At 63.9% G+C, this 57,671-nt stretch carries 44 protein-coding genes and 2 tRNA genes (2 of these 46 running past the window's edge); 12 read left to right on the top strand and 34 right to left on the bottom strand.

The genetic code is table 11. The features are described 5' to 3' along the window. The 9 genes from AUL31_RS01040 to miaA form a co-directional block, all read right to left on the bottom strand. On the bottom strand, window positions 1-6,376 hold the 5' portion of the coding sequence (locus tag AUL31_RS01040; RefSeq protein WP_082646712.1) for a fibronectin type III domain-containing protein. Its footprint begins 3,989 nt before the window's first position; 6,376 of the gene's 10,365 nt are visible here — the first part of the coding sequence; it begins with the start codon at window positions 6,374-6,376; its stop codon lies off the left edge, out of view. Between the two features lie 174 nt (window positions 6,377-6,550). Continuing rightward, window positions 6,551-7,570 (bottom strand): ketol-acid reductoisomerase, encoded by a 1,020-nt coding sequence (gene ilvC / locus AUL31_RS01035; protein WP_060600117.1) that lies wholly within the window; start codon window positions 7,568-7,570, stop codon window positions 6,551-6,553. Between the two features lie 35 nt (window positions 7,571-7,605). Beyond that, entirely contained in the window at window positions 7,606-8,265 is a 660-nt protein-coding gene (locus tag AUL31_RS01030) for a TetR/AcrR family transcriptional regulator C-terminal domain-containing protein (RefSeq protein WP_060600115.1), read from the bottom strand. A 75-nt stretch (window positions 8,266-8,340) separates the two neighbouring features. Continuing rightward, a complete protein-coding gene (locus AUL31_RS01025; RefSeq protein ID WP_060600113.1) occupies window positions 8,341-9,084 on the bottom strand; it encodes a pyridoxine 5'-phosphate synthase in 744 nt (247 codons plus the stop codon). Window positions 9,085-9,099: 15 nt separating this feature from the next. After that, a complete protein-coding gene (locus tag AUL31_RS01020) occupies window positions 9,100-10,227 on the bottom strand; it encodes an ATP-dependent DNA helicase (RefSeq protein ID WP_060600489.1) in 1,128 nt (375 codons plus the stop codon). Window positions 10,228-10,264: 37 nt separating this feature from the next. Beyond that, complete coding sequence (locus AUL31_RS01015; protein ID WP_060600111.1) at window positions 10,265-10,858, bottom strand: LysE family translocator; 594 nt, start codon at window positions 10,856-10,858, stop codon at window positions 10,265-10,267. A gap of 21 nt (window positions 10,859-10,879) precedes the next feature. Continuing rightward, window positions 10,880-11,470 carry an acetolactate synthase small subunit gene (ilvN, locus tag AUL31_RS01010; RefSeq protein ID WP_060600109.1) on the bottom strand — a complete coding sequence of 197 codons (591 nt, stop codon included), beginning with the start codon at window positions 11,468-11,470 and terminating at the stop codon, window positions 10,880-10,882. 47 nt (window positions 11,471-11,517) lie between these two features. Further along, window positions 11,518-13,311 (bottom strand): acetolactate synthase 3 large subunit, encoded by a 1,794-nt coding sequence (locus AUL31_RS01005; RefSeq protein ID WP_244489287.1) that lies wholly within the window; start codon window positions 13,309-13,311, stop codon window positions 11,518-11,520. 232 nt (window positions 13,312-13,543) lie between these two features. Continuing rightward, on the bottom strand, window positions 13,544-14,425 hold the full coding sequence (gene miaA, locus AUL31_RS01000; RefSeq protein ID WP_082646728.1) for a tRNA (adenosine(37)-N6)-dimethylallyltransferase MiaA: 882 nt from the start codon (window positions 14,423-14,425) through the stop codon (window positions 13,544-13,546). A gap of 20 nt (window positions 14,426-14,445) precedes the next feature. On the opposite strand from miaA, the gene serB reads away from it, so the two are divergent. After that, window positions 14,446-15,330 carry a phosphoserine phosphatase SerB gene (gene serB, locus AUL31_RS00995; protein ID WP_060600104.1) on the top strand — a complete coding sequence of 295 codons (885 nt, stop codon included), beginning with the start codon at window positions 14,446-14,448 and terminating at the stop codon, window positions 15,328-15,330. Between the two features lie 11 nt (window positions 15,331-15,341). On the opposite strand, the gene AUL31_RS00990 is transcribed toward serB, so the two are convergent. The 8 genes from AUL31_RS00990 to AUL31_RS00955 all read right to left on the bottom strand — a co-directional run bounded on the left by AUL31_RS00990 (window position 15,342) and on the right by AUL31_RS00955 (window position 27,428). Then, window positions 15,342-16,928 carry a Do family serine endopeptidase gene (locus AUL31_RS00990; protein ID WP_143190092.1) on the bottom strand — a complete coding sequence of 529 codons (1,587 nt, stop codon included), beginning with the start codon at window positions 16,926-16,928 and terminating at the stop codon, window positions 15,342-15,344. 121 nt (window positions 16,929-17,049) lie between these two features. Further along, window positions 17,050-18,021, bottom strand: a complete 972-nt coding sequence (gene hflC, locus AUL31_RS00985; RefSeq protein ID WP_060600099.1) for a protease modulator HflC — start codon at window positions 18,019-18,021, stop codon at window positions 17,050-17,052. Continuing rightward, window positions 18,021-19,229 carry an FtsH protease activity modulator HflK gene (hflK, locus tag AUL31_RS00980; RefSeq protein ID WP_073468957.1) on the bottom strand — a complete coding sequence of 403 codons (1,209 nt, stop codon included), beginning with the start codon at window positions 19,227-19,229 and terminating at the stop codon, window positions 18,021-18,023. The genes hflC and hflK overlap by 1 nt, the downstream gene beginning before the upstream one ends. A gap of 136 nt (window positions 19,230-19,365) precedes the next feature. Continuing rightward, window positions 19,366-19,890: a dihydrofolate reductase gene (locus AUL31_RS00975; protein ID WP_143190091.1), complete on the bottom strand. Its 525-nt coding sequence runs from the start codon at window positions 19,888-19,890 to the stop codon at window positions 19,366-19,368. Window positions 19,891-19,935: 45 nt separating this feature from the next. Continuing rightward, a complete protein-coding gene (locus AUL31_RS00970) occupies window positions 19,936-20,328 on the bottom strand; it encodes a hypothetical protein (protein ID WP_060600095.1) in 393 nt (130 codons plus the stop codon). A gap of 113 nt (window positions 20,329-20,441) precedes the next feature. Continuing rightward, the gene (locus tag AUL31_RS00965; protein WP_060600090.1) at window positions 20,442-21,368 is read right to left on the bottom strand and encodes an acyltransferase family protein; all 927 of its coding nucleotides are present in this window, start codon (window positions 21,366-21,368) and stop codon (window positions 20,442-20,444) included. Window positions 21,369-21,728: 360 nt separating this feature from the next. Continuing rightward, window positions 21,729-27,116, bottom strand: a complete 5,388-nt coding sequence (locus AUL31_RS00960; protein WP_060600088.1) for a glycoside hydrolase family 99-like domain-containing protein — start codon at window positions 27,114-27,116, stop codon at window positions 21,729-21,731. A 237-nt stretch (window positions 27,117-27,353) separates the two neighbouring features. Further along, a tRNA-Gln gene (locus AUL31_RS00955) sits at window positions 27,354-27,428 on the bottom strand. A gap of 129 nt (window positions 27,429-27,557) precedes the next feature. Between AUL31_RS00955 and AUL31_RS00950 the strand changes: the two genes are divergently transcribed. After that, window positions 27,558-27,634 (top strand) — tRNA-Pro (locus AUL31_RS00950). A 122-nt stretch (window positions 27,635-27,756) separates the two neighbouring features. On the opposite strand, the gene AUL31_RS00945 is transcribed toward AUL31_RS00950, so the two are convergent. The 12 genes from AUL31_RS00945 to AUL31_RS00890 form a co-directional block, all read right to left on the bottom strand. Continuing rightward, window positions 27,757-30,798 (bottom strand): efflux RND transporter permease subunit, encoded by a 3,042-nt coding sequence (locus AUL31_RS00945; RefSeq protein WP_060600086.1) that lies wholly within the window; start codon window positions 30,796-30,798, stop codon window positions 27,757-27,759. Then, on the bottom strand, window positions 30,795-31,904 hold the full coding sequence (locus tag AUL31_RS00940; RefSeq protein ID WP_082646711.1) for an efflux RND transporter periplasmic adaptor subunit: 1,110 nt from the start codon (window positions 31,902-31,904) through the stop codon (window positions 30,795-30,797). The genes AUL31_RS00945 and AUL31_RS00940 overlap by 4 nt, the downstream gene beginning before the upstream one ends. Window positions 31,905-31,958: 54 nt before the next feature. Continuing rightward, window positions 31,959-32,456 (bottom strand): YqhA family protein, encoded by a 498-nt coding sequence (locus AUL31_RS00935; protein ID WP_073468956.1) that lies wholly within the window; start codon window positions 32,454-32,456, stop codon window positions 31,959-31,961. Between the two features lie 54 nt (window positions 32,457-32,510). Next, window positions 32,511-33,956, bottom strand: coding sequence for a GntP family permease (locus tag AUL31_RS00930; protein ID WP_060600082.1), 1,446 nt, complete (start codon window positions 33,954-33,956; stop codon window positions 32,511-32,513). Window positions 33,957-34,044: 88 nt separating this feature from the next. Continuing rightward, window positions 34,045-35,100, bottom strand: a complete 1,056-nt coding sequence (locus AUL31_RS00925; protein WP_060600080.1) for an urea transporter — start codon at window positions 35,098-35,100, stop codon at window positions 34,045-34,047. Between the two features lie 66 nt (window positions 35,101-35,166). Beyond that, complete coding sequence (gene ureC / locus AUL31_RS00920) at window positions 35,167-36,870, bottom strand: urease subunit alpha (RefSeq protein ID WP_060600078.1); 1,704 nt, start codon at window positions 36,868-36,870, stop codon at window positions 35,167-35,169. 1 nt (window position 36,871) lies between these two features. After that, window positions 36,872-37,183 carry an urease subunit beta gene (locus AUL31_RS00915; protein ID WP_060600076.1) on the bottom strand — a complete coding sequence of 104 codons (312 nt, stop codon included), beginning with the start codon at window positions 37,181-37,183 and terminating at the stop codon, window positions 36,872-36,874. Between the two features lie 10 nt (window positions 37,184-37,193). After that, the gene (ureA, locus tag AUL31_RS00910) at window positions 37,194-37,496 is read right to left on the bottom strand and encodes an urease subunit gamma (RefSeq protein WP_060600074.1); all 303 of its coding nucleotides are present in this window, start codon (window positions 37,494-37,496) and stop codon (window positions 37,194-37,196) included. A gap of 28 nt (window positions 37,497-37,524) precedes the next feature. Continuing rightward, window positions 37,525-38,406, bottom strand: a complete 882-nt coding sequence (locus tag AUL31_RS00905) for an urease accessory protein UreD (RefSeq protein ID WP_082646710.1) — start codon at window positions 38,404-38,406, stop codon at window positions 37,525-37,527. 153 nt (window positions 38,407-38,559) lie between these two features. After that, the gene (locus AUL31_RS00900) at window positions 38,560-39,255 is read right to left on the bottom strand and encodes an urease accessory protein UreF (protein ID WP_060600072.1); all 696 of its coding nucleotides are present in this window, start codon (window positions 39,253-39,255) and stop codon (window positions 38,560-38,562) included. 10 nt (window positions 39,256-39,265) lie between these two features. Continuing rightward, window positions 39,266-39,910: an urease accessory protein UreG gene (ureG, locus tag AUL31_RS00895; RefSeq protein ID WP_060600069.1), complete on the bottom strand. Its 645-nt coding sequence runs from the start codon at window positions 39,908-39,910 to the stop codon at window positions 39,266-39,268. Between the two features lie 60 nt (window positions 39,911-39,970). Beyond that, on the bottom strand, window positions 39,971-40,486 hold the full coding sequence (locus tag AUL31_RS00890) for an urease accessory protein UreE (RefSeq protein WP_060600067.1): 516 nt from the start codon (window positions 40,484-40,486) through the stop codon (window positions 39,971-39,973). Between the two features lie 196 nt (window positions 40,487-40,682). Between AUL31_RS00890 and AUL31_RS00885 the strand changes: the two genes are divergently transcribed. The 9 genes from AUL31_RS00885 to glpK all read left to right on the top strand — a co-directional run bounded on the left by AUL31_RS00885 (window position 40,683) and on the right by glpK (window position 50,777). Then, a complete protein-coding gene (locus tag AUL31_RS00885; RefSeq protein ID WP_060600065.1) occupies window positions 40,683-41,462 on the top strand; it encodes a DeoR/GlpR family DNA-binding transcription regulator in 780 nt (259 codons plus the stop codon). 86 nt (window positions 41,463-41,548) lie between these two features. After that, the gene (gene glpD / locus AUL31_RS00880) at window positions 41,549-43,036 is read left to right on the top strand and encodes a glycerol-3-phosphate dehydrogenase (protein ID WP_244489286.1); all 1,488 of its coding nucleotides are present in this window, start codon (window positions 41,549-41,551) and stop codon (window positions 43,034-43,036) included. Between the two features lie 31 nt (window positions 43,037-43,067). Further along, window positions 43,068-44,153 (top strand): ABC transporter ATP-binding protein, encoded by a 1,086-nt coding sequence (locus AUL31_RS00875; protein WP_060600061.1) that lies wholly within the window; start codon window positions 43,068-43,070, stop codon window positions 44,151-44,153. Window positions 44,154-44,165: 12 nt separating this feature from the next. Next, entirely contained in the window at window positions 44,166-45,248 is a 1,083-nt protein-coding gene (locus AUL31_RS00870; protein ID WP_060600059.1) for an ABC transporter ATP-binding protein, read from the top strand. A gap of 3 nt (window positions 45,249-45,251) precedes the next feature. Then, window positions 45,252-46,142 carry a carbohydrate ABC transporter permease gene (locus AUL31_RS00865; RefSeq protein ID WP_060600057.1) on the top strand — a complete coding sequence of 297 codons (891 nt, stop codon included), beginning with the start codon at window positions 45,252-45,254 and terminating at the stop codon, window positions 46,140-46,142. Continuing rightward, entirely contained in the window at window positions 46,139-47,032 is an 894-nt protein-coding gene (locus AUL31_RS00860; protein ID WP_060600055.1) for a carbohydrate ABC transporter permease, read from the top strand. The genes AUL31_RS00865 and AUL31_RS00860 overlap by 4 nt, the downstream gene beginning before the upstream one ends. 11 nt (window positions 47,033-47,043) lie before the next feature. After that, on the top strand, window positions 47,044-47,331 hold the full coding sequence (locus AUL31_RS00855; protein ID WP_060600054.1) for a DUF2160 domain-containing protein: 288 nt from the start codon (window positions 47,044-47,046) through the stop codon (window positions 47,329-47,331). Between the two features lie 86 nt (window positions 47,332-47,417). Further along, window positions 47,418-49,181, top strand: coding sequence for an ABC transporter substrate-binding protein (locus tag AUL31_RS00850; RefSeq protein ID WP_060600051.1), 1,764 nt, complete (start codon window positions 47,418-47,420; stop codon window positions 49,179-49,181). A 102-nt stretch (window positions 49,182-49,283) separates the two neighbouring features. Beyond that, a complete protein-coding gene (gene glpK, locus AUL31_RS00845; RefSeq protein ID WP_060600049.1) occupies window positions 49,284-50,777 on the top strand; it encodes a glycerol kinase GlpK in 1,494 nt (497 codons plus the stop codon). On the opposite strand, the gene AUL31_RS00840 is transcribed toward glpK, so the two are convergent. The 5 genes from AUL31_RS00840 to AUL31_RS00820 are packed head-to-tail and all read right to left on the bottom strand — an operon-like array spanning window position 50,761 to window position 56,975. Next, a complete protein-coding gene (locus tag AUL31_RS00840) occupies window positions 50,761-51,825 on the bottom strand; it encodes an AI-2E family transporter (protein ID WP_060600048.1) in 1,065 nt (354 codons plus the stop codon). The two genes, glpK and AUL31_RS00840, sit on opposite strands and share 17 nt — an antisense overlap. 30 nt (window positions 51,826-51,855) lie before the next feature. Further along, window positions 51,856-52,662 carry an ATP-binding cassette domain-containing protein gene (locus AUL31_RS00835; RefSeq protein ID WP_143190145.1) on the bottom strand — a complete coding sequence of 269 codons (807 nt, stop codon included), beginning with the start codon at window positions 52,660-52,662 and terminating at the stop codon, window positions 51,856-51,858. After that, window positions 52,662-54,446, bottom strand: a complete 1,785-nt coding sequence (locus tag AUL31_RS00830; RefSeq protein WP_060600038.1) for a dipeptide/oligopeptide/nickel ABC transporter permease/ATP-binding protein — start codon at window positions 54,444-54,446, stop codon at window positions 52,662-52,664. Before AUL31_RS00830 ends, AUL31_RS00835 begins: the two co-directional genes overlap by 1 nt. After that, window positions 54,443-55,390 carry an ABC transporter permease gene (locus tag AUL31_RS00825; protein ID WP_060600036.1) on the bottom strand — a complete coding sequence of 316 codons (948 nt, stop codon included), beginning with the start codon at window positions 55,388-55,390 and terminating at the stop codon, window positions 54,443-54,445. Before AUL31_RS00825 ends, AUL31_RS00830 begins: the two co-directional genes overlap by 4 nt. Before the next feature lie 7 nt (window positions 55,391-55,397). Further along, window positions 55,398-56,975, bottom strand: a complete 1,578-nt coding sequence (locus tag AUL31_RS00820) for an ABC transporter substrate-binding protein (RefSeq protein ID WP_244489285.1) — start codon at window positions 56,973-56,975, stop codon at window positions 55,398-55,400. A 188-nt stretch (window positions 56,976-57,163) separates the two neighbouring features. Between AUL31_RS00820 and AUL31_RS00815 the strand changes: the two genes are divergently transcribed. After that, window positions 57,164-57,671: the beginning of an acyl-CoA dehydrogenase gene (locus AUL31_RS00815; protein ID WP_060600479.1), read on the top strand. 707 nt of this gene lie beyond the right edge of the window; only the first 508 of its 1,215 coding nucleotides appear in the window; its start codon is at window positions 57,164-57,166; its stop codon lies off the right edge, out of view.

Genomic DNA, 57,671 nt, shown 5'->3' with positions numbered 1-57,671 from the left:
GGATGACCTGAAGTTGGGAGCCGGCCACGGCCGCCGGGAAGTTGGCGGTCACCTGGGTTGTTGCCGTGCTTTCGGCGGAACCGACGATATCGTTGCCGGAAACCACACCCAGGACGGTCAGGCCGCTGGCCGGATTGTACCCCGCGCCGGCATTGGATAGCTGGTTGAAGATGCCCGAGAACTCGTAGCGCGTCTGGTCGACGATCGCACTGCCGTTCGGGGTGACATCGTCCTGTGTGAAGCCGTTGGAGCCCGGATCGCTCGGAAGATCGCGACCAAGCGACCAGATGCCGAGCGAGGCGATATCGGGATTGTCCTTCGCGAACTCGAGGACCTCGCGCGCATCCTCGAGCGTGAACACCTCACTGATCACGTCGTTGATGCCGATCATCGGCGTGATGCCGACCTTCGTAGCCAACCCGAGCCCCCGCAACTGGGCAATGGTGTTGCGCGCGGCCTCGACGGCGTTGCGCCCCTGATCCGGATCGCCCGTCCCGTAATCCATGGCCATGATGTTGAGGACATCGAGGTCGAAACCTTCGTCCTTGACCATCTGCATCAGGGCAACTGCGTTCGGCAGCATCCCCGATGGCAGAACCGGCACGGTGAAGGATATGGAGACTCCCGGGTTTGCCTCCTTGATGGCCTTCAGCGCCTCGATACGATTGAGGTGCGTCTGGTTGAGATAGGCTTGCGGATAGAAGCCGTGATAGGCGCCGGATTCCAGCGAGTTCAGCGAAGCGCCTTCGATATCGATATCAAGGTGCTTGATGCCGTACTCGTCGATGATTGACTGATAGATCGCCGTCAGCTTGTCGACATTCGTCTCGTAGAGGGCCGGCTCACTTCCGGAAAAGCCGCCAAGCGCTATGGTGACGTCGATGTTCTTGCTTTGCAGCTCGGCAATCATCGCCTTTACCGAAACTGTCTCGGTAATCATGTCCGACGGGAAGACGGTGGTGTTCGACTCGCCCCACCGCAAGCCGTTGGTGTTGCCGGTTGGAACACCCGCGCTGGTGACCTGCGACGCATGGTCGGCGTCGATCCAGCCAGCGGGCTTCAAGACCAGGAAGCCGAGAGTGACAGCCTTGAGCCCGGACTGCTCGATGATCTTGAGGTGATTGTTGTAGGTAACCGGCCCGATCCCGACATCGATATAGGGGGAATAGACCTGCGGGATATCCCACCAGCTGGACGCCGCCGTCTGGAATGCGATCTGCTCGCCAAGGTTAGTCAATACGCCCTGCTCGACCACCTTCACCGACAGCACGTAGTCCGTTGAGGCAGTCAGGCCCTGGACATTAAAGGCAAGATCCGTCGTCTCCCCCAGCAACGTGGCGCCGTTGTATATCCGGTATGCAACGGAGTGCCCTGCCTGCGTCGGCGTGTAACGATCCCAGACAAGCAGGGCCGAAGTATTGCGCACGGCGGCGGCCGAGATATCGAGAAGCGTTGCCGCGGGGTTTACGGTGACGGTTCGAGCCGCGCTCTGCACGCTGACATTGCCTGCCGCATCCATGAGGCCGACCGTGAAGGCGTGCGCGCCATTGCTGCCCCAATCGGATTCAGCGAATGAGAGGGCAGTGGAAGTCGAGCCGGCGGTAACCGCGATGCTCTTCACCAGGACGCCGTCCCGGTACAGGTTGAGACGCTCTCCTGACTCCGCCGCCGCATGGGTTACGATGGCGTCAGCCGACTGCTGTCGCTCGATTGCGGTGACCGTATCATCGCCGGCAATCACGCCCAATGCCAGAGAGGCGGCATCGGGAGCGGTATAGTCGACAATCACGTCGCGCGCGGCTGTCGTCCGGAAGACCGAAGCCGGGCTGACGAGACGGGCGGTGAAGCTGTGCGTGCCCTCGGTGCCCCAGTCAGAGTTCGTCACAGGGATCGCCGTCGACGTTGACCCGGAAACCACCGGAGCCGTCGTGACCAAGGTCGAGTCGCGATAGAGCTCGACCGTCCAGCCGGCTCCTAGGGCGGTGTGCGAAACGATCGCAGAACTCGTCTGCATGCGTTCCGTGCCGTTGACGACCCCGTCCGAAAGCCCGGAAAGCGTGGTGGGCAATGCAACCGTCACGGTCTTGGAGAAGCTGAAGGCACCTGCATTGCCGGCGGCGTCGACCACCCGAGCCTTGAACGTATAGATGCCGTCAGGCCCCCATTCGGCCGGATCGATGTCGACCGTCGTCTGCGTTGTGCCGACCGTCATATCATAGCGCTTGAACAGCGTATCGCCGTTGTAGAGTTCCAGCATGGAACCTGCGGTCGCCACATCGTGCCGCACTGTCGCATGAGAAACCGCAGCGAGCTCAACGGCGCCAACGGAACCGCTGTTGGCGATCGACAGAATCGAGGATGCGGCCGGCGCCAGACTATCCACAAGAACGGACCGGACCTCGCTCCAGGCCCCCGCATTCCCGGACCCGTCGACCATGCGCGCCTTGAAGACATGCGTACCCTCGCTGCCCCATTCGCCGGCGGCCAAGGATACCGTCGTGCTGGTGGCGCCTGTGGCGAGAGCGACCAACTTTACGAGCCTGTCATCCCTGTAGATTTCGATCCGCGCTCCGAGTGCTGCCGCGTCATGTCCGATCGCAACGTCGACCCCAGCCACCCTCTCCGCGGCATTCACCATGCCGTCCGTGGCGAGCGGACCCCATGTCACCGCCCCCGGTGCGGACGATGCAACCGTGACGACCTGCACTCCGCTCCACGCCCCGACGTTCCCGGCGCCGTCCACGAGGCGCGCCTTGAACGTGTGTTCACCATCGCTCCCCCAGTCGCTGCCGGTGAGCGTGATCGCCGTCGCTCTGACACCGGCGGAAACGGAAACCGAACGAACGATATCGCCATCCCGCCAAAGCTGTACGACCGAACCCGCAGTTGCCGCCTCGTGCGAAATCCTGACGATCGTAGAACCCAGCTTTTCAGCCGCGTTGACGTTGCCATCGCCGACAGCTGTCATGACGGCAGCCAGAGGCGCGATCGTATCGATAGAAACCCGCTGTTCGGTGGAAAACTGGCTGACGTTTCCGGCGACATCCACGATGCGGACCTTGAAGCCATGAAACCCGTCGCTTCCCCAGTCCGAGCCGCTCATCGCAAGGTCCGTGGCCGTAGCCTCAGCAGCAACCTGCACGGTCTTGACGCGAACGCCATCGCGATAAAGCTCCAGCGTCGCCCCTTCGCTCATCGCCCCGTGCGTGACGGAGACCATCGAAGAAGCTGCCTTCTCGGCAGCACTGACGATCGCGTCGGTGCCGAGGATCGGGAGCACCGGTGCGAGCGGAGTTCCCGTCAGGACGGTGACGTGCCGCTCCGCGCTTAGGTCGCTCTGGTTGCCTGCGGCATCGATCAGCTTTGCCGTGAAGACATGCGCACCGTCGGCGCCCCAATCTGCGGCGTTGACGGCGATGCGGGTGGATGTGGCCGCATAGGCCGGCACCACCGTCTTCAAAAGGCCGCCGTCCCTGTACAGCGACAACGTCGTTCCCGACGCGGCAGCCTCATGGCTGACCGTGATGAACCGGACGTTCGTCTTCTCGAGTACGTTGACGTAATCGTCCCCGGCTACGGTTTCGATGATGGGAGCGGCATCCGCCGCCGTGTCCACGAGGACACGGCGCTCCGAGCTCCAGGCACCGAGATTACCGGCGCCGTCCACCAGCCGGAACTTAAAGACGTGTACGCCGTCAGCCCCGACATCCTCCGCCAGCAACGTCACCGTCGTGCTCACGGACGCGTCCGAAAGCGCGACCGTCCGCAACTCCACGCCATCGCGGTAGATCTGCAGCATGCTGCCAGGCTGCGCCAACTCATGCGGTATGACGAGCGGAACGCCGGCCGCCTTTTCTACAGCGTTGATCCGATCATCCCCCGCGATGATGGGCACCACGACCGCGGCAGGCGGACTGGTGTCAACCCGAATGCTTGACAAGACGCTCCAGTCACCCGCGCCGCCCGTCGGATCGACCATGCGTGCCTTGAACTGATGCTGTCCGTCTGCACCCCATTCGGCCCCTGACATGGGAATAGCGGTAGACGTAGAACCGGCGCCTGCGGTGACGGACTTCACCAGCACATCGTCGCGGTACAGCTGGATAACGGCTCCGGACAGAGCGGCCTCATGGCCAACCTGCCACAAGGTTACGGAACGCCGCTCCTCGGCGTTGACGACCCCGTCCGAGGCGACCGTCGCCAGCGTCACCGCGGCGGGAAGAGCGCCGGCCACGGAAACCCGTTGCTCCACGCTCCAGGCGCCCTCGTTGCCCGCGGTATCTACAAGTCGAGCCTTGAGCGCCACCGTTCCCGGCGTACCCCAGTCGGCAGGCGCAACGACGATGCTGGATGTCGTCGCACCGGCCACCGGTGCAACCGTCTTCCACAAGGTGCCGTCACGGTAGAGCTGCAGGACCGACCCTGCGGTAGCGGCCTCGTGGCCAACTGCTATGGTGACGTTTGCCTGCTTCTCGGCAAGGGTGATCTTGTTGTCGCCGGTGATGGAAGGCAGTGTGGCGGCAAGCGGGCCGCGCGTATCCACCAGCACGTTGGATACGGCACTCGCTTCGCTCGCGTTTCCGTACGCATCGACGATCCGCGCCGTAAAAGCGGCCGGACCATCGGCGCCCCAGTCCATCCCGGACAGTTGCAGATTTGTGGATGTCGCCCCCGTTGTCATGGTCACGCGACGCACAAGCGTCGATCCGCGATACAGTTCGAGCTGGGCTCCGGCGGAAGCGGCGTCGTGGGAAATGGACAGGGTAGATGCTGCGATCCGCTCTGCCGCATTCACCATCCCGTCGCCCGCGAAGACACCCAGCACCGGCGCCTCGGGAAGCGTCGACGCAACTGAGACGGACCGAACCGCACTCCATTCACCTTCGTTGCCGGCCGCGTCGATCAGGCGCGCCTTGAAGGCATGGACGCCATCGCTACCCCAGTCGGCCCCGGTCAGGCTGATGGATGTCGAAGAGGCGGCAGCAGCCAGGGTGACGGTCTTCACAACGACGTCATCGCGCATCAGCTCGACACGCGATCCGCTCATGGCCAAGCCATGGCGAACGATGACCGCCGTCGATTGTGCCTTCTCCGCCGCGCTGACTTGATCGTCACCTGCGATGACCGGCAGCTCGGCGGCAGCGGGCGTGGCCGTATCGGCGCTGTACGAGGCGTTCGTGCTCCACGCGCCGACATTTCCGGCGGCATCGACAACGCGTGCCCGGAGCATATGCGCACCTTCGGTACCCCATTCGCCAGCCAGCAGCGTGACAGAGGTGGAAGAAGCGCCAACGTCGAGATCGATGGTCCTGATCAGCACACGGTCGCGATAGAGCTCCAGCTTGTCGCCGGCGCCTGCGGCCTCGTGAGCGATCGTGAAGCCCGCGCCCTGCGTGGCCTCGGCGACGTTGACAAACCCATCGCCCGCAATGGCCGAAAACGTCGGGGCCTGTGGCGGAGTGGTGTCCACCCTCACAGTCTGAGAGCCACCAAAATCGCCCGGGTTGCCGGCGCTGTCGACGACACGGGCTTCAAAGACGTGATTTCCGTCGGCGCCCCAGTCTCCACCGCTGAGACGTACGGTGGTCGAGGTTGCGTTTGCGGCTATCGAGACCGACTTCAGCAACGCGCCGTCGCGCCAGATTTCCAGCTTGCCGCCGCCAAGCGTGCTGGCATGCTGTATGGAAACGGTCGTGACCGTGGCGCGCTCCGCCGCGGACACGATGTTATCCCCTGCCAGCACAGGCATTGCGACACCCGCCGGGGTCTGCGTGACGACCTGCACGGAACGCGCCGAACTTACCGGGCTGGCATTCGCGGCACTGTCGATCAGCCGGGCCGAGATATCGAAGGAGGACACTTGCTGGAAAAGCGCTGCCGGCAGATCGACCGTCGTGCTGCGCGCCCCGGCCTGAAGGGTCACGGTCTTGACGAGCGCCCCGTCCATCAGGATGTCCATCGTGGTTCCACTGACGGCCGCCTCATGGGAGATGACGACGGGGATGTCGGCGGACTGCTCGCTGGCATTGACCTTGTTATCGCCGGAAACCGACAGAACCGTCGGGCGCGAGGGCGGACGTGTATCCACCAGAACCGTTTCGCTTGCACTCCAGGCGCTGGCAACGCCGGTGCCGGGCGCGATCGTCCGCACCTTGAACGTCCGCGTGCCATCGGCGCCCCAGTCGGCGCCGGACAGGCTGAAAGTCGTGGAGGACGCGTTGCTTCCCACGACGACGCTGCGCACCCGGACGTTGTCGCGCCAAAGTTCGAGTCGCGTGCCGGTGGCCAGCTCGCCGTGCTCCGCCCTGACGAGGGTGACGCTCTGCTTGCGTTGCAGATTGATGATGTCGTCGAGTGTCAAGCTAATATCAGACATGGCCGTCGCCCTAAAATAAAAACTTATAGTTGTATTTAATTTATACTACATGATATCGTATATAGCAAGTTATCGTCTTTGCGCAAACAATAATGCCGCCCGGCGCGATGCGCCGGGCGGCATGAAATAGATTCAGCAATGCTGGGTGACGCGGGCGACGCCCGCGCGGTCAGGTCAGTTGCGGGCCTTGTCGACCAGCGCGTTCGACTTGATCCACGGCATCATGCCGCGCAGCTTCTCGCCGACTTCCTCGATCTGATGGCTGTCGTTCATGCGGCGGATACCCTTGAAGCGCGCCCCGCCCGAGCGGTATTCCTGCATCCACTCGGAGGTGAACCGACCGCTCTGGATATCCTTCAGCACGCGCTTCATCTCGGCCTTCGTTTCGTCCGTGATGATGCGCGGACCGGTCACGTACTCGCCCCACTCGGCCGTGTTGGAGATGGAGTAGTTCATGTTGGCGATGCCGCCTTCATAGATCAGGTCGACGATCAGCTTTACTTCGTGCAGGCACTCGAAATACGCCATCTCGGGTGCATAGCCGGCCTCGACCAAAGTCTCGAAGCCCGCGCGGATCAGCTCGACCAGGCCGCCGCACAGAACCACCTGCTCGCCGAAGAGATCGGTCTCGCATTCTTCCTTGAAGTTCGTCTCGATGATGCCGGACCGGCCACCGCCGACGCCGCAGGCATACGACAACGCGAGTTCCAGGGCATTGCCCGACGGGTTCTGATGCACCGCCACAAGGCACGGCACACCGCCGCCCTTCTGGTATTCGCCGCGCACCGTGTGGCCGGGGCCCTTCGGGGCGATCATGACGACATCGAGCGTGGACTTAGGCTCGATCAGCCCGAAATGCACGTTCAGGCCGTGCGCGAAGGCAATGGCCGCGCCGTCGCGGATATGCGGGGCGATCTCGTCGCGATAGATGTCGGATTGCAGCTCATCCGGCGTCGCCATCATCAGAAGGTCGGCCCAGCCGGCCGCCTCGGCGACCGTCATCACCTTGAAGCCATCGGCCTCGGCCTTCTTGGCCGTCGCCGAGCCCGAGCGCAGCGCAACGACGACGTCCTTTGCGCCGCTGTCCTTCAGGTTCAGCGCATGGGCGCGGCCCTGGCTGCCATAGCCGACGATCGCCACCTTGCGGGACTTGATCAGGTTCAAATCGGCATCGCGATCGTAATAGACGCGCATAGTCATGTCCTCCAAGTTCAGGATTTGTCCGGCCGTCAGGGCCGAATCTTGGTTGTTCCGTACAGCGTCAGGAACTGGCGTACCGCCAGCCTGGCGTCGTGTTCCACCAATGCGTCGTCCGCATTGAGCTTTTCGCCGAGCAGGAGGCGGATCTGCGTATCGCGGACGACCAGCCCGAACAGGGCGCCGAACGCCTCGTCGGGGCTGTCGAAGGCGAGCAGGCCAAGCGACCGCCCCTCTTCCAGCAAAGTCTTGATCCGGCTGCGCACCGCAGCCGGCCCATTGTCGAGCATGATATCGCCGAGGCCATGCCGCTGATGCCCCGCCTGTCCGACCGCAAGCCGGTTGAGTGCAACGGATGTCTGGCCATGGATGACCTGCAGCCAATCCCGCGCGAAAACCTCCAGCCGCAGCACCAGCGCCGCGGCATCCAGCCCCTCGGCGCCCAGCGGCAGGCCGCGAACCTTGGATGCCTGGCGTCGCACCATGGCCGCAAGCAGCCCGTCGCGCCCGCCGAACCATTTGTAGAGCGTTTCCTTCGAGCAGGAGGCCTCGCGTGCGACTTCCGTCATCGTGGGCGCGCGGCCGAGTGCCACCAGCAGCGCCAGCGCTGCATCCAGCAGCTCCACCTGCCTGTCCGTCCAATCGATGTCGCTCGAGTCGCTCAAGACGATCGCAATCCCCTGCCGCACCATGGGCGCCAAACCGTAACGCTGGTTACGGTGAGAGGCTCTACAGCACTTGCGAAGCGGCCGCAAGTCCCCGAAGGGTCAGCCTTGCGGCTGGATGGCCCGGATGAATCGGCCGACGGCGCCGGCCATCCCGAATTCCAGCGCTTCCGCCGTCAGGCCATGGCCGATGGACACCTCGGCTATAGCGGGCAGCCGGCGCAGCAGCGGCGGCAGGTTGGCGACGGTCAGGTCGTGGCCGGCATTGAGCGCAAGGCCCAGCGCCTCTGCGTGTTTTCCGGCGGTTTCCAGCCGGTCCAGCTCCCGGCTTTGTGCGGCGCGGTCATCGTAGGTGGCGCCGTAGGGCCCTGTATAAAGCTCCAGCCTGTCGGCGCCCAACTCTACGGCCTGCTCGTATCCCTTCGGGTCCGGGTCCGCAAACAGCGAAACGCGGATGCCCTCGCCTTTCAGTCTCTCGACCACTGGCTTCAGGAACGCGGCCCGGCCGATGAAATCCCACCCATGATCGGAAGTCGCCTGCGACGGATCGTCGGGCACCAGCGTCACCTGATCGGGACGGCCCACACGCACGAGGTCAAGGAATTCCGGCGTCGGATAGCCCTCGATGTTGAACTCCGCCGTGGGGAATTCGGCATCCAGCAGTGCCCGCAGCTCCGGCACGTCGGAAAAGCGGATGTGCCGCTGATCGGGTCTCGGATGCACGGTGATGCCGGCGGCACCGGCGGCCAGCGCGATACGCGACAGGCCCGTCACGCTCGGCCAGGGCAGGTCGCGTCGATTGCGCAACATGGCCACCGCATTCACGTTCACCGACAGACTGGTCATCGAGCCCCTCTCCCCTCACCGAACGACGGTCAACCGTTCCGCCGCCCGGGTAATCGCCGTGTACAACCACCGCTCCCGCGTGTCGCGGAACGCAAAACTTTCGTCGAACAGCATCACGTCGTTCCACTGCGAGCCCTGCGCCTTGTGCACGGTGAGGGCATAGCCGAAGTCGAAATCGTCGTAGCGCTTGCGCGTCTGCCACGGAATTTCCGTGTCGGGCTCTTCGAAAACGGACTTCAACAGCTTTATCTTCGCCGCGCCCCTGTCCAGATCGTCGTCTTCCGGCCGCACGATCAGGTTGACGCCGGGCTTCACCGTCTCGCGAGAGGCGGTCATGACCTGCCACAAGGAGCCGTTCAAAAGCCCCTTGGCCGGATCGTTGCGCAGGCAGACCAGCTTGTCGCCGGAAATGGGCGTAGCGCCCTGGAAGCCCTTCAACTCGCGCAGGCGGGTATTGTAGCGACGTCGCGTGCGATTGGTGCCCACCAGCACCTGGTCGGCCGCCAGCACGGCATCCCTGTCCACCTCGTGACGCGAGATGACACGGGCTGCCCCATAATCCCCATAGGCGATCTCTTCTCCCTCGCGCACCTTCAACGCCAGGTCGATGATGGGGTTGTCGCGCGCCTGACGGTGGATCTCCGTCAGCAGGAAATCGGGCTCCGCCTCGGTGAAGAAGCCGCCGCCCGATACCGGCGGCAACTGCCCGGGATCGCCCAGCACCAGCACCGGCGTGCCGAAGCTCAAAAGGTCGCGGCCCAAAGCCTCGTCCACCATGGAGCACTCATCCACGATGATCAGCTTGGCCTTGGCCACGGGGCTTTGCCTGTTCAGCGAGAAGGCCGGCGAGACGCGGGCGGTGCCCGTCTCGGCATTTTCGACCGTTTCCTCGCCACGCGGACGATAGATCAGCGAATGGATGGTGCGGGCATTGCGGGCGCCCTTGCTGCGCAGCACCTGCGCAGCCTTGCCGGTAAAGGCGGCAAACTGCACCTGACCGTCCAGCCCCTCGGCAAAGTAGCGGGCTAGCGTCGTCTTGCCGGTCCCGGCATATCCGAACAGTCGGAAAACCGGCTGGTTGCGGGTCTTCAACCATTCTGCGACGCGGTCGAGCGCATCTTCCTGCTGTTGCGATAGCTTCATGCCAATCGCCTCGCAGAAAAACACCGCCGCCGCAAGCTCATCGCAGCATCGGCCACAGTGTGGCGACGAGCAGAAGCCCCATCGCTATGTTGAAGAGGCGCAGACGGGTGCGATTGGCAAGGAAGCCGCGCAGCGCAATCCCGAATCCTGTCCATACCGAGACGCTCGGCAGGTTGACGAGGGTGAAGATGATGGCCACCAGCACCACCGACAGCCAGGGCCGCTCCATGTTGACATAGGCGCCCATCCCGACAAGAGCCATGGCCCAGGCCTTGGGATTGACCCACTGGAACATCGCCGCCTGCAGGAATGTCAGGGGCTCCGCACCGGACTGGCCCGATCCGACGCTGCGCGAAAAGGCGATCCGCCATGCCAGATAGATCAGGTAGGCCGCGCTGGCGAACTTCATGGCCAGCGACAGGCCGGGATAGGCGTGGACGATCGCCCCGAGTCCCATGCCGACCGCCAGCAGCAGAACGGCGAACCCTCCCGAAATGCCCAGCATATGCGGGATGGAACGTCGAAAGCCGAAATTGACGCCCGACGCCATCAGCATGAGGTTGTTGGGGCCCGGCGTGATGGACGAAACGAACGCGAAGACGACCAGACCGACTAGAAGTTCATGGGTCATGCCTCAGGGCCTTTGCAGCAGCTACTCCTGACCGATGACGATCATCGGCTCCCGACCCCGGCTCATGGCGGAAACGCCGGTGCGGCATACTTCCGTCAGGCCGATAGGGCTCATCAGCTGAATGAATTTTTCGATCTTGGTGCTGCGGCCGGTAATCTCGAACACGAAGTGGGCCGTGCTGGAATCCACCACCTTGGCGCGGAACACGTCCGCCAGCCGCAGCGCTTCCACGCGGTCGTCCCCGTCGCCGGAAACCTTCACCAGCGCAAGCTCGCGCTCGATGGGGCCGTCCTCGCCATTGCCGAACGCGGCATTGGTGAGGTCGACCACCCTGTGCACCGGCACGATCCGGTCGAGCTGGCTCTTGATCTGCTCGATGATATGCGGCGCACCACGCGTAACCACCGTAATTCGCGACAGATGGCGCGCATGCTCCGTTTCGGACACGGTCAGGCTCTCGATATTGTAGCCGCGGCCCGAGAACAGACCGATCACGCGGGCCAGCACGCCCGGCTCGTTGTCGACGATGACGGCGAGCGTATGCGACTCCGCCCGCTCCTTTTCCTCGGTGATGAAATAGGCGGATGCGGGCGGCTGTAGCGGGCTGTTCATGGCTCTCGGACTCTGGAAAACGGTTGGATGGAGGGGTGGCGCCGGCTTTAGACCAGCGCCTTGCCCTTGGCATCGATGGCGTTGGCAACCGCTTCGTCGGTGGCCTCGTCCGGCAGCAGCATTTCGTTGTGGGCGCGGCCCGACGGGATCATCGGGAAGCAGTTTGCAAGGTTCGCCACGCAGCAGTCGAAGATGACGGGGCGGCGAATGTCGATCATCTCGCGGATGGCGCCATCCAGATCTCCTGCCTTCTCGACCCGCAGTCCGACGCCGCCGAAGGCCTCCGCCATCTTGACGAAGTCGGGCAGCGCCTCGCTGTAGGAATGCGACAAGCGGTTGCCATGCAGCAGCTGCTGCCACTGGCGCACCATGCCCATGTACTGGTTGTTGAGAATGAAGATCTTGATCGGCGCTTCGTACTGCACCGCGGCCGACATCTCTTGCATCGTCATCTGCACGGAGGCGTCGCCCGCAATGTCGATCACGAGCGCGTCCGGATGGGCGATCTGCACGCCCAGCGCCGCCGGCAGGCCGTAGCCCATGGTGCCGAGCCCGCCGGAGGTCATCCAACGGTTCGGCTCTTCGAAGCCATAGAACTGCGCGGCCCACATCTGGTGCTGGCCGACTTCGGTGGTGATGTAGGTCTTGCGGTCCCTGGTCAGCTCATACAGGCGCTTGACCGCGTGCTGCGGCATGATGATGTCGCCGTCCTGCCGGTAGGCAAGGCAGTTGCGCGCCTTCCACCGTGCGATCTGGCCTTTCCACTCGGCGAGGGCGCCCGTGTCCATCGTCAGTCCCAGCTCGTTCCATGCCTCCAGCATGGCTTTCAGCACATGGCCGACATCGCCGATGATCGGCAGGTCGACGCGGACATTCTTGTTGATCGACGACGGATCGATATCGACATGGACCTTGCGCGAATTGGGCGAAAAGGCATCCAGGCGGCCGGTGATGCGGTCGTCGAAGCGCGCGCCCAGGCACATCATGACATCGCAGTCATGCATGGCGAGGTTGGCCTCGTAGGTGCCGTGCATGCCGAGCATGCCCAGCCAGTTCTCGCCCGATGCCGGGTAGGCGCCCAGCCCCATCAGCGTCGAGGTGACGGGTATGCCGGTCCGGGCCACGAATTCGCGCAGCAGCCGGCTTGCCTCCGGCCCGGAGTTGATGACGCCCCCGCCCGTATAGAAGACCGGCCGTTTTGCCGATGCGAGCAGCTCGACAGCCGCGCGCACCCGGGCCCGGTCCGCATCGACGCGCGGATGATAGCGGCTTGCCGCGCGGCTCATCTGCGGCGGCGTATAGGTGCCGGTGGCAAACTGGACGTCCTTCGGAATATCGACGACGACGGGGCCGGGCCGCCCGGACGTTGCGACATGGAACGCCTCATGCAGGATCTCGGCCAGATCCTCGACACTCTTCACCAGCCAGTTGTGCTTGGTGCAGGGGCGCGTGATGCCGACCGTGTCGCATTCCTGGAAAGCGTCCGAGCCGATCAGCGACGTCGGAACCTGCCCGGTGATGCAGACCAGCGGAATCGAGTCCATCAACGCGTCCTGCAACGGCGTCACCGCATTGGTTGCGCCGGGGCCGGAGGTGACCAGCATCACGCCGACCTTGCCGGTAGAACGGGCATAGCCTTCGGCCGCATGGCCGGCGCCCTGTTCGTGGCGGACGAGGATGTGCTGCACGGCATCCTGCTGGAACAACGCATCGTAGATCGGCAGCACCGCACCGCCCGGATATCCGAAAAGGTGCTCGACGCCGTGATCCTTCATGGCCTGCACCACCATTTCGGCGCCGGTCATCTTGCGGATTGCCGGATTGGTCGTCATGTCGTCCATGGCTGCTGTTCCTGCTGGGCGCCTTCCGTCGATGCGGTGCGCGTCGTTTTTCCAAGTTTTTTTCAGGCAATAAAAAAGGCCCTTCGAGGGGCCTGTCTTTCGCGCACACGTGGCATTCGCCGGACGGTCTTTAAACCGCCTCGCGTGTGCGCCTACCTACGAGAATGAGCGTGATGTTCTTCATGGGGCGGGAAGATACTTCCATAGACTTCGCACGTCAACGCAATTCCGCTCAGCTTTCCAGCCGCTCCCAATCCGGGCCGAACTGGTTGCGAAACCAAGTCTCCTGCCGCTTCGCATACTGCCGCGTCCGCACCACCGCCCGCTCCACCGCATCGCGCAGCGTCATCTCTCCGCGCTCCGCGGCCAACAGCTCGGCAACGCCGATCGCCTGCCCGGCCGAATGGTCGAGCGCGCCGGGGCGCAGCGCGAAGCGCAACGCCTCGTCCCTTGCGCCTTCCGCCATCATGGCATCGAACCGCCGGGCGATCCGATCCCGGAGCACGGCGCGGTCCGGCGTAAGAACGATCCGGCGGATGCCGGCGCCAGACAGCAGCGGGCGGCCCTTCCCTTCCTGCAGGGATGCCAGCGGCCGGCCCGTCGTCATCACCAGTTCCAGCGCCCGCAGGATACGCTGGCTGTCGGTGGGGCGCAGCCGTGCTGCGGCCTGCGGATCGAGGCTCTGGAGCGCCTCGTGCATCCGCCCGGCCCCCTCTTCGGCGTGGCGAGCGCGCAGCGCGGCGCGCAGCTCCGGCGCAATCGCCGGCATATCGTCCAGCCCCTGCGTCAAAGCGCGGAAATACAGCCCCGTGCCGCCGACGAACACCGGCACCGCGCCGGCCGCGCGGATGATGGGTAGCAGCCGCTCAACCTCCGCCAACCACAAGCCCGTCGAATAGGGCGCGGAAGGGTCCGCATAGCCGTACAGATGGTGGGGGATACCGCCCATGTCCGATTCGGTCGGGCGCGCCGACAGGATGCACAGCCCGTCGTAAATCTGCATCGAATCGGCATTCACCACGACGCCGCCATGGCTGCGCGCCAGGTCCACGGCCAGCTTCGACTTGCCGCTCGCGGTGGGGCCCGCTATCAAAATCGCATTCAACCGGTCCAAGCCCGCCAGGTCCCCTGCCAATGCACGTCGTTACCCTGATCTCCGCCCGGAACGATCCGCGCGTCAGCCGCTCCCTCGCGGAGCAGGCCCAGTATATCATCGGCGAGGCCGAGATGTTCTGGCTGGAGCGGGATACAGCCTGCGACCTCGTTACGGAAGACGCGCCCGACGCCGCCACACGAGAGGCCCTGTCGCGGCTTGCCCTTTCCGCCGCGGTGGACTGCGCCGTTCAGCCCGTGGCGGGCCGCCGCAAGTCCATCCTGATCGCCGACATGGATTCCACCATGATCGACCAGGAGTGCATCGACGAACTGGCCGCCGAAATCGGCCTCAAGGACAAGGTCGCGGCTATCACCGCCCGTGCCATGAATGGCGAGATCGCCTTCGAGCCTGCCCTGCGCGAACGTGTGGCCCTGCTGCGGGACCTGCCGGTCGCAAGGGTGAGCGATGTTCTGGCCACGCGCATCCAGCTTGCCACCGGCGGGACGACGCTGGTTGCCACCATGCGGGCCAATGGCGCCTACACGGCCCTCGTCTCCGGCGGCTTCACCTTGTTCACGCAGGAGGTAGCCCGGCAACTCGGCTTCGACGAAAACCGCGCCAACAGGCTGGATGTCACAGACGGCGTGCTGACGGGCACTGTCGCCGAGCCGATCCTGGGCGCGGACTCCAAGCTGGCTGCCCTGCACGAGATCGCAAGCGCCCGCGGTGTGGATGCGGGCGACGTGCTGGCCGTCGGCGACGGCGCCAACGATCTGCCGATGATCCTTGCCGCAGGCACGGGTGTCGCCCTGCATGCCAAGCCGGCCGTCGCCGCGAAGGCGCCGTTCCGTATCGACCATTCCGACCTGACGGGTCTTCTCTTCCTGCAGGGCTACAAAGCAGAGCAGTTCATCGCCGCATAGGCGCCGCCGCCTCAATCCAGCGGCAGCACCACGAAGCGCAGGTCGCCACCGGGCGAGGCGACGAGCAGCAGCGCGTTGCGGCGGCCATCGGTGCGCAGGCCGGCAAGGCTGCTCCGGAACGCCTCCGCCGTGGCCACGGATTCCTGCCCGATCTCGGTGATGACCGAACCGGGCTCGATGCCCTTTTCCGCCGCCGGCGATTCGGCTGCGACCTCGGTCACCACGACGCCCTCCAGCTCCTCGTCGATGCCGAACTGCGTCTTCAGCTCGTCGGACATGTCCGCAAGCGTCATGCCCAGCGTACCGGCAATCGCAGCCTCGGGCGCACCCTCTTCGCCGCCCTCCTCGGTGGAGCCTTCCTGCTGCTCCATCATGGCCTCGCCATCCTCGAGCCGGCCCAGCGTCACCTCTACATCGATGGAGCGCGGCTCGGCGTCCTGGCTTTCCTTGCGCATCAGCGTCAGCGTGACGCGTTTGCCGACTTCCGTTTCGGCCACCAGACGGGGCAGATCGCGCGAGGTCGGCACCGGCCGTCCATCGAAGCTGATGATGACATCGCCGATCTCGATCTGACCGGTATCCGAAGGCCCGTTGGGCACGACACCCATGACGATGGCGCCCGATGTGTCCGCAAGCCCCAGCCCATCGGCGATTTCGTCAGTCACTTCCTGCAGGCGGATACCAAGCCAGCCGCGCCGCGTTTCGCCGAACTCGCGTAGCTGGTCCACCACGTTTTCGGCCAGCAGCGACGGAATGGCGAAGCCGATGCCGATGGAGCCGCCCGTCGGCGAAATGATCGCCGTGTTGATGCCGATGACGCGGCCATACATGTCGAAGAGCGGGCCGCCGCTGTTGCCGCGGTTGATGGCGGCATCGGTCTGGATGAAGTTGTCATAGGGGCCGGCATTGATGTTGCGCCCGCGCGCAGAAACGATGCCCACCGTGACGGAGCCGCCAAGGCCGAACGGATTTCCGATGGCCATGACCCAGTCGCCGATGCGCACGGCTTCGCTGTCGCCGAAGGAAACGGCGGTCAGGGGCTGTTCGGGCTCGACCTTCAGCACCGCAAGATCCGTCTTGGTGTCGGTGCCGAGCAAATTTGCCTTGAGCGACGAACCGTCGGCAAAGTTCACGGTGATCTCGTCGGCACCGGCGATGACGTGGTTGTTGGTGACGACGATTCCCGAAGGGTCGATCACGAAGCCCGATCCAAGAGACTGCACGCGCTGGGCGTTCGTCCCCTCATTGCCTTGCAGCAATTCGTCGAAGAACTCCTGCAACGGAGAGCCCTCGGGCGCGGACAGCGGCGGCACCGCAGAGCCGCCCGCCACGCGCTGCGAGGTCGAAATGTTGACCACCGCATCGAGCAGGCCTTCGGCCAGCCCGGCAACGGAAGCGGGCCCCTGCATGCGCGGCTGGGCGGAGGCAGGCGGAACGCCGGGGGCCGACGGATCCTGTGTTTCGGATGGCGGCCGTTGCGGCGCGATCTGCTGGCCTTCGGCCGGTGGCGGAATGACGCCTTGCGCCAGCGCGCTGCCCGTCATGGCGGCCAGGATTGCCGCTGCGATCGCATTGCGGGCCTGCGGTAGCTGCGTCATCACTGCCCTTTCCATCACTGTCGGCCTGTTGCGCCGAGGCAAGCCGATAAAAGCGACTGAATCAAGAACGCGCGCCCGGCTGCCAGTAAAAAGCCCGGGACGATGCCCGGGCTTTTCCACATCAGTTGCCGATCGCGGCGGAGGATGGCGTCGCCGCCGCCGGCCCGGTCGCGGGCGGCGTTTCACGCGGCGGCGTCAAATTGCCGTCGATGTCGGAGCCGTCCGTACCGAAATAGCGGAAGAACTCGGAATCGGGCGACAGCACCATCGTGGTCCCGGTGCCTTCCAGTGCCGTGCGGTAAGCCTGCATTGAGCGGTAGAACTCGAAGAACTGCGGGTTGCGGCTGAACACCTCGGCAAAGGTGGCATTGCGCTCGGCCTCGCCCTGGCCCTGCAGTACCGCCGCGTCACGGCGCGCGCCGGCGACTGTCTCGGATGCCTCGCGGTCCGTGTTGGCGCGCAGGGTCCGGGCGCGTACCTGGCCTTCCGCACGCAGGCGCTCGGCCTCTGCAAGGCGCTCGGCGGCCATGCGCTCATAAGTGCGTTCCGAAATCTCGGGCGTCAGGTCCGTCCGGCCGATACGCACGTCGACAAGGTCGATGCCCAGCCGTTGCGCTTCGGGGCGCACCTGGTCGCGGACCTCAACCATCATCGAGGCGCGTTCGTCCGACAGCGCTGCGGTGAAGCTGCGCCGGCCGTAGGTGGCGCGGATGGCCGAATCGAAGCGCGTCAGGAGCAGGCGTTCGGCTTCGTCCAACTGACCCCCGCGAACGCCGCGGCGGAACAGCGCGGGATTCTCGATGCGATACACCATGAAGGCATCGACGTCGTAGAAGGCGCCGCCCGAGACCTGCACGCGCAGATTGTTCAGGTCGGACCGCAGAAGCCGCTTCGGCAGCAACTGGACATTATCGGCCTGTGCAAAGCCGAAGGGCATCTTGAAATACAGCCCGGGCTGCTGGATCACGCGCTGGATTTCACCGAAGCGGAGCACCAGCGCCTGCTGGCGTTCGGAAACGATGAAAGCCGAGTTCCAGACGAACAGCAACGCGACAGCCACCGTCGCCAGTACGGCATAGAAACGGTTGCTCATCAGTTGCGCCCCTGCGTGTTCGCGGATGTGCCGGACGGCGGTATCGATGCCGCGGCGCCGGCCCCGTTGCCGGCTCCGTCCTGATTGGTGTTGGTATTGTTGGTGTTGCGCAGCCTGTCGATCTCGGTCAGGGGCAGATAGGGCACGACGCCGCTGGCATCGCCATTGCTATCCATGATGACCTTGTTGGAATCGCGCAGCACGCCTTCCATCGTCTCCAGATACAGTCGGCGGCGCGTCACTTCAGGTGCCTGCTCGTAGGCCTCCAGGATTGACGCAAAGCGCTGCGATTCACCGATCGCCTCCTGCACGACGCGGTTGCGATAGGCCAGCGCATCTTCGTTGATCTGGGCCGCCTCGCCTCGCGCGCGGCCGAGCTGCTGGTTGCGGTAGATGTTCGCCTCGTCCACGAAGCGGTCCTGATCCTGCGTTGCGCGCTGCACCTCTTCGAAGGCGCTCGCAACCTGCGTCGGCGGAGCGGTTTCCTCGATGGATACGGCGTTGATGGTGATACCGGCGCCATAATTGTCGAGCGTCTGCTGCGTGATGGCGCGCACCATCTCGGCGATGGCGGCACGGTCGTCGCGGAAGAGGTCGTCCACCGGGTTGCGGCCCACTACTTCGCGCATCGCGCTTTCCGAAACCTGGCGCAGCATGCCCGGCGCGTCATCGACGTTGAACAGGTAAGCCTGCGGGTCGGACACGAAGGAAAGGACCGAGAACTTGACGTCGACGAGGTTCTGATCCCCGGAAAGCATCAGGCCCGACGTGTCGCTGCCGCCCGTTCCGCCGATCTGAAGACGATTCTCGACGGCCGGCACGGTCTCGAAGGTTTCGAGCGGCCAGAGCGTCATGTGCAGCCCCGGCGGAGACAGTTCCTCGCGCGGCTGGCCAAGCAGGATCTTTACGCCGTTTTCGCCCGGCTCGACGACATGGATGGCGTTGAGCGCCCAGATGACGGCCAGGCCAGCCACGACGAGACCGCCGAACGCCAGTCCGCTGCCGCGGCTGCCGCCACCCGATCCGCCGCCGCCCGGCATGGCGCGGCGCAGCCTGTCCTGGCCACGGCGCAGGATTTCCTCAAGGTCGGGTGAGCCGCCACCACCGCCGCCCGGACGGGGGTTCTGCGGCCCCTGCCCCCATGGGCCGCCATTGTTGCCACCGCCGCCTTTCCAGCCGCCGTTCCCGCTCTGATTACTCCAGGGCATTTATGTCCTCTCACCCAAGGGCACGCGCACCACGGACATGGCGGCGACCTGACGTTTCAGGCCCTTATAGGAATTGCCAATTCTGCATTCAATGACGGCCGGCGGATTCCGCCAAGCACAAATCCGAGATTTCGGCCTAAATCGCAACGCGCCGCCGTTCCAGAGTCAGAAATCGGGCGTCGGCTTCGTCGCGGTCCGCGCACTTCATCGGCTCGTCCCGCACGACTTGCCATTCCTCGTCTGCAAGCTCCGGAAAGAAGGCATCGCCCTTCGGCTCGATTTCGATCACCGTCAGTTCTATGCGGTTCGCCATCGGCAGGAACTGGCGGAAGATTTCCTCGCCTCCGACTACCGTGATGGCGTCGGAGCCCCGCCTGCCGGCGCTGGCTCGGGCCAGCCGCAGCGCGGCTTCCAGGCTGTCGGCGTACACGGCCCCGAAGCGCACCCGCCCCGCATCGTGGGACAGCACGATCGAATCGCGGCCGTCGAGAAGCCGTCCGATCGCGTCCAGCGTGCGGCGCCCCATGATCATCGGCCGCCCCATAGTCAGGCGTCTATATCGGGCAAGATCGGTGGGCAGCGTCCAGGGCATGCCGCCATCCGCGCCGATCACGCGGTTGCGGGCCATTGCGACGACGAGGACGATCGGAATGTCTGTCATGGGCGGCATCATGGCCCTTTGCCGGTCAGAGCGATAGGCCCCGCCTCAAGAGCGTTGCAGCGCTTCCAGTTCCGGGAATGGCTCCCATCGCAGGCCGGGCCGCGCGCAGAGTGGATCGTTCAGCGAGGTGGCGACGGGCCGCTCGTTTCGGACGAAGACGGCCATGGCCTTGCGCCCCAGATCCTCACCGCCCGCATTTGCGGCATCGGCGCGGACGCAGACGTAATGGCGATCGCGCAGGGCATCGAACGGCATGGTGGAAATTTCGGCCGTCCGCAGGACATAGGGCCCCGACATATAGGTGCGCGCACCGTTGACGATGGCCGTCTTGACGGTTTCAGGCGCGGGGCCGGCCTCCATCTCGGCCTTGTCCATCTGGCTGGTGGCGACGCAACCGCCAAGGCTCAGTCCAAGGGCCAGCAGAACAAGCTTGTGCACGGGCAATTCTCCGAAGAAAGCTGCGGAGCGCTGATGATCGGCGCGTCCGCACGGTTGGCGTTGTCGGTCCTCATCATCGATAAGCACCGCACCCTGGGCAAGCGTCGTAGAAATCACGCTAGCTGCACCGCAGACCGCGTTTTTAGCCGCAGTATCGGCTTCTCGACAATGAACCAGCTGACCAGACAGAATGGAACCGTTACCGCAAACATAAGTAATATAGACCTCTGGACACCTGAGAGCATTCCGTGGTCAGCCAAAAACATGATGAACGGCATATGATAGATATATAATCCGTAAGAGATGTCAGGCACCACCTTAGGCTGAAGTCGAAGCCCGGCTATCCCAACCCAGACAACGGCAAATGCCTCTACCACCGCCAGCAGTGATCCGCCAAAGTAACTCAAGAACTGCATGTAATTTGCCTGCACCGCTGCAACAAGGAAAACCCAGGGAACAATGGGATGAACCTTCACTAAATATTGCCTGTACAGATACATTAAATTACCGGTTAGAAATGCCGGCGCGAGGAACGTTATGATCCTGTAATGAGGCGGTGCTTCGCGCAACGCCCAACAAACCAGAAGCGATAGAGCTAGCAATGCCCAGATCCAGATCGGTCGCCGGTAGGCTCCGCAGCCCCAAAGAACGGCCAGCGTAACGTAGGCGGCTTCTTCCCAGGCCAGCGACCATAAAGGACCATTGGCGCGGTACGGCAGGGTGTACAGTCCGCCAGTCAACCAGTTCAGGACCGAGTTCCAACTCGTCAGCCAATCCTGCAGGACGAGGCAGAGGACGAACGAAACGATCAAGGCAGGAAGGATACGAAGGACGCGCTTGCGCATGAAATTGCGCCATGTGTTCGAAAATTCGTAACTTTTCAAAACCAGAAAGCCGCTGATTGCCAGAAAGCTGGGCACCGCCATGACGAAGCCGGGCCACCCGAAATTCGGATCCACTGTGTACCATGCATGTGCGACGGCGACCTGACCCGCAAGGAACAGGCGCATCAGGTCAAAGTTAGGGTAACGGTAGTGCACAAATTACCTTTCAGCTATCCATGGGTTTGAATGCTGAAAGCGGTATTTGGATGTCAGCGGTCCAGCCGCTGCCAGATTGACGACTTCGTATCAGGCTCGCACGCCGTCGTGGGACTGGTCGGGGAGTTGACCTGAACTTTTAATACTAGCTCAAGCCAGACATTCGCCGAGATGGCTGCTTCCAGCGTCCACCGGCTAGAAAGTTCTGGAGAATGCAAGCTGCGCGTGCGCCTCTTGCGCCGACTGAACGACTGCAACTGCGGCCAGCCAGCCGGCACCTTCGTCTTCGACACCAGACCCAGAGCGGCTGGTGATGGCGGTTCCGCAGGGGGTGCCGGCAGCAAATAATGTTGCTAAGCCTCAGGCCCCCGCGCCTTCACGTTCCATCGAGATCTGTTTCATCAATTGCCGCTGCATGAACGAGACACGCAACTCGTCCCGCCTGTAGTCATAGGTCTCGATCAGCGCCGCGCGCGTGTCTTCATCGGTAAGTGCCAACGTCTGAACCCGATCGATGCTGTGGATATAGTCTCCAACATAATAATCGGCGGCGAGTGAGTCCCAATCTACGTTACGCTCCCCGAACAATTGAAGAAGCAGAAAATAATCCTCCATATATTTCTGGTCGGGATAATAAATCGTAGCCGTCATGTCGATCAGCGACATATCCATCAGGAAACTATGATTAGGAGCATGATTGTTGTTGACGAAACCAGCGTAATCAACCCTGCTTGTATATATTTTTTTGCGCGCGATGATGATTGAGCGCTGATTTGAATACAAGGAAGAATAGACACGTCCGAAACTGACGGCCTTCCCCGTTGTTGCCAAACGATCAATCAGCCATCCATACGCGTCTGGGAACAGCAGATCATCGTAGTCCAGGATGCCGGCATACCCATCCCGGATATTTTTGAGCGACTCGTTCAACATCGTCGATCGAAGATCACCCTTCGAATCTTCCGAAAAATACTGGGTGATAATAGGCGCGCAACCTTCGCGCCAAGGTAAATCAGCGATTATCTCGTCGAGCTGATCGACCTGGGCGGGCAAAAAGTCCTGAGCTGCGATCATTGGTATACTGAGGCAATTGCGCATGACACACAGGCAACTCAGAGCCCGCCTCAGCAACTGCAGATCCGACTTGGTATGTACACGGACCACCGTCGTGACTTTGGTCAGGTCTTCTGCCGGCAGGCTATCCGCACTCAAAGGGAAACACCAAGCTTCCGTCGCCATGCAGAACTTCGCTCGCTGGATGGGCGAGCCAGCGGAGCGCCTGAGCATCATCGGCTGACGAAGGGCGTCTTCCGTTCGTAGAGCATTGTTCGGCTCCACGTCGATGACGGATGGATCGCCGTGATACTCGTTGCAGACGATAGAGGCATCTGGATGCGCCAGTGCCGCCTGAACCATTTTGCCGATTGCATCCGGCGCGAAGACGCTTGGCCGGCTGATTTCCAGCTCAAACTCGATGCCCTCGCTCGTGCCGCTCGTATCAGCCAAAGTCGGAAACAGGTCGCGACTCGAATCATCCAGATGGACGGCGACGTGCGGCAGATCCTTTACCCTCGATAGAACATGCTCGAAGCGTTTTGCCAGGGTTGGATTATCGCGCAGGGCGGATCGCAAGGCCGAGGTACACATTATGGTCAGAGCGACCGGCTGGGTTGACGCTATCGATCGCGTGGCCTGTTGCTCATAGGACTGTATCGACAACGCGCGGCCGACCGCATTCAGATACGCGTAGCCATAGCGGGTATCCGGCTCCAGATGGGCGCCTTCGGCCCATTCATTCCAGGCGTTGACGATCACGAACCGTCGGTCGGCGGGCAGGTTGTCTCGACTGTAGGCAATGGCCGCCTCCAACCAACCTTGAAAAAGTTGCGGTGTGCTGGCGTCGATCACATAGCCGCCATTCCCGTAGCGTGCGGTATTATCCCAGATCGGAACGAGAGACCGGAAATAGGTGAACTCCTTCGGGTCGGTCTGACTGCTATAGAACCTTGCGACGTCCCCGTAGTCGAGAACCGTTCCGTTGATCTGTGTATACGGCCTGAGATTGTTTTTGCGCTCGGCGACGGCACCCCCGGTCCAGTCATGCAGAACGCGTTCCACACCGGCATCCATGCCGAACTCGCGCGGATCAAGCGCGCCGCGCGTCAGGACGGACACGAGATAAGGTGAAGGGAGGCCTGCTTGCTCGCATTCCTCCTTCCAGATGTCCACATACCGTACATCCGTGGGTAGGTCAGACGGCCGATAAACATACAAGGCCGGCCGGCCTTCCACCCGTATGTACCGATGGTCCTTGAAGAAGGGGATTAGGTATCGGATGAAGGCGCGTGCGTCGTCTGGGGAATATTTCTGCCCGAGCAGGATTTCCTTTTCATTGCCGTCCCATCGCCGCGTCCAATTCTCATTGGCCCAGCAGAAGCAGAACGGCATGTCGATGTCGGCATTCTCGAGCAGCATCTGTGCCGGCTCTTCGAGTATCATCCTGCCGCCGAACCAGTAATGATAAAAAATCATTCCATGGATACCGGCCGCCTGCATCATATCCGCCTGCTGATGCAGCACAGTCGGATTATCCAGAATGTAGTATCCGAGGTCGTCATGCGGGATATGCTGCTGGTAATGTCCCTCAAAAAGCGGGTTTGCAGCCCGAACTTTCGTCCATTCGGTAAAACCCTTGCCGTGCCATTCGTCATTTTCTGGCGTCGTATGGAACTGTGGCAGATAGTACGCGAGTACCTTGATGTCCTGGTACAGGATCGATTGGCGGTAATCGACCTGCTCTTCGTGCTGGCGATAATCCTTGATGGAGTCCCCGCGCGTCACGTTGAGCACTCGTAGCCCGGTCCGCTCCCCCCGGGGCAGGACATCGCCCAACGTCTCAAGTATCGTGCTCAGTCGGTCTGCACGAGCCCACATGGCGAGGTGTTCCACAGCATCGGCTGCAGGCGCGGGCAAACCCTCCCCACCCAAGTCATATGCAGCATCGGCCGGGCGTTCGAAACGCTTCCTCAGTGCCTCGGCGTCCTCAACTGCAAAAATGGCGTCCGCATCCTCTGCAAGGCGAGTGATTATCTGACGAATTGCTGAGGCATCACCCAGAAGACAATCCAGCTCCGGATCCGAGCCCGCATGCGCGCCGGTCTTCCGCTTACCGCCATCAAGGTCATGGAACAGCCCGACGATGTCGTAGCCCGACAGTTCGTTGCGAAGCAATTCCCCGACGATGGCCTGAGTGCTTTCACCATGATCGGCAGTTTGCGTGCTGATGCGGACAGCCTGGGGCAGCTTATCCTGAAAGCCCTTATGCAGGGCCCGGTCGTCGACCTCAGCAATGATATGAACCGAGAATTCGCGAGGTATATGGCGCAGTCGCTCCACTAAAATATCGAGTTCATCGTTAGCGCGAATGCGCAGGATGACACAGATCCGCGGACCGTCAGTTGCGATATCGGAACTTGTGTCACCTTGTGCAGGATCGATGTACCACGGGATCACAAGCGCGGGAGCCGGCACGGTTACACGCGGCGGTTCGATGGCAATGCCAGGCGCTGTCGTTTGACTGTCAACCTCCATCACGACGTGCCGCAGCCGAGACCGTATTCCGGTCAGACCTTCCTGCTTCAAGAGCGATGCTGCTCTTCGTGCAACATTCGAGGGTCCACCCAATCGATTCGAGATCAAGGGCGCTACATCCAACATCCGTCGGACACGCCATATCTGGTGACCGAGGAAGCGGACCGGCGAACTAAAACGCCAGCTGGTTGAATTCAGCAGCGCCTGATTGTAATCGCGCAGGCGCTCCACCTCGCCATGCAGGTGGGCATTTGCAGTCCGTACCGCGATAAGCTCGGCATTTGCCGCACCTAGAGAGGTGCCGAGATCACTCAATTCCGTCCGAGCTTTTTCCGACTGGATAAGCCTGGCAGTTGCCACATCCACGCTTTTTGTGAGCTCTGCAATCTGAATCTGCCGCGCTGACCTCTCTTCCGCGAGCGCGCTCAGCTCCCGTGCCCGCGTTGCCGCCAAAGCGAAAATGCTGGGACGTCCAGGCACCCATGTGTGAAGCCAGGTCGAGAGATCCCGCTCATGTGCATCGATCCCGAAAACTTGCCGCCTGATGCTGGTTTCCGCACTGACATAGTCACGCAGATCCGCCTCGGCGAGCGTCCAGCCCAAGCGATCGAACACCAGCTTCATGAATGAATAGGGCGTGATTTCCTGCAGATCGGGCGAGCTTCCCAAGCGCTCGACCGCGGAAAGAATATTTATAACGGAACGGAAAACAAGATAACCTGACGTTACCGGACCATCAAAACTCCACTCCTGGTCGATTTTCTCGAAGGTGCCGTCAATTTTTAAAATTATGTTGTTTGGGTTTAAATCGAAGTATGCAGACCCAACCTCAGTTTTCTCGCTTGCAATCCTAACCGTCGCGCCTGTCTCGCGGGATACTATCTGTTCAACAGCTATAATATATTTGAAGAAGCTTTTGGCTATGTCTGCCGAAGACCAGTTGTCCTGTGCCAGAAGCGATGCCAGCTCCTGACCCAACGTCTTTCCAGATGCGTAGGGTGCGATATCCGACACGGTCAGCGTCAACGGCGTATCCGATCGAGCATTGGAATCGTCTGGTGAACCCAGCAGGCGCGTGTTGACCCACAGCTTACCCTCTTCCCCCCTGACAAACTCCGATTGCTTGCAGAAGCGTTTCACGCGGTTTGTGCTGTAATGCCAGGCGAGCGTGCGCTCATTAGAAAAGCTGAAGTTGCCATCATGAGCTACGACGAGGAACGAGTTGGCCATATCGAGGGCGAGACCGTTCCGCGACAACACCGGCCAAGCCAGATCCAGAGAGAAGGCGGTTGCCGGTGGCATCTGCGGATCGTATGCCACGCTCTGGCTAGCAAGCGCCGCGCCGTCGAACGTTTCGTCCTCGAAACCACGCTGCGACACGATCGAGCGTGGCAATTTGTAGTCGGGAAACGGTGCCAAAAACTCGGTAGACGCCCAACCTGCGGATCGTATGGCGTTTTCCAGCGCAGCTCGTCCGAAGGTCTGCGGCTCGTTTGTACGATACCGATCTTCAACCCCGTACATGACGGTACCCAGATGGTCTTCCGGCGCACCGGAAAAATACTTCAGGCCAAGCTGATTTTCGATTGCAATAATAAGTCGCCCATTGGGCTTGAGCAACTTTCTTGCCTGCCTCAACATCTCGATATGAGGCTGATCCCCGGGCGTAAACAGGTTGGCATATTCCAGGACGCCGATCAGCGTGATGACGTCGAATTTCCTGCTTGTCTGGAAGTCGCCGAACCGTTCCGCCAACACGGTCACGTTGTCCAGATCATGCGTACGCAGCCTGGCTATTTCGGCACGCCGTGCCGTCCCCTCAAGAGCGAGAACGTCTGCTCCCAACTCTCCCAGGAAACGCGTGATCGCCCCGCAGCCGGCCCCGATTTCCAGAATGCTGCCAGTCAACGTGTCGGCCAGCGGCCGCAGAAGGTTCGCTCTCTGAGCAGATAAATGGTACGTTGACGGCCAGTCTACACAATAACGCCGAAGTTCGTCCGATAGCACACTTAGATCGGAAACATTTGATAGGGCCCGCGCCAGGCCATTCTCAAAGTCGTCCCCGTCACTGTACTGGATACTGTCGTAGCCATTGCGCATCCAGACGTTTGATCCCTCATGAAGGACGTAACCGGAATCAATCAGGTCTGAATGCATTCAATTTCCCGTATTATTTAATTGAAGAGAGACCGCTTCTGGTTGTGACTCTTGCGCTACAAGATGGCCAAATGTCAAACCAGTGCGGGCTTTCTCGATGCCATATCGCACCAGGACAGCAACCGGCCGTCGAGGCTGGCTCGATGGGATCATGAGCAGGCGCAGCTGCGGTAATTCACGAGAAATTGGAGCTTTTTGCGCTCTCAAAGCACGCGGTTTGCCACGCATGATGTGAAGTGGCTGGGGCGCCTGGATTCGAACCAGGGAATGGCGGTACCAAAAACCGCTGCCTTACCGCTTGGCTACGCCCCACCGGCCGCTGTCGCAGCGTGGGCTCTATACCCTCTCCCGGAGGGGCTGGCAATCCAGGACGGAGGGCCAAACTTTGCCGAAAGAACCGCTTGCGCGGCGGCCCCCTCCCGGCTATACGGACGGCGGTTTCGGAGTGTAGCGCAGCCTGGTAGCGCACCTCGTTCGGGACGAGGGGGTCGCAGGTTCGAATCCTGCCACTCCGACCATCCAGCTCCCTCACATCGTCGATGCAGTGCCCCAGCCCTTCGGGGCGGCCGCAGCCGGCAGTCGGTCGACCGCCGGCATTGGGTCCGCTCTGGCCTAACCAGCATCTACGACAAGGCTCCGGCTAATGCGCGCGCTCGCGCCAGCCGAACCAGATGGCGTAAAGCGTCGGCAGCACGATCAGCGTCAGCAGCGTCGCGACCAGCAGCCCGCCCATGATGGCAAAGGCCATCGGCCCCCAGAACACGGTCGGCGCAATCGGGATCATGCCGAGCACCGTCGACACCGTCGTCAGCATGATCGGCCTGAACCGCGCGCTGCTGGCATCCATGACCGCTTCGGCGACGCCCTTGCCCGACCGTCGTTCGGTGTCGATCTGGCCGATCAGGATAACCGCATTCTTGATGATCATTCCCATCAGCGCCAGGATGCCGAGAATGGCGACGAAGCCGAGCGGCTTGCCGGATAGCATCAAGGCGCCGACCACGCCGATCAGGCCCAGCGGAGCCACGCTGAGCACCAGCGCCAGCCGCTGGAAGCTCTCGAACTGGAAGATCAGCACGGTGAGCATGATGAGCAGCATCACCGGCACCACCGCGATCACCGATGCCTGCGACCTCGTGCTTTCCTCCACAGTGCCGCCCAGATCTATGTGATAGGAGCGCGGCAAGGTGGCGGCCAGAGCCTCTACCTGCGGCGTCAGCGCCGAAACCACGGTCTCGGGCAGCACCCCGGGCGTCACGTCGGCCTGGATGGTCAGGGTGGGCACGCGGTCCCGCCGCCAGACCAGCGGATAGGACTGCTCATATTCGAAACTGGCGACCTGGCCCAGCGGCACCGTGCGCCCCCCGGGCAGCGGCAGCGCCAGCGTCCGCAGCGAGGCCAGCGATACGCGCTGCTCGTCCGTGGCGCGGGCAACCACATCGACGAGGTAGATATCGTCGCGCACCTGCGTCAGCGGCATGCCGGTGATAACGGTGTCGAGCACCGAGGAGATCGCCTGCGAGCTCAGGCCCAGCCGCCTCGCCTCGTTCTGGTCGACGCGGATGCGCACCTCCCTGGTCGGCTCGATCCAGTCGAAATTGACCATTTTGGTGTCGCTGTTGGCCGCCACGATCTCGGCCAGGTCGAAAGAGATGTCGCGCACCGTTTCGATGTCCGGTCCGCTGACGCGGTACTGGACCGGCCAGCCGACGGGCGGCCCCAGCTCGAGCGGGTAGACGCGAGCAACCAGGCTGGGAAACTCTTCGGCCAGCAGTGCCTCGAGCCGGGTCTGCAGGCGCTCGCGCGCGGCCACATCCTTGGCCACCACCACCGCCTGGGCAAAGAAATCATTGGGAAGCTGCGCATTGAGCGGCAGATAGAAGCGGATCGCGCCGCGCCCCACATAGCTGCTCCACCGCTCCACGTCCGGATCGCCCCTGAGGGCATCGTCGAAGCGCCTGGCCACGGTTTCGCTGGCATGGATGGAGGCGCTTTGCGGCAGGCGAAGGTCGACGAGCAGCTCGGGCCGGTCGGACGAGGGAAAGAACTGGCGCGGCACCAGCGGCAGCAGCAACACCGCCCCGACGAACATCGCCAGCGTTACGGCGATGGTTGCCCACTTGAACCGTATGGCCTTCGACAGGAAGCCGCGATAGGCGCCGATCACCCTGCCCGGTTTTGTCGTACCGGTCTGCTTTGGCGCCTTCAGTATGAAGACGCCGAGCAATGGCGCGAAAACCACCGCCACGAACCATGAGACGACCAGCGATATGCTGACGACGGCAAACAGCGAATAGGTGTACTCGCCCGCCGAGCTGGCGGCAAAACCGATGGGCACGAAACCGGCAATGGTGACCAGCGTTCCGGCCAGCATCGCGAAGGCGTAGGTGCGAAAGGCGAAGGTGGCGGCATCGTGCTTGTCGTCGCCGGCGGCAAGCCGGTTGAGCATCGCATCGGTTGTCGTCATCGCGTCGTCCACCAGAAGGGCAAGAGCGATGATGAGCGCTCCCAGCGATACGCGCTGCATGTCGATGCCGGCGATGTCCATCACCGAAAAGACGACGGCCAGCGTCAGCGGTATCGACAGCGCCACGACAAGTCCCGGCCGCAGCCCCAGCGCGATGAAGCTGACCACGAGAATGATGGCGATCGCCTGGAACAGCGATGTCATGAAATCGGCGATCGCCAGTTCCACCGTCACCGCCTGGTCGGCCACCAGATGGGCCTCGATGCCGACAGGCAGTTCGTCGGTGATCTCGACCATGGCGTCGGTGACGTTCTGCCCGAGCGCCAATATGTCGCCGCCATCGCGCATGGCGATGGCCAGCCCGATCGCTGCGGTCCCATTCACCCGGAACAGGGGTTGCGGCGGGTCGCTTTCGCCACGCCGCACCACGGCGATATCGCTGAGACGCAGCAGCCTGTCGCCGACGAAGAAGTCGACATTGCGGATGTCGTCCTCTGTCTCGAACGAGCCGGAAACCTGCAATGCAAGGTTTTCATCGCCGGTGCGTATGATGCCGGACGGCCGCACCACATTCTGTGCCCGAAGCGCGGCGATCAGCGAAGTGCGGTCGACACCCAGATTTGCCAGTTGCTCCATCGAGAATTCTATGAAGATCTGCTCGTCCTGCGCTCCGATGATGTCGATCTTGGAGACATCCGCCACATGCAGCAGCTTTGACCGTGCATCTTCGACATAGTCCCGAAGCTCGCGGGACGAGAAGCCATCGGCGGTGAAGCCATAGATGATGCCGAACGTGTCGCCGAACTCGTCGTCGAAGCCCGGCCCGACGATACCCATCGGCAGCGTGTGGCGCATGTCGCCGACGCTCTTGCGCACATGGTACCAGGTGTCGTTCACCTCTGCGGGCGTCGCCTTGCCCTGCAGGGCGACGAAGATGGTCGTCACCCCCGCGCTTGTGTAGCTGCGCAGGAAATCCAGATGCGGCGTTTCCTGCAGCGTGCGCTCCAGCCGCTCGGTGACCTGGGAGAGCGTATCCTCGACGCTGGCGCCCGGCCACGCCGCCTGCACCACCATGGTCTTGATGACGAAGCTCGGGTCCTCGTTGCGGCCCAGCGTATTGTAGGACGCAAGGCCGATGACCACCGCGATCATCATCAGGTAGACGACGATCGAACGGTTCCGGAGCGCCCAGTCGGAAAGGTTGAACCCGCTCATTGCTGCGAACCGAGAAGCCGGACCACCTGCCCAGGATGCAGTGCCTGCACGCCGGCCGTGACGACGATCTCGCCGATGTCGAGCCCCTGCGCCACCGTCACGAAGGCCGGATCGAAACCGGCGATCTCGACATTGCGCAGCGCCACGGCGTTGCTGGCCGGATCGACCACCCAGACGGCGGGGGCGTTGTCGACGCGCGTCAACGCGGATGCCGGCAGGCTGATCGCCGAGGCGCTTTCGGCGGTGACGCTGCCCGTCACGCTGGCGCCCAGCCGCATCGCCGCGGGCGGGTCTATCAGGCCGACGCGCACGGCAAAGGTGCGCGTAACGGGGTCGGCCTGCGGCGCAACCTCGCGGACACGGCCCAATGCTGAAACCGCATTGTCGTCCGTCAGGCTGACGGTGACTTCCGGGTCGGCGGGCAGGTTGCGCAGCAACTGCGCGGGAACGTCGAACACGGCGTCCTGCCCGTTTTGCCGGGCAATCTGCAGGATCATCCGACCGGCCTGCACCACTTCGCCCGGCTCGGCGCCGCGCGCCGTGACGACGCCGGCCGTGTCTGCCTTCAACTCGGTGAAGGCAACCTGATCATGCGCGATCTTCAGCCGCGCCGTTGCGTCGTCCACCTGCGAGGTCGCCGTCTGCTGGGCCTGTTGCGCCTGATCGTAAAGGGCGCGCGTGGTGAACCCGCTGTCCAGCAATTGCCGCTGCCGCTCGAAGGCGTTGCGCGCCGTGCGGAGCTGCCCCTCGGCCGCCGCCAGCGCCGCCTGGGCCGAACTGAGCGCGTTCAACTCGTTCTGCGGGTCAAGCCGCGCAACCACCTGCCCCGGCGCCACGACGTCGCCCACATTGACGGGGCGCTCCACCATTCGGCCGGCAATACGAAAGGCGAGCGCCGCCTCGTTGCGGGCCTCGACCCGGCCCGACAGCACGATCGGGTCCATGCTCCGGCTCATTTCGACCTGCACGGTCCGCACCGGCCGGGGCGCCGCAGCCCGCGGCTCGTCGCCGCCACTGCACCCCGTCAACAGCAGCGTGGCCAGCACGACAGGCAGGACATGCGACAGGTTCAAACGGTCGCAAGAGTGTTCCTTGTAGGCGATCACCGCTCTTCCCCCTCTTTGCGAGCATCGATCCGGCTTGACATGACAGCCACGCGGTCAGTGTTTGTTGCGGTTGATGGACAGATAAAAAACCAGCGGCACGAGCACGAGCCCGATCGCCGCCCCAAGGTGGAGTATGTCTTTGTTGCCGTCCCATGCGACGGCTTCCTTGAGAAACAGGACGGACAGTACAGCGATGACAACGCTGACGAGATGATCCTTCAGATCATCGAGGTTACTGATGATCAGCCACTTCGGCAGGGGCGATTTATCATCGACGAACAGGCTGTAGAGCCCGATGGAGATGATATAGACGGCAATGGAGATCAGAAAGACATCGACCGCCTCGATCACGCGGATCGCAAGCAGTTTCGTGTCGCCGGAATGCCCCCCGAGAAACTCCGACATCCGGAAGGCCGTCATGATGATGCTGACGCTCTGATGCAGCATCAGGAACAGAGAACAGCCAAGCGTAATGATGACCGGAATGATCATCATGTAACGACTTGCCGAGAAGACTTTCCGGATCAATGAACGCCCCTCCTGGAACTCCATGAAACCATGTCGCTTGCAAGGACGGGGCCGCCCCGGCCCCGTCCGGCGCCGTGATCAGAACGACCCGACGTATGTTCCGAGAAGAAGAACCACGATCAGCGAGATCACGACGCCCACGATGACGGTCATGCTCATGTCCTTGTAACTTTCGGCGTGGGTCAGCCTGCTGATTTGCAGAAGCATCAATACGGTGCCGTTATGCGGAAGGGCGTCCAGCGTCCCCGCGCTGATCACGGTTATGCGGTGCATCAATGCGGGGTCGATACCGTATGTGGAAGCCAGGGCCAGGAAATGGTCGCCCAATGCGGCCAGCGCGATGGCCGAGCCGCCCGAGGCCGTACCCGTAAGGGCGGCCAGGGTATTCATGGCAACCGTCAGCGAAATCAGCGGGCCACCCGGGATCGACAGAACCGCATCCCGAACGGCTGTGAAGGCCGGCAGGGCCGCGACGACGGCCCCGAAGCCGACGAGGCTGGCGATGGTCAGCATCGGCAACGCGGCGGAATTGGCGCCCGCGTCGAGACTTTGCCGAATGTTGGGCAGTCGGCGGAAGTTCAGGAGGATGACGGTCAGGTTGGCGGCCGCGAGGGCCACGATCACCGACCATACACCGCCGACGGCGGCGAAGCTGGTGCCGCCCCATTGCGGTTCGGCCAGATAGGCGAAGTCCAGGCGGGGAAGCACCACCAGGGCCATCAGGAAATTGACGACGATGACGACGACCAGCGGCATGGCCGCAGCGATGAAAGGTGGCTCCGCATCGGCCCTTTGCCCGTGCTCCAGCTCTGCCGGATCGAACTCGCCCGAGGCGCTTGCCCGCTCGCGCAGCTTCTCGTCGATCGGTGCCGGCGTTTCGACGATGGCGCCAAAGCCTTCGCCCGCGCGGCGCGCCGCGGCTTCCGCGCGTGCCAGCCACCACAGGCCGAAGGCCAGGGTAATCAACGAAGCGATGATGCCGATGCCCGGCGCGGCGAATGTCGTTGTGCCGAAATACGGCATGGGGATCGCGTTGTTGACGGAGGGCGTACCCGGCAAGGCCGTCATGGTGAAGGTGAATGCACCCAACCCGATGGTGGCCGGCATCAGACGCCGCGGAATATCGGCCGCCTCGAACATGCGCTGCGCCATGGGCACGAGAACGAAGAACGCAACGAAGACGCTGACACCGCCATAGGTGACGATGGCTGACGCAAGAACCACCGACAGGATGGTTCTTTTCGTACCCAGGCGGGAGGTCAGGAAATTGGCGATGGATGCGATCGAGCCGCTGTCGTCCATGAGCTTGCCGAACAGGCCGCCCAGCAGGAATATGGGAAACCACTGCGCCACGAAGCGCGCGGCGCCCGGCATGAAGGTTTGCGTCCAGTGCGGAAGGACCGGCTCACCGGCAAGCAGCGCCGCCGCCAATGCCGCCACCGGGGCAACCAGAAGGACGCTCCATCCGCGATATGCAAACCATATCAACAGCGCCAGCGCGACAAGGATACCGATCAGTCCCATACCCGAGCTCCACTTCCGCGATAAACTCGGCTGCGTCGAACGACCGGCGCAACCAGATCATTCCCATCGTGCCTGTCGGTCGATCGCGTTACGGATCGTGCATCTTCAGGCCGTAGCGCTGCCTGTTCACCTCGGGCGTAACCGCATCTGCCGGCGCAACCGGCCGCAAGGCGGCGAAGCCCTTGGCCCCGATCAGCATGAGCCAGGTGACGAGAACGAAGGCCGACGTCAGCACCGGCATGTCGATCGGCTCCAGGAAGATCGCGACGGACGCCCAAAGCCAGGTCGCCAGCACGATGCCGAAGAGCGTGTACAGAAAGCTCGCCCAAGTCAGCACAAGGAAGAAGCCGCCAAGGGCGATTGCCGTAAGGGCGGCGTTGTAGCCGAACAGGCCATCCCGGATGGCCCCTTCCGGTCCGCCGAAGACGACAGCCACCAAGGCGGCAAAGGCGGCCCCCAGAAGAGCCATCGCCGCGCTGACGCGGGAGTTGACGGCAATGCCGACGACGATCAGGTAACCCGCAATCCAGTTGTCCTGAAAGAAGATCTGCCCGATCGCATTGCCGATCCCCATGTACCAGGTCGGCAGGACATAGTTGGCGGTGGCCACATAATCGTCCGGCGATACGGGCTTTGCCAGGGGGCCGGCGTCGATATTGGCGAACTTCAGCACGGCGAACAGGAACAACCAGCCCACCAGAACGAAGGGCATGGTCAAAGCAGCCACCTTGTAGGGCTGCAGCAAGGCGCCGATAGCCGAAAACACCACGCTGGTCATCGCGGCAGCGAAGATGATGTAGACCAGCATATGGACCGACGGAATGGCGCCGGTGCGGAAATCCGCGCTGGTGAATGCAACCAGCGCAAGGCCGACCAGCGCGCCGTTGAAGCCGTACAGGCCGTCGGCGATCAGGCCGTCATCCGCCTTCAGCACCTTGGCGGTGAGCGTGGCAATGACGGTGCCCAGCAGGCATATCGCGCCGTAAATCCATGAATTGAAGAACAGCGCGGCCAGGATGATGAACCCGGACAGGGGGTTGTTCTGGAACACGACCTGTCCGATGCCGCGCAGGACATGGTCGCCGAAGGCCACGGCCTGGTCTGTGGGGCCCCTTCTTCTCTGCGTGTGACTTGTCTCTGCCATCACGTCACCTGCGGGACCGACCGTCCGGCATGGCCACTTACGGCCAGGCCGAACGGGTCCATTGGGTTAGAACAGGAAGTAGCGCTGGGTCATCGGGAGTTCGCTTGCCGGTTCGCAGGTGATCAGTTCCCCGTCGATGAACACCTGGTAGTTCTGCGGATCGACCTCGATCCTGGGTGTCAGCGTGTTGTGGATCATGTCCTTCTTGCGGATGCCGCGGGTGCCCTTGACCGCCACAAGCTCCTTCTGGAGCTGCAGTTTGCCGCCGATATCGTCATCCAGCGCGGCCTGCGATACGAAGGTGACGCCTGTCCGGCCGCGTGCCCTGCCCATCACGCCGAACATCGGCCGATAGTGGACGGGTTGCGGGGTGGAGATCGACGCGTTGGGATCGCCCATCGGCGCCGTCGCGATCATGCCTCCAAGCAGGACAAGCGATGGCTTCACGCCGAAGAACGCCGGCTTCCAGAGCACCAGGTCGGCTCGTTTGCCGACCTCGACCGATCCGATCTCATGGGCGAAGCCATGGGTGATCGCCGGGTTGATCGTATATTTGGCGACATAGCGCTTGCAGCGGAAATTGTCGTTGCGCTCGCTGTCTTCGGGCAAGGGGCCGCGCTGGACCTTCATCTTGTGCGCGGTCTGCCAGCACCGAAGGGTCGTCTCGCCGACGCGCCCCATGGCCTGCGAGTCGGACGACATCATCGAGAACGCGCCCAGATCGTGAAGGATATCTTCGGCGGCGATCGTTTCCTTGCGGATGCGGGATTCGGCGAAGGCCACGTCTTCCGGAATCTGCGGGCTGAGGTGATGGCACACCATCAGCATGTCGAGATGCTCGTCGATCGTGTTGACCGTATAGGGCCGCGTCGGGTTGGTGGACGAAGGCAGGATGTTTTCCTGCCCGGCAGCCGTGATGATATCGGGGGCGTGGCCACCGCCCGCGCCCTCGGTGTGGAACGAGTGGATGGCGCGGCCCTTCATGGCCGCGAATGTATCGGCAACGAAGCCGCTTTCATTCAGCGTATCCGAATGCAGCGCCACCTGGATGTCCATTTCGTCGGCGACGGTCAGGCAATTGTCGATGGCGGCGGGCGTGGTGCCCCAGTCTTCGTGGAGCTTCAGGCCGATCACCCCGGCGCGCACCTGCTCGCGGAGCGGCTCGGGCAGGCTGGCATTGCCCTTGCCCAGCAGGCCGACATTGATGGGAAGCTCTTCCGTAGCCTCCAGCATCCGGTGGATGTACCACGGACCCGGCGTAACGGTGGTCGCCAGCGTGCCGACGGACGGGCCCGTCCCGCCGCCGACAAAGGTGGTCGTTCCGCTTGTCAGCGCCTCTTCCGCCTGCTGCGGGGCGATGAAATGGATATGGCTGTCGATGCCGCCGGCGGTGAGGATTTTCCCCTCGCCCGCAATGACGTCGGTGCCCGGGCCGATGACGATGTCGACGCCCGGCTGGATATCGGGATTGCCCGATTTGCCGATGGCAACGATACGCCCATCCTTGATGCCGACATCGGCCTTGACGATGCCCCAATGGTCCAGGATGACGACATTGGTGATGACGAGATCCACGACATCGGCGGCATTGCGCTGGCTTTGCCCCATGCCGTCGCGGATGACCTTGCCGCCGCCGAAGGTGACCTCGTCACCGTAGACCGTCCTGTCTTCCTCGATCTCGATCATCAGTTCGGTATCGGCCAGGCGGATGCGATCGCCCTTGGTCGGACCGTAGAGCGAAGCGTAAGTCTCGCGGGAAATGCGCGCCATTTCAGACCTCCAGCTTGCCCATGATCTTGCCGTTGAAGCCGTAGACCGTCCGGTCGCCGGCCAGCGCCACCAGTTCGACGGTGCGCGATTGACCCGGCTCGAACCGGACAGCCGTGCCGGCAGGAATGCCAAGACGGAAGCCACGCGCCATTTCCCGGTCGAAATGCAGTGCGGCGTTGGTTTCGAAGAAATGGTAGTGCGATCCGACCTGTATCGGCCGGTCGCCGGAATTGGCCACTTCTATGGACCGCGTCTCACGACCGGCATTGAGCTCGATCGTGCCGTCCTCGATGAAAAACTCGCCTGGGATCATAACGGCAACCTCATGGAATAGGGCTGTGGACCGTGACCAGCTTGGTCCCGTCCGGAAAAGTGGCTTCGACCTGAACGTCGTGGATCATCTCCGGAACCCCCTCCATGACATCGTCACGGGTGAGCAGGGTTGCGCCATAGGACATGAGCTCGGCAACGGACCGGCCGTCGCGCGCGCCCTCCAGGATCGCCGCCGAAATGAAGGCGATCGCTTCGGGATAGTTCAACTTCAGCCCGCGCTCTTTCCGGCGCTCGGCCAGGAGGGCCGCGGTAAAGAGCAGAAGCTTGTCCTTTTCCCGGGGTAGGAGCTCCATGGGTTACCTTTCTGCTTTCACGTTCCGATTACGTTGCCCAGATGCGCGGAGCGCACGCCGCCTTGCCCTGCATCAGCGTTCGCAGAGCATCCCATGCCTTGTGGAATAAATGCTTACCCTCTGCGGCATGCGGCCCCAGATAGCGGCACACCACGACCTGCTCCATCTGGCTGACCGAGAACAGGCCTTCGCCGTGATCGCCGACCGCGTCGCGCACCCTGTCCGCGGCGTCCTCCACGATCCGGCCCGCGTAGATCATGGTAGCCCAGGTCGTGTGCCCCCCAAGCGCGAACGGCGCGCGCAAGAGCGGCGAGCCGCCCGCAAGGTCCACCCGCTCGATCCAGATGGGCCGGCCGTCCCGCCTGATCTCGGTCCGCTGCACGAACCTGCCGGTTTCGAAACGTTCGTTGGCCGCCGGACGGCCAAGGCAGATGAAATCCCAGCCGACGTAAGTGCCGTCCGATGCCAGCGATACATCATTGCGGATATGCGCTTCGGCGCCGTCGAACACGATGGATTCCTGCGGGAGATACTCGCATGTCGCCCCTGCCCCGACCTTTATGCGGACGGACTGGATGCTGGTGTGCCGGTCGCTTCTGTAGAACTTCGTCGCCCCGGGGGTCGTCAGAACGGCCTGAGCCTCGTCATCCACATGGAAATCCATATCGAGCCGATCGCCGCCGGCAAGCCCGCCCGGCGGATGCAGGACATAGACATGGCAGGTTCCATCCTTTTCAGGATGAAAGGCCTGCTGCACGACGAGCGGTCCAAGGTGCCGACGGCGCATCAGGCGCGTCTTGCCCGCGCTGCGCGCAAACGACAGCTCCAGCTCCGCGCACCAGTTGCTTGGGCCTGCGGAGTAACGTGCGCGCTTTATGGTTTCTTCGGCAACATTGACGATGGAGTTCATTGCATGCTGCTCCGATCGCGGCGAACCTATAGCCCCCTACGGTTCACCGACGATAATGATATTAGAATAAAGATAGTTCTCTCTGTCAATCTGTGCGTGCACTCGCATGGTTGGCGAGCCAACGTGACGGACTGCAGCTCTTACCCGTGCGCATCACGACTGAAAGAGCCGGCTGTACTGCGTTTCGTGCCAGGCGCTGGCCATGGCCAATGCGGGGGCCAGATTGCCTATGTCGTCATCCCCCATCGCGGCGGCGCGTGCGGCCGCCTGTTCGATCGGCCCGACGGCATGAACCAGGATGCGCTGCCCCGCGGTATGCCCCAGCGGCACCAGCCGGATTGCGGCCGTGACCTGCCCTTCGACGAAGATCCACATCAGGCCCTGCAGGGCCACCATGGGCGGAATGCGCCAATGGTGCGCCGCCATGGCAAAGACCGCGGTGAAGGTCAGTTGCCGGTCGTGGGCATCTTCGGTTCCGGGCACATCGAGGTCGGCCAGCAGACGCAGCAGCGCCTGCCCGAGCCGCTTGTCCTCAAGCTGGAACTCGCGGCTTTCGCGGCTTGCCGCCAACCACGCATCGGTTGCCAGAAAGCGCTGGTCGTCGCCGTCCGCCAGCGCCGAAGCCAGACGCAGGAAGAGCGCGCCATCCAGTTGCGCGAAACTCGACTGCAAGATGCCCAGGATCCAGTCCTGAGCCGATGCCTCGTCGGTGACCCACCCTGCGAGGGTGGCTGCTTCAAGTCCCCTGGAATAGGAAAACCCACCGATCGGCAGGGTCTGGCTGACGAGACGCAGCAGATGAAGGGGGGCCGTCTCGCCCCCACCGAAGGATGCCGAGCTTGAATCCATGGTGCTATGGCTATCCCTGGCTGGCTGCCCTGTCGTGGCTGAGCGCAAGACCGCCATGCTCCACCAGGTAGTCGATGACCCGGTCGAGCCCCTTGCCGCGCGAAAGATCGGTAAAGCCGAAGGGCCGGGATTGGCGCATGCGGGCGGCATCCCGTTCCATGACGTCGAGATCGACGCCGACATAGGGCGCAAGGTCGGACTTGTTGATGACGAGGAAGTCGGATCGGGTAATCCCCGGCCCTCCCTTGCGTGGGATCTCCTCGCCCTGGCAAACGGAAATCACATAGAGGGTCAGGTCGGCCAGATCGGGCGAGAAGGTGGCCGCGAGGTTGTCGCCGCCGGACTCGATGAAGACGATGTCGAGGTCGGGGATCCTGCGGGTAAGCTCGGCGATCGCCTGCAGGTTGATCGAGGCGTCTTCGCGTATCGCCGTATGCGGACAGCCCCCGGTTTCGACGCCGACGATCCGGTCTTCGGACAGCGCCTGCCGCCGCGCCAGTATCATGGCGTCTTCCTTGGTGTAGATGTCGTTGGTCACGACAGCGATGGAAAAATCCTCTCGCATGGCCTTGCAGAGTTTTTCCGTCAGGGTCGTCTTGCCTGAGCCGACCGGGCCGCCGATGCCGACGCGGAGGGGCCCGTTACTGGATGCCATGGTTTGTATCCTTCACGTGATGAACCGGTTTCGACCGCGGATCGGCAGCAATTCTGCGCTTCAGTGCGCGCCGTGCCCGGCATGACCATGCGCGTGGCCGTGGTCACTGCCGTGCTCATGGCCGTGGCCATGACTATGGCCGGAATAGGCGCCGCGCATGGGGTTGAACGGCATCACCACGTCATGGACATGGGCGCCGAGCCCCTCCAGCATCGCCTTGATGACGTGATCACGCAGGATCAGAATGCGCTCGGCGTCGATGGACGCGGCAAGGTGACGGTTTCCGATGTGCCACACCAGTTCCATCATGTGGACGGGATCATGCCCCCGGACCGAATAGAGCTCTTCGTCGGCAGCCGCGATCTCGACGACACCGCCCCCTTCGATCACCAGCCGGTCGCCGGCCCCAAGAACCACTGTTGCCGGAAGGTCGACCAGCACGGACCGACCGTCGTCCAGCTTGATCGTGCGGCGCCGCAGATGGCGCTCGTCGTGCGGCAGGACCGCCCTGCCGACCAGAGGCTCGGTATCCGAAGCATCGCCGCTGGCCACTTTGACGGCTATCGCCTTCAACATTCCGGTTTCCCCACATCACGGCAGCGTCGTTGACAATCCAGGGTGTCTTCTGCGCCAGGATTCAGACCTGATCGATACAAACTACACAAGTTTAGGTATGTCCATGCCTTCGGGATAAGCCATACACTTTCGTTTTCCCTTCGTACCGATTTCGTTTTAAGAAGCGAACACGACGCGAGCGAAGGAAGGGAGGCCTATGCTTTCGGAACGGCAGAACGCCATCATGGAGCTGGCGCGCGGCGATGGCCGCGTTTCGGTGGAGGCGCTGGCCGGCCGCTTCGCCGTCAGCGTGCAGACCATCCGGAAAGACCTGAACGAACTGTGCGATGCCCGCCTTCTCTCGCGGATCCATGGCGGCGCCGTGCTGGGCGCGGGGGCCGAGAACCTCAATTACGACGCGCGGCGCAGCATCGCCGCAACCGAAAAGGCGGCCATAGGCAAGGCCGCCGCCGACCTGATCCCCGACCGTTCCTCGCTGTTCATCAATATCGGCACGACAACCGAAGCCGCGGCCCGCGCGCTGCTGCATCATTCGGGCCTGATGGTCATAACCAACAATCTCAATGTCGCGCATGCCCTGCGCGCCAGCCCGGAAATCGAGGTCATCGTGGCCGGCGGCCTCATCCGCCGGTCCGACGGCGGTATCGTCGGCGAAGCGGCTGTCGACTTCATCCGGCAGTTCAAGGTGGACTTCGCCGTCATCGGTGCATCGGCCATCGACGAGGACGGCGCCCTGCTCGATTTCGATTACCGGGAGGTCCGCGTCGCGCAGGCCATCATCGCCAATGCGCGCCATGTCGTGCTCGTCTCCGACTCCACCAAGTTCGAGCGCACCGCACCCGTCCGCCTTGCCCGCCTGGAACAGATCGGGACCTTCGTCACCGACCGTTGTCCCAGCGAGCGGGTAAGGGAATTGTGCCAGGCGGCCGGCGTCCGCCTGATCGAAACGAGTGTGGACACAGATTCTGTCGCTTGACTTTCGTTTATCTTCGTTTCTAAATCGCCTCGCTTTCGAAATTGCCCGTCAGTGTTGCAATGCGAAAGCAGGGGTGGCGGCGAAACATGCTGGATGTCTTTATCATCGGTGGCGGAATCAACGGCTGCGGCATCGCGCGGGACGCGGCCGGCCGTGGATTTTCGGTCATGCTGGCAGAGCGCGGCGACCTTGGCTGCGGCACCTCGTCGTGGAGCACCAAGCTCATCCATGGCGGGTTGCGCTACCTCGAACATTACGAGTTTCGGCTTGTCCGCGAGGCGCTGGCCGAGCGCGAGGTCATCTGGGCCATCGCCCCGCATATCGTGCGGCCCCTGCGCTTCATCCTGCCATTGCACAAGGGGCTGCGGCCCGCCTGGCTGCTGCGTACCGGGCTTTTCCTGTACGATCACCTCGGCGGGCGAAAGCGGCTGCCGGCAACCACGGCGGTAGACCTGACCGGCCCGATGGGGGCACCGCTCAAGCCCGAGTTTCGCAAGGGCTTCGAATATTCCGACGCGCGCGTGGACGATACGCGCCTCGTCGTCCTGAATGCGCGTGACGCGGCGGCGCGCGGCGCCGGCATCGCCGTGCGCACCGAAGTCGTTTCCGCCCGGCGCGTGGCGGGTGGCTGGCAGATCCGGCTTCGCGATCTGCGCACGGGTGCCGAAAGCGATGTCGAGGCACGGTTTCTGGTCAATGCCGCCGGGCCATGGGTCGACGGGGTGCTGGCCGGCGTCGTCGGGCATGCGTCGCCCCATAATGTCCGGCTTGTCCAGGGCTCGCATATCGTGCTGCGCCAACTGTACGAGCATGACCGGGCCTACATCTTCCAGAATGCCGACGGCCGCATCATCTTCGCCATTCCCTACCATTCGGGCACCACGCTGGTCGGAACGACGGACCGCGACTATGAAGGCGACCCGGCAAAAGCCGCCATATGCGACGAAGAGATCGACTACCTGATCGCCGCCGCCAGCGAGTATTTCGAAAAACCGCTGCGGCGCGACGACATCGTCTGGAGCTTCTCGGGCGTGCGCCCGCTGTTCGACGATCATGCCGGCAAGGCGCAGGAAGCCACGCGCGACTACGTCCTGAAGACCGAGGGCGACGTCGGCGAAGCGCCGCTGCTCAACATCTTCGGCGGCAAGATCACCACCTACCGCAAGCTGGCCGAAGACGCGCTCGGCGAGATCGAAAGCCGCCTCGGCGTGCGTGGACCTGCCTTTACCGGCACGCAGCCATTGCCCGGCGGCGATTTTCCGCTGGATGGCGTTGCCGCGCTGGAAGCGCGTCTGGGCGACATCGCGCCCGGCTTGGATTCGGCCACGCGGACGCGCATGGTGAGCGCCTACGGCACGGATGCGCTTGCCATCGCCGCCGACCTTGGAGCCGATCTCGGCCATGGCCTGCACGAGGGGGAAGTGCGGTGGATGGTGGAACGGGAGTGGGCCATGAGCGCCGAGGACATCCTCTGGCGGCGGTCCAAGCTGGGGCTGGTTTTCGCCCCGGACGAAAGACAAACCCTGGAAAACAGGGTCGAGGAAATCGCAAGGCCGCAACTGGCGGCAGAGTGACATCTGCCTGGTGCACGCACGGGAGGAAACGGTGCTGCAACTCATCGATGTGGAAAAGCGTGTCGGGGCCGAGACGCATATCGGCGACGTATCCCTCTCGCTCGAGCGCGGAACGCTGACCGTCCTTCTGGGCGCTACCCTGAGCGGCAAGACGAGCCTCATGCGCCTGATGGCTGGCCTCGACAAGCCCACGAGCGGGCGCATCCTGATGGACGGGGTCGACGTGACGGGCGTGTCCGTGCGCCGCCGCAACGTGGCCATGGTGTACCAGCAATTCATCAACTATCCGGCGATGACCGTGCGCGAGAACATCGCCTCCCCGCTGCGCGTCGCCGGGCGCAGCCGCGCCGATATCGATGCCGCGGTGGCCCGCGCCGCGCGTCTCATGAAGCTGGAGCCCTATCTCGACAGGACGCCGCTGAACCTGTCCGGCGGCCAGCAACAACGCACCGCGCTGGCCCGCGCCATCGTGAAGGGCGCCGACCTGGTGCTGCTGGACGAGCCGCTGGCCAATCTCGACTACAAGCTCCGCGAGGAGCTGCGAGAGGAATTGCCCCGCATCTTCAGCGAGACGGGGGCGATCTTCGTCTACGCCACGACAGAGCCCACCGAAGCCTTGCTGCTGGGCGGGCGCACGGTGACCCTGCGGCAGGGCCGCGTCACGGCCGTCGGCCCGACGAGCGAGCTCTACAGGCAGCCGGCCGACCTGGAAACGGCGCGCATCATGTCGGACCCGCCCCTCAACGTCATCGGGCTGACCGTCTCCGGCGGCGCCCTCGTGGGGTCCGATGGCCTGACACTGCCCGCCGGCACGCTGGCCGGGCTGGGCGACGGCGCCTATGCACTCGGCATACGGGCGCACCAGCTCCATCCGGACGCGGCCACCGCAGCGCGGGGCAGGCTCGTTGCCCGCCTTTTGACATCCGAGGTCACCGGATCGCAGACCTTCGCCCACGCGGATGGCGCGGGCGCCCGGCTCGTCGCCGTGCTGCCGGGCGTGCGCCGCATGCAGCCGGGCGAGACGATGGAGCTGGCCTTCGATGCGGCCGACATGATGCTGTTCACCGCCGATGGCCGCCGCATCGACCGGACGCGCGCCGCCAGCCGGGCGGCTTGAGGGAAAACGCCGATGGCCAGTATCCGCCTTGATCGCCTCCGCCACGCCTACACGCCGCAACTGGCCGCCGCGGGCACCTATGCCCTGCGGCAGATCGACCATACGTTCGACGATGGCGGCGCCTATGCGCTGCTGGGCCCGTCCGGCTGCGGCAAGACCACGCTGCTCAACATCATGTCGGGCCTGCTGACCCCCACCGAGGGGCGCATCCTCTTCGACGAGCGTGACGTGACGGACCTCTCGCCCGAGCGCCGCAACATCGCGCAGGTGTTCCAGTTTCCGGTGATCTACGACACGATGACCGTTGCGGAAAACCTCGCCTTTCCCCTGCGCAACCGCCGTGTGCCCGAGGCCGAGATCGGCCGCCGCGTGGCCGCCATGCTGGAGCGGCTCGGGCTTGCCGACAAGGCGGGCCGCAAGGCGCGCGGCCTGACCGCCGACGAAAAGCAGAAAATCTCGCTGGGGCGCGGACTGGTCCGCTCGGACGTCGCCGCCATCCTGTTCGATGAGCCGCTGACCGTCATCGACCCGCACATGAAGTGGATCCTGCGCTCGCAGTTGAAAGAGCTGCACGGCCAGTTCGGCACCACGATGATCTACGTCACCCACGATCAGACGGAAGCGCTCACCTTCGCCGACAAGGTAGTGGTGATGTACGAGGGCGAAGTGGTGCAGATCGGCACGCCGGAAGAGCTGTTCGAGCGGCCGAAGCACACTTTCGTCGGTTATTTCATCGGCTCTCCGGGCATGAATGTCCTGTCCTGCCGCCTCGCCGATGGCGTCGCCTTCGTCGGCGGGCAGCGCCTGCCCTTGCCGCCGGGCCTGACGGCAGCGGTCGATGCCCGCACGCAGATCGGCGTCCGGCCGGAATTCGTCCGCGTCGTGCCGGCGGGCACCCACGGTGCGCTGCCGATCACCATCGACAAGGTCGAGGATATCGGCTCCAGCCGCATCGTGCGGTCGCGCCTCGGCGACGAAAAGCTGACCGCGGTACTGACCGACGACGCGCCGGTTCCGGCCGATGCGGCGGTGCTTTTCGAGCCGCGCGCCGTCAACCTGTATGCCGATTCCTGGCTTGTGGGCGGGAGGGCCTGACCGATGGACAAAACCTGGAACAACCGCGCCTGGCTGATGGTCCTGCCGGTGCTTGTCCTCGTCGCCTTTTCGGCGGTGATCCCGCTGATGACGGTCGTCAACTACTCGGTGCAGGACACGTTCGGCCAGAACGAGTTCTTCTGGGCCGGCACGGAGTGGTTCACCGAAATCCTGCAATCCTCGAGGTTCCACGATGCGCTGGGCCGCAACCTTCTGTTTTCGGCGATCATCCTGGCGATCGAGGTGCCGCTGGGGATCGTGGTGGCGCTTGCCATGCCGCGCAAGGGTTTCTGGGTTCCGGTGTGCCTGGTGCTGATGGCGTTGCCGCTGCTGATCCCGTGGAACGTGGTGGGCACCATATGGCAGGTCTTCGGACGCACCGATATCGGCCTTCTCGGCGCCACCCTGACGCGGCTCGGCATCGACTATAATTACGTGCAGAACCCGCTGGACGCCTGGATCACCGTCATCGTGATGGATGTCTGGCACTGGACAAGCCTCGTCGTGCTTCTGTGCTATGCCGGCCTCGTCTCCATTCCCGATGCCTATTACCAGGCCGCCCGCATCGACGGCGCCTCGCGCTGGGCGGTCTTCCGCTACATCCAGTTGCCGAAGATGGGCCGTGTGCTGGTGATCGCCGTCCTGCTGCGCTTCATGGACTCCTTCATGATCTACACCGAGCCCTTCGTCGTCACCGGCGGCGGACCCGGCAATTCCACAACCTTCCTGTCGATCGACCTCGTCAAGACGGCGGTCGGCCAGTTCGACCTCGGCCCGGCGGCAGCGATGAGCCTGATCTACTTCCTGATCGTGCTGGCCCTGTCGTGGGTTTTCTACACCGTGATGACGAATGTCGGCGTGGACCGGCCGCAGGGCCAGGGGGACCAGTCATGAGCAGCCTCACCCATCCGGCGGCCTCCGTGCCGCCCGCCCTGCATGCCGAAGATGCCCTCAAGCGCCGCTCGGCACAGGCCGCCAGCCGGCGCTTCCATGCCAAGGCGCTGATACCGGCCCTCTACATCCTGTTCCTGCTGGTGCCGATCTACTGGCTGGTCAATATGAGCTTCAAGACCAATCAGGAGATCATCAGCGGCGTCACGCTGTGGCCGATCAACCCGACGCTGGACAATTACCGCACCATCCTGACCGATCCGTCCTGGTATCGCGGCTACATCAACTCGATGATCTACGTGGCGATGAACACGGTCATCTCCGTGGCAGTGGCGCTGCCGGCCGCCTATGCATTCTCGCGCTATCGCTTCCTGGGCGACAAGCACCTCTTCTTCTGGCTGCTGACCAACCGCATGGCGCCGCCGGCCGTGTTCGCCCTGCCCTTCTTCCAGCTCTACTCGGCATTCGGCCTCATCGACACGCATATCGCGGTGGCGCTGGCGCACTGCCTGTTCAACGTGCCGCTGGCGGTCTGGATTCTGGAAGGCTTCATGTCGGGCGTGCCGAAGGAGATCGACGAGACCGCCTATATCGACGGCTACTCCTTCCCGCGCTTCTTCTTCAAGATCTTCATGCCGCTCATCGCCAGCGGCATCGGAGTGGCGGCCTTCTTCTGCTTCATGTTCTCGTGGGTCGAGCTGTTGATCGCCCGCACGCTGACGGTGACGGACGCCAAGCCCATCTCGGCCATCATGACGCGCACCGTCTCGGCTTCCGGCATGGACTGGGGCGTGCTCGCCGCGGCCGGCGCGCTGACGATCATCCCCGGCGCGATCGTCATCTGGTTCGTCCGCAACTACATCGCCAAGGGCTTTGCCCTGGGCCGGGTCTGACGGAGGTGACCATGCCCGATTTCTCATGGATGGCCTGGACATGGCCGACGGCGATCTTCTTCCTGACCATCGCCCTGCTGATCGCCCTGATGGGCGTCTGGGAGGTCGTGTCACCGGGAGGCGGCCCGCGCTACGGCATACTGCGCTTCGAGACGACACGCGGCGACCGCCTGTTCCTGTCGCTGCTCGGCTCGGCCTTCATATGCCTCGGCTCTCTTTTCTTCTTCGAGGACGCGACCTTGTGGCCGGCGCTTCTCGTCTGCCTCGCCTATGCGGGGCTGGTGTTCCGCTTCGTCTGAAGCGGCGTGACTGTGCCCGCCGCGCGCCGCCGGTCGCGCGGGAACGGGTTTATCTCCGGTCAACATCGTTCCTGGGAGGAATCTTCATGAAGACGAGATGGATGCTGGGTGCCGCTAGCCTTGCGATCATGGTCGCGGCCGGCCCCGCGGCGGCCGACATGGACGCCGCGAAGACATTCCTGGACAGCGAGATCGGCGAGTTGTCGACGCTGGATCGCGCGCAGCAGGAAGCGGAGATGCAATGGTTCATCGATGCGGCGAAGCCCTTCGCCGGCATGGAGATCAAGGTCGTCTCCGAAAACATCACCACCCACGACTACGAGTCGAAGGTGCTGGCCAAGGCGTTCTCCGACATCACCGGCATCAAGCTGACGCACGATATCATCGGCGAAGGCGACGTGATCGAGAAGCTGCAGACGCAGATGCAGTCGGGCGAGAACATCTACGACGCCTATGTCAACGACTCCGATCTGATCGGCACGCACTGGCGCTACAACCAGGTGCGCAACCTGACCGACTGGATGGCCGGCGAAGGCGCCGACGTCACCAATCCGGGCCTGGACCTGGCCGATTTCATCGGCACCAGCTTCACCACCGCGCCGGACGGCAAGCTGTACCAGTTGCCCGACCAGCAATTCGCGAACCTCTACTGGTTCCGCTACGACTGGTTCAACGACGAGAAGAACAAGGCGGACTTCAAGGCCGAATACGGCTACGACCTCGGCGTGCCGGTCAACTGGTCGGCCTATGAGGATATCGCCAAGTTCTTCACCGGCCGCGAGATCGACGGCAAGAAGGTCTACGGCCATATGGACTATGGCAAGAAGGACCCCTCGCTCGGCTGGCGCTTCACCGATGCCTGGCTGTCCATGGCCGGCAATGGCGACAAGGGCCTGCCCAACGGCCTGCCCGTCGACGAATGGGGCATCCGCGTCAACGACAAGTCGCAGCCGGTCGGCTCCTGCGTCGCCCGGGGCGGCGATACCAACGGACCGGCAGCCGTCTATTCCATCGAAAAGTATCTCGAATGGCTCAAGGCCTATGCCCCGCCGTCGGCCCAGGGCATGACCTTCTCGGAAAGCGGCCCGGTGCCGGCGCAGGGCGAGATCGCCCAGCAGATCTTCTGGTACACGGCCTTCACCGCCGATGCGGTCAAGGAAGGCCTGCCCGTCGTCAACGAGGACGGCACGCCGAAGTGGCGCATGGCTCCGTCGCCGCATGGCGTCTACTGGGTCGAGGGCATGAAGCTCGGCTACCAGGACGTCGGCTCGTGGCTGCTGATGCAATCCACCCCGACCGAGCGTGCCAAGGCGGCCTGGCTGTATGCTCAGTTCGTCTCGTCCAAGACGGTCGACGTCAAGAAAAGCCATGTCGGCCTGACGTTCGTGCGTGAATCCACCATCCGCGACAAGAGCTTCACCGACCGCGCCAAGAATCTGGGCGGCCTTGTCGAGTTCTACCGGTCGCCGGCCCGCAAGCAATGGTCGCCCACCGGCACCAACGTTCCGGACTACCCCAAGCTGGCGCAGCTCTGGTGGCAGGCCATCGGCGATGCGGCCGCCGGCAACAAGACCCCGCAGGAGGCGATGGACTCCCTCTGCGAGGAGCAGGAGCGCGTGATGGCCCGCCTGGAGCGTGCCGGCGTGCAGGGCGACAAGGGCCCCGTCCTGAACGAGGAGCACGACATGGAATACTGGGTCGAGCAGGCCAAGGCCAACGGCACGCTTGCGCCCCAGCCCAAGAAGGAAAACGAGAAGGAAACGCCCATCACCGTCAATTACGACGAGCTGGTGAAAAGCTGGGCCGATGCGGCCCCCGGCGACCGCGCGGACGCGGCCCCGGCCAATTGAGCCGCTGCGGCATATCTGTCATCCATCGAAAGGGGCCGGGCCGAGAGGTCCGGCCCCTTCATTTCACCGCCGCCACAGACCCAACGGGAGGACCCAAAACCCATGTCCGGCTATATCCTCGCCATCGACCAGGGCACGACATCCACGCGCGCCATCGTCTTCGACGCGTCCTTCCGGGTGGTTGGCGTCGCGCAGGAGGAGTTCGGCCAGATCCTGCCGCAATCCGGCTGGGTGGAGCATGACCCCGAAGAAATCTGGCGCACTGTCCTTGCAACCGTAAAGCGGGCGCTGGCCGATGCGTCGCTGTCGGCAGCGGACATTGCCGGCCTCGGCATCACCAACCAGCGAGAGACGACCATCATCTGGGAGCGGGGCACGGGCCGGCCGATCCACAACGCCATCGTCTGGCAGGACAGGCGCACCGCCGAACGCTGCCGGCAACTGGTGCGCGACGGCGCGGAAGCCACCGTCATGGACAAGACCGGTCTTGTCATCGACTCGTATTTCTCGGGCACCAAGATCGCCTGGATTCTCGATAATGTGGACGGCGCGCGCGCAAGGGCCGAAGAGGGCAAGCTGGCCTTCGGGACGGTCGATACGTTTCTCCTCTGGCGGCTGACGGGCGGCCGCACCCACCTGACCGATGCAACCAACGCCGCCCGGACCATGCTGTTCGATACCGCGGCCAACGCCTGGGACGAAGAGCTGTTGCGGCTGGTCGACGTACCCGCCGCACTGCTGCCCGACATTCGCGACTGCGCCGCCGATTTCGGCGAAACGGACCCTGCCCTCTTTGGCGGGGCCATCCGCATCTGCGGAATGGCAGGCGACCAGCACGCCGCCGTCCTGGGCAATGCCTGCTTCAGGCCGGGCATGATGAAATCCACCTACGGCACCGGCTGCTTCGCCGTCCTCAACACCGGGACCGAGCGGGTGCGTTCCGGCAACCGCCTTCTGTCGACGCTGGCCTACCGCCTCGACGGACAGTCCACCTATGCGCTGGAAGGCTCCATCTTCATTGCCGGGGCGGCGGTGCAATGGCTGCGCGACGGGTTGAAGATCGTGCAGCGCGCCTCCGACACGGGCCTGATGGCCGAGCGCGTCGACGACAGGCAGGATGTGTATCTGGTGCCGGCCTTTACCGGGCTGGGCGCGCCCTGGTGGGATGCCGACGCGCGCGGTGCGATCTTCGGGTTGACGCGCGATACCGGGCCGGACGACTTCGCCAGGGCGGCGCTGGAGGCCGTCTGCTACCAGACGGCCGATCTGCTGCATGCCATGCGGCGCGACTGGCCCGCCGCTTCCGACACCGTGTTGCGCGTGGACGGCGGCATGGTTGCCAGCGACTGGACCATGCAGCGGCTTGCCGACCTTCTGGACGCCCCGGTCGACCGGCCCACCGTCCTGGAGACGACCGCCCTCGGTGCCGCCTGGCTGGCGGGCCGCCATTGCGGCGTCTGGCCGGACATGGATGGCTTCGCCGAACGCTGGAACCTCGACCGGCGGTTCGAGCCCTCGATGCGGCAGGACCTGCGAAACCGCAAGCTGGCCGGGTGGGAGGATGCCGTCCGGCGCGTTCTCAGCGATCGGTCGTGATAAGCTGCGGCCGCTTGCGCCGCTCTTCGGTGTAGAGAGACCAGACCGTTACGAACAGGGCGGCGATCAGCGGACCGATGATGAAACCGTTGATGCCGAGCAGGGTCAGGCCGCCGACCGTCGAAAACAGGACCATATAGTCGGGAAGCCGGGTTTCCTTGCCCACCAACGGCGGCCGCAGCACGTTGTCGACGAGGCCGATGACAGCGACGCCGACGCCGATCAGGATGGCGCCCTTGACGTATTCGCCCGTCAGCAGGAAGTGAAGCGCGACCGGCATCCAGACGATGGCTGCGCCGACGGCCGGCAGCAGCGACAGGAAGGCCATGATGGTGCCCCACAGCACCGCGCCGTTGACACCAAGCGACCAGAAGGCGATGCCGCCGATGGCGCCCTGCAACCCTGCAATAATGAAATTGCCGCGCACGGTGGCGCGCACCACGGATATGAAGCGGCTCAGGATCGCTTCGGTATGATCCGGCCGCAGCGGCGATGCGTTGCGCAGGGCCCGGGCGATCCGGTCGCCATCGCGGAACAGGAAGAACAGAAGATAGATCATCAGGCCCACGGCGACGAAGAAGCCCAGCGTCCCCTGCCCGAAATTCCAGGCCTGCCCGGCCACGATCTGCCCCGCTTGTGCCGCAGCCGAGGTGATGCGCTCCGAAAGATTGTCGGCGCCCAGCCCCTGCAGAAACTCCTGCAGCTCGCTCGGCAGGCGGTCGTAGAGGGCCTGCCCGTAGGCCGCCGGCTCGAAGCCACCGCTCGTCATGCGGCTGTAGAGGCTCCGCCCCTCCTGCACGATCGAGCCCACCAGGAAGGCCATCGGAATGATCGCCACGAGAATGCACACCAGAACGCTGATCGCCGCGGCAAGCGAGTCGCGGCCGTTCATGCCGGACTGGATGCGGCGGTGGACCGGGTCGAAAATGACGGCCAGCACGATGGCCCACAGCACCGCCCCCATATAGGGCTGGATCAGCCACAAAAAGCCGATCGTCACGATCGTCAGGAAGATCATGAAGGCCCGGTGCTGGGTACCATCGCTCATCGGTGATCGTCCTTGTTGACCAATGCCCTCTTAGAGCGTTTCGGACGCTCGATCCAGCCTCGGCGCGCTGGCCAGAAGCGACCGCGTATAGGCGGCCCGGGGCGCCGCGAACAGCCCTTCGGCCGACCCGGTCTCCACGATCTCGCCCCCTTGCATCACCATCACCCGATCGGAGATCGCCTCCACGACCGCAAGGTCGTGGCTGATGAAGACATAGGTCAGGTCGAACTCGGCCTTCAGCCTGTCCAGCAGCAGCAGAACCTGCGCCTGCACCGACACGTCCAGCGCGCTGACGGGCTCGTCCAGCACGATGATGCGCGCCTCTGCGGCCAGCGCCCTGGCAATGGCGATGCGCTGCGCCTGCCCGCCCGAGAATTCGTGCGGGTAGCGCTGCAGCGACTCGGCCTCCAGCCCCACATGATGCAGCAGCTCTTCCATGCGAGCGCGGCGCGCGGCCCTGCCCGCCATTGCGGCAAGCCCCGCCAACGTACTGCCGAGGATCTCGCCGATCCGGTGGCGCGGGTTCAGGGAGGCGACCGGGTCCTGGAACACGTACTGGATGCGGCGGCCGAGCATGCGCCGGTCCCGCCCTGTCAGCGTGGACAGATCCTGCCCCTCGAGGCGGATCGTGCCGCGCGTCGGCCTGTCGAGGCCGACGAGCATGCGCGCGATGGTGGACTTGCCGGAACCGGACTCCCCGACGATCGCCAGGGTCTCGCCCCGGGCCACCTGGAAGGTGGCGTCGCACACGGCGACGATGTCACTGCCGCTGGACAGCCAGCCGCCGCGCCGGAAGGTGCGGTTGAGGTTCTCGACCTCGATGGCGGGCTGGACGATCATGCGCGCGCCTCCAGGGCGTCCATGTCCCGCATGGCCCGGACGCACGACAGGAAATGCCTGCCTTCGCCCGGCCTCGGCACGCTGGCGATCAGGCGGCGCGTATAGGCATGCGACGGCGCATCGAGCACGCTTCGCGTGGCGCCCTCTTCCACGATGCGACCATCCTTCATTACGGCCACCCTGTCGCACATGCCGGCGACGACGCCGAAATCATGCGTGATCAACAGCAGCGACAGCCCTCGCTGCCGCTGCAAGTCCTTCAGCAGCGTCAGGATGCGGGCCTGCACCGTCACGTCCAGTGCCGTCGTCGGCTCATCCGCCACGAGGATGTCGGGATCGTTGGCGAGCGCCATGGCGATGCCGACACGCTGGCGCTGGCCGCCGGACAGTTGATGCGGATAGGCGCCGTATCGCCCGGCCGGGTCCGGCAACCCCACCTGTTCCATCAGCGCCAGGGTACGGCGGCGGGCTTCCGCACGGCCAACCGCGCGGTGTGCCGTGACCGCCTCGGCGATCTGGCGGCCCACCGGCATCATGGGATGCAGGCTGGTGAGCGGATCCTGGAAGATGTAGGCCACCCTTGCCCCGCGAAAGGAAGCCATCCGCGAAGGCCGATCCAGCAGATCTTCTCCATCCAGCCGGATCGCACCGGCGGTGATGACACCGGGGGGCGAGGCGACGAGGCCCATGATCGACAGGGCGGTCACGCTTTTGCCGGAGCCCGACTCACCGATCACGCCCAGGCATTCGCCCTGCCGCAGCGTCAGGGAAACGTCGCGCACGGCCGGGCGTATCGCCCGCCCCGACCGAAAGCCGACGGACAGCCCCTCCACCGACAGGGGCGCCCCCGTCTGCGGGGTGGATGTCCGTGCCCCTGCCCCAGGAGCCGCCTGCCGCGCAACTTCCGTAACGGCCTGCGGGCGCGCAAGCGCGCCCGAGCGCAGACGCGGGTCCAGGACATCGCGGATGCCATCGCCGGCAAGATTGATGCTCATCACCAGGATGAAGATCATCAGGCCGGGAACCAGCGCCACATGCGCCGCGGTAAAGAGTTGCGCCCGCCCCTGCCCCAGCATCGAGCCCAGATCGGCTTGCGGCGGCTGCGCGCCGAGCCCCAGGAACGACAGGCCGGCCGTTTCCAGGATCATCCAGCCAACGGTAGACGACATCGTCACCACGATGACCGGCAGGATGTTGGGGAAGATTTCGGTCGCCAGGATCGACAAATGGCCCTTGCCCGACAGCCGCGCCGCGTCCACGAAGGGCTGGTGGCTCAACCCCAGCACGCGCCCCCTTATGTTGCGCGCAAAGAAGGGTATGTTGACGATCGCAATGGCATAAAGGGCGTTGATCAGCCCCGGCCCCAGGACGGCGACGATGGCCAGCGCCAGCAGCACGTAGGGAAAGGCCATCAGCATGTCCACCAGGCGCATCAGCAACGTATCGGTGCGCGCGCCGGCATAGCCAGCCACAAGCCCCAGTGCCGTGCCCAGCACCGCCGCCACCAGCGTTGCGCCGATACCGACGGCCAGTGAAACGCGCGTACCCCAGACAAGGCGGGCAAGGACATCGCGGCCGAGCGGGTCGGTGCCGAGCAGATGCCCGGGCGAAAAGGGCGGCCGCAGTCTTGCGGCGGTGTCCGTCGCGTCCGGGTCCGGCAGGGGCAGCAGCGGCGCGGCAAGCGCGATCAGCAGGATCAGGATAAACAGCGCCATGCCGGCTGCCGAAAGGCGGTTGGCAACGATAAGGCGCAGCGTGGATGGGCGCGCCTGCATCGTCATACCCGCAGCCTCGGATCCACCATCGCCTGGGCGATATCGGCCGCCAGATTGACGAGGACGTAGCAGCCCGCCGCAACCAGGACACCACCCTGCACCAGCAGCAGATCGCGCGTCGAAACCGCCTGCACCAGCATGGCCCCCAGCCCCGGCCACTGGAACACCGTTTCCACATAGACCGCCCCGCCCAGCACGAAGCCGGCCTGCAGCCCGACGATGGGAATGATCTGCACCAGTGCGGCGCGCAGGGCGTGCCGCCCCACCACGAGACGTTCGGGCAGCCCCTTGGCGCGCGCGGTGCGGATGAAATCCTGCCGCAGCACCTCCAGCATGGCCGCGCGCGACAGCCGCGCAATAACGCCCGCCGCGATGATCGCCAGCGTGGATGCAGGCAGGATGAGATGCTTGAGGATATCGCCGGGCCCACCCCCGCCATAGACCGCCGTCATGCCCGAGGCCGGCAGCCAGCGCAGCCGGACCGCGAACACCAGAATGAAGACCAGCCCCAGCAGGAAGGCCGGCATCGAAATGCCGATCAGCACCGCGAAGGTTACGATGCGATCCGCCCAGCCGAATTGCCGGACCGCCGAGACGACCCCGGCAAGGATGCCGAGCAGCGAGGCTAGGACGAGGGCCGTTCCGGCAAGGATCAGGGTTGCGGAGAACCGCTCGGACACCTCGTCCAGCACCGGACGGTTGAGGATGTAGGATTGCCCCAGATCGCCCTGCAGCAGGTTGCCGGCCCAGATCAGATATTGTTCGGGCAGGCTCCGGTCGAGGCCGAGTTGCGCGTTCAGCCGCGCGACGTTTTCGGGCGTCGCATAGGATCCCAGTATGGCCAGCGCCGTATCTCCCGGTATCATCGCCATGATGGCGAAGACCAGGATCGAAAGCCCGACAAGCACCGGCACGGCAGCCAGCAGGCGCTTCAGGATCGTTGCCGCCATGCCTGCCTCAGTTCTTCACGACGTCGCGCAGGATCAGCGTGAAATCGGGCTGCAGGGTAAACCCTTCCACGCGTGCCGTCGTCACGGCGTTCTGCTTCCAGTTGGCGACGAAGAGCCAGGGGGCCTCCTCATGCACGAGGCCCTGGATTTCGCGGTAAAGGTCCGCCCGCTCTTCGAAGTCGATCGCCGTGCGGGCCTGATCCAGGAGGCCATCCAGATGCGGGTTGCTGTAATAGCCGGAATTGAAGCCGCCCGCCTCCGGCATCGCATTGGAATGCAGGGTCAGAAAGGGCAGCGTATCCGGATCGTTCGTCATCCAGGCCATTTCGGCCATGTCGCCCTTGCCCGAAAGCCCGCCATTCACCTGCGCAAGGTAGCTGTTCCACTCGTAGGTCTGGATGTTGGCGTTCAGCCCGACAGCGGCGAGATCCGACTGGATGGCCGTCGCCATCTGCACCGGGTCCAGCATGCCGGAACCGCCTTCCGTCACCAGGAAGGTCATGTCCGCTTGCGTCACGCCGGCCTCGGCCAGCAGCGCCCTGGCGCGTTCGGGATCGTGCGGATAAGGCGCAATGCCCGGGTCGGTCGCCCAGTCGAAAGCGGGCGGGATCGGGCCTGCGGCCACCTCCGCCGTGCCCTGCAGGATGTTGTCCACGATGCCCTGCTTGTCGACGGCATAATTGATTGCCTGCCGCACCCGCTTGTCCGCAAACGGGCCGTCACGCGTGTTCAGGATCAGGTACCAGACATGCGGCCCGACCGTCTCGTGCACGGCGAAGGTTGGATCGTCGCGGAAGACCGCGACATTATCCGGGGGCGTCTCAACGAGAACGTCGATGCCGCCGGCCATCATCTCGGCAATCCGTGTATTGGCGTCGGTGATCGGCCGGAAGACGACGGCCTGGAGTTGCGGGGCGCCGTCCCAATAGTCCGGGTTGGCCTCCACCACCACCCGCTGGTTCGCCACCCATTCGGCAAAGCGGAATGGCCCGGTGCCCGAGGGGCTGCGGCCGAACTCGCCGCCCGTCGCTTCCACCCCGGCAGGCGAAACGATCAAGCCCACCGGCGCGGCAAGGTTGGACAGAAAGGGTGCGAAGGGCTCCTTCAGCGTGAATTCGACCGTCAGCGGATCGATCACCGTGACGCTGTCGACGGCATCGAACTGAAAGGACAGCGGAAACGGCCCGGTATTGTGGAACGGGTGGGCCTCGTCGAGCATCCTGTCGAAGTTGAACTTCACCGCTTGCGCGTCGAAAGCCGACCCATCGTGAAAGGTCACGCCCTCGCGCAGCGTGAACGTGTAGGTAAGCCCATCCTCCGAGATGTCCCAGGCGGTGGCAAGCGCCGGCTCCAGGTCGAGCGTACCCGCTTCGTACCGAACGAGGCCATCATAGACATTCGTCAGGATGCGGAAGTCGTTGGCCGCCGTCACCCGGTGCGGGTCCAGCGATTGCGGCTCGGCGATCTGGCCGACGATCAGGACGCCCGGCGGCGTCTGCGCGGTCGCCGGCGCGGCCCCGGCAAAGAAGACCGAGGCTGCGAGGGCCAGTGCGGCAAAGCCGCTCCGAACGTCTGTCATCATCATCCCCCATCCTGTGCTCGTGCAGGGAAAGCCTAGGTCAACCGGGCGTCATAACAACCCCAAAAGCGCCTTCGGCCGCCCCTTTCCTGCCGCGGGCAGGGCGTAATCCAGTCCGCTCGGCAAGGCCTGCGCGGGTGGAGACGGCGCGAAATTCGTGCGATAGCAGGCCCATCGAATTGGGAGACATGGACATGACACACGCTTTTCCTGCCGGTGGACAACCTGCGATGGGCCGGTTCGACTGGGCGGACGCGTTCATGCTGGAAGGGCAGTTGACCGAGGATGAGCGGTTGATCCGCGATTCCGCCCGGGACTTCGCCCAGGAGAAGCTGCAACCCCGTATCCTCGAAGCCTATGAGCGCGAGACGGTCGAGCCGGAAATCTTCCGCGAGATGGGGGCGCTCGGCCTGCTCGGCGTCACCCTGCCCGAGGATTACGGCTGCGCCGGTGCATCCTATGTCGCCTACGGCCTCGTCGCGCGCGAGGTAGAGCGGGTGGATTCCGGCTATCGCTCGATGATGAGCGTGCAGTCTTCGCTGGTCATGTACCCGATCTACGCCTACGGAACGGAAGAGCAGCGCCAGAAGTACCTGCCTCGGCTTGCCTCCGGCGAGTGGATCGGCTGCTTCGGGCTGACGGAGCCCGATGCCGGGTCCGATCCGAACGGCATGAAGACGCGCGCGGAAAAGGTCGCCGACG

The sequence above is a fragment of the Aureimonas altamirensis genome (assembly GCF_001463885.1).
Classification (GTDB): Bacteria; Pseudomonadota; Alphaproteobacteria; order Rhizobiales; family Rhizobiaceae; genus Aureimonas; species Aureimonas altamirensis.
The sequence above is the reverse complement of the archived record's forward strand: the minus strand, read 5'-3'. Positions and strand labels throughout refer to the sequence as shown.

Bases quoted from the DNA above. Each gene is read 5' to 3' on its own strand.
- AUL31_RS00890 (WP_060600067.1), bottom strand. From the start codon at position 40,486: ATGTTGAAGGCGATAGCCGTCAAAGTGGCCAGCGGCGATGCTTCGGAT.
- AUL31_RS01005 (WP_244489287.1), bottom strand. From the start codon at position 13,311: ATGGACGACATGACGACCAATCCGGCAATCCGCAAGATGACCGGCGCC.
- glpK (WP_060600049.1), top strand. From the start codon at position 49,284: ATGTCCGGCTATATCCTCGCCATCGACCAGGGCACGACATCCACGCGC.
- ureC (WP_060600078.1), bottom strand. From the start codon at position 36,870: ATGGCGCGCATTTCCCGCGAGACTTACGCTTCGCTCTACGGTCCGACC.
- AUL31_RS00975 (WP_143190091.1), bottom strand. From the start codon at position 19,890: ATGACAGACATTCCGATCGTCCTCGTCGTCGCAATGGCCCGCAACCGC.
- AUL31_RS00870 (WP_060600059.1), top strand. From the start codon at position 44,166: ATGGCCAGTATCCGCCTTGATCGCCTCCGCCACGCCTACACGCCGCAA.
- AUL31_RS00855 (WP_060600054.1), top strand. From the start codon at position 47,044: ATGCCCGATTTCTCATGGATGGCCTGGACATGGCCGACGGCGATCTTC.
- AUL31_RS00905 (WP_082646710.1), bottom strand. From the start codon at position 38,406: ATGAACTCCATCGTCAATGTTGCCGAAGAAACCATAAAGCGCGCACGT.
- AUL31_RS01025 (WP_060600113.1), bottom strand. From the start codon at position 9,084: ATGACCAGTCTGTCGGTGAACGTGAATGCGGTGGCCATGTTGCGCAAT.
- AUL31_RS00885 (WP_060600065.1), top strand. From the start codon at position 40,683: ATGCTTTCGGAACGGCAGAACGCCATCATGGAGCTGGCGCGCGGCGAT.
- AUL31_RS00945 (WP_060600086.1), bottom strand. From the start codon at position 30,798: ATGAGCGGGTTCAACCTTTCCGACTGGGCGCTCCGGAACCGTTCGATC.
- AUL31_RS00935 (WP_073468956.1), bottom strand. From the start codon at position 32,456: ATGGAGTTCCAGGAGGGGCGTTCATTGATCCGGAAAGTCTTCTCGGCA.
- AUL31_RS00925 (WP_060600080.1), bottom strand. From the start codon at position 35,100: ATGGCAGAGACAAGTCACACGCAGAGAAGAAGGGGCCCCACAGACCAG.
- ureA (WP_060600074.1), bottom strand. From the start codon at position 37,496: ATGGAGCTCCTACCCCGGGAAAAGGACAAGCTTCTGCTCTTTACCGCG.
- AUL31_RS00850 (WP_060600051.1), top strand. From the start codon at position 47,418: ATGAAGACGAGATGGATGCTGGGTGCCGCTAGCCTTGCGATCATGGTC.
- AUL31_RS00960 (WP_060600088.1), bottom strand. From the start codon at position 27,116: ATGCATTCAGACCTGATTGATTCCGGTTACGTCCTTCATGAGGGATCA.
- ureG (WP_060600069.1), bottom strand. From the start codon at position 39,910: ATGGCATCCAGTAACGGGCCCCTCCGCGTCGGCATCGGCGGCCCGGTC.
- AUL31_RS00840 (WP_060600048.1), bottom strand. From the start codon at position 51,825: ATGAGCGATGGTACCCAGCACCGGGCCTTCATGATCTTCCTGACGATC.
- hflC (WP_060600099.1), bottom strand. From the start codon at position 18,021: ATGAGCAACCGTTTCTATGCCGTACTGGCGACGGTGGCTGTCGCGTTG.
- hflK (WP_073468957.1), bottom strand. From the start codon at position 19,229: ATGCCCTGGAGTAATCAGAGCGGGAACGGCGGCTGGAAAGGCGGCGGT.
- AUL31_RS01030 (WP_060600115.1), bottom strand. From the start codon at position 8,265: ATGGTGCGGCAGGGGATTGCGATCGTCTTGAGCGACTCGAGCGACATC.
- serB (WP_060600104.1), top strand. From the start codon at position 14,446: ATGCACGTCGTTACCCTGATCTCCGCCCGGAACGATCCGCGCGTCAGC.
- AUL31_RS00930 (WP_060600082.1), bottom strand. From the start codon at position 33,956: ATGGGACTGATCGGTATCCTTGTCGCGCTGGCGCTGTTGATATGGTTT.
- AUL31_RS00860 (WP_060600055.1), top strand. From the start codon at position 46,139: ATGAGCAGCCTCACCCATCCGGCGGCCTCCGTGCCGCCCGCCCTGCAT.
- AUL31_RS00990 (WP_143190092.1), bottom strand. From the start codon at position 16,928: ATGACGCAGCTACCGCAGGCCCGCAATGCGATCGCAGCGGCAATCCTG.
- AUL31_RS00915 (WP_060600076.1), bottom strand. From the start codon at position 37,183: ATGATCCCAGGCGAGTTTTTCATCGAGGACGGCACGATCGAGCTCAAT.
- AUL31_RS00900 (WP_060600072.1), bottom strand. From the start codon at position 39,255: ATGGATTCAAGCTCGGCATCCTTCGGTGGGGGCGAGACGGCCCCCCTT.
- ilvN (WP_060600109.1), bottom strand. From the start codon at position 11,470: ATGAACAGCCCGCTACAGCCGCCCGCATCCGCCTATTTCATCACCGAG.
- AUL31_RS01020 (WP_060600489.1), bottom strand. From the start codon at position 10,227: ATGAAGCTATCGCAACAGCAGGAAGATGCGCTCGACCGCGTCGCAGAA.
- AUL31_RS01015 (WP_060600111.1), bottom strand. From the start codon at position 10,858: ATGACCCATGAACTTCTAGTCGGTCTGGTCGTCTTCGCGTTCGTTTCG.
- AUL31_RS00865 (WP_060600057.1), top strand. From the start codon at position 45,252: ATGGACAAAACCTGGAACAACCGCGCCTGGCTGATGGTCCTGCCGGTG.
- AUL31_RS00830 (WP_060600038.1), bottom strand. From the start codon at position 54,446: ATGACGATGCAGGCGCGCCCATCCACGCTGCGCCTTATCGTTGCCAAC.
- AUL31_RS00825 (WP_060600036.1), bottom strand. From the start codon at position 55,390: ATGGCGGCAACGATCCTGAAGCGCCTGCTGGCTGCCGTGCCGGTGCTT.
- AUL31_RS00820 (WP_244489285.1), bottom strand. From the start codon at position 56,975: ATGATGATGACAGACGTTCGGAGCGGCTTTGCCGCACTGGCCCTCGCA.
- ilvC (WP_060600117.1), bottom strand. From the start codon at position 7,570: ATGCGCGTCTATTACGATCGCGATGCCGATTTGAACCTGATCAAGTCC.
- glpD (WP_244489286.1), top strand. From the start codon at position 41,549: ATGCTGGATGTCTTTATCATCGGTGGCGGAATCAACGGCTGCGGCATC.